General features: G+C 36.1%; 66 protein-coding genes, 5 tRNA genes, 3 riboswitches and 2 other annotated features (1 of these 76 only partly in view). Of the genes, 16 read left to right on the forward strand and 55 right to left on the reverse strand.

Features of this window, described 5'->3' with window-relative positions; genetic code table 11:
• On the forward strand, nt 1-34 hold the 3' end of the coding sequence (locus tag R4146_RS08270; protein WP_339960979.1) for an NAD(P)-dependent oxidoreductase. 923 nt of this gene lie to the left of the window's left edge; the window shows 34 of its 957 coding nt (coding positions 924-957); the start codon falls outside the window, past its left edge; its stop codon occupies nt 32-34.
• A 90-nt stretch (nt 35-124) separates the two neighbouring features.
• Complete coding sequence (locus tag R4146_RS08275; protein ID WP_339960980.1) at nt 125-889, forward strand: sulfite exporter TauE/SafE family protein; 765 nt, start codon at nt 125-127, stop codon at nt 887-889.
• Nucleotides 890-981: 92 nt separating this feature from the next.
• On the opposite strand, the gene thiM is transcribed toward R4146_RS08275, so the two are convergent.
• The 4 genes from thiM to tenA (R4146_RS08295) are packed head-to-tail and all read right to left on the reverse strand — an operon-like array spanning nt 982 to nt 3,913.
• Nucleotides 982-1,764 (reverse strand): hydroxyethylthiazole kinase, encoded by a 783-nt coding sequence (gene thiM / locus R4146_RS08280; protein WP_339960981.1) that lies wholly within the window; start codon nt 1,762-1,764, stop codon nt 982-984.
• A gap of 1 nt (nt 1,765) precedes the next feature.
• Nucleotides 1,766-2,410, reverse strand: coding sequence for a thiamine phosphate synthase (gene thiE / locus R4146_RS08285; RefSeq protein ID WP_373695357.1), 645 nt, complete (start codon nt 2,408-2,410; stop codon nt 1,766-1,768).
• On the reverse strand, nt 2,397-3,209 hold the full coding sequence (gene thiD, locus R4146_RS08290; RefSeq protein ID WP_339960982.1) for a bifunctional hydroxymethylpyrimidine kinase/phosphomethylpyrimidine kinase: 813 nt from the start codon (nt 3,207-3,209) through the stop codon (nt 2,397-2,399). The genes thiE and thiD (R4146_RS08290) overlap by 14 nt, the downstream gene beginning before the upstream one ends.
• Nucleotides 3,209-3,913, reverse strand: coding sequence for a thiaminase II (tenA, locus tag R4146_RS08295; RefSeq protein ID WP_339960983.1), 705 nt, complete (start codon nt 3,911-3,913; stop codon nt 3,209-3,211). Before tenA (R4146_RS08295) ends, thiD (R4146_RS08290) begins: the two co-directional genes overlap by 1 nt.
• 97 nt (nt 3,914-4,010) lie before the next feature.
• Nucleotides 4,011-4,102, reverse strand: a riboswitch (TPP riboswitch).
• A gap of 127 nt (nt 4,103-4,229) precedes the next feature.
• Here tenA (R4146_RS08295) and R4146_RS08300 point away from each other — a divergent pair.
• The gene (locus tag R4146_RS08300) at nt 4,230-5,036 is read left to right on the forward strand and encodes a carbon-nitrogen hydrolase family protein (protein ID WP_339960984.1); all 807 of its coding nucleotides are present in this window, start codon (nt 4,230-4,232) and stop codon (nt 5,034-5,036) included.
• A 41-nt stretch (nt 5,037-5,077) separates the two neighbouring features.
• Here R4146_RS08300 and R4146_RS08305 read toward each other — a convergent pair whose 3' ends face one another.
• From R4146_RS08305 to R4146_RS08320, 4 genes are all read right to left on the reverse strand, one after another.
• Complete coding sequence (locus R4146_RS08305; protein ID WP_339960985.1) at nt 5,078-5,263, reverse strand: hypothetical protein; 186 nt, start codon at nt 5,261-5,263, stop codon at nt 5,078-5,080.
• A gap of 475 nt (nt 5,264-5,738) precedes the next feature.
• The gene (locus R4146_RS08310; RefSeq protein ID WP_339960986.1) at nt 5,739-5,990 is read right to left on the reverse strand and encodes a hypothetical protein; all 252 of its coding nucleotides are present in this window, start codon (nt 5,988-5,990) and stop codon (nt 5,739-5,741) included.
• Between the two features lie 20 nt (nt 5,991-6,010).
• Nucleotides 6,011-6,349: a hypothetical protein gene (locus tag R4146_RS08315; protein ID WP_339960987.1), complete on the reverse strand. Its 339-nt coding sequence runs from the start codon at nt 6,347-6,349 to the stop codon at nt 6,011-6,013.
• 272 nt (nt 6,350-6,621) lie between these two features.
• On the reverse strand, nt 6,622-7,383 hold the full coding sequence (locus tag R4146_RS08320; RefSeq protein WP_339960988.1) for an alpha/beta fold hydrolase: 762 nt from the start codon (nt 7,381-7,383) through the stop codon (nt 6,622-6,624).
• Between the two features lie 215 nt (nt 7,384-7,598).
• Here R4146_RS08320 and R4146_RS08325 point away from each other — a divergent pair, with 215 nt between their 5' ends.
• A complete protein-coding gene (locus R4146_RS08325) occupies nt 7,599-8,225 on the forward strand; it encodes a DapH/DapD/GlmU-related protein (protein ID WP_339960989.1) in 627 nt (208 codons plus the stop codon).
• A 208-nt stretch (nt 8,226-8,433) separates the two neighbouring features.
• Nucleotides 8,434-9,933 (forward strand): MFS transporter, encoded by a 1,500-nt coding sequence (locus R4146_RS08330; protein WP_339960990.1) that lies wholly within the window; start codon nt 8,434-8,436, stop codon nt 9,931-9,933.
• A gap of 36 nt (nt 9,934-9,969) precedes the next feature.
• On the opposite strand, the gene R4146_RS08335 is transcribed toward R4146_RS08330, so the two are convergent.
• The 5 genes from R4146_RS08335 to R4146_RS08355 form a co-directional block, all read right to left on the reverse strand.
• Nucleotides 9,970-10,134 carry a hypothetical protein gene (locus R4146_RS08335; RefSeq protein ID WP_339960991.1) on the reverse strand — a complete coding sequence of 55 codons (165 nt, stop codon included), beginning with the start codon at nt 10,132-10,134 and terminating at the stop codon, nt 9,970-9,972.
• Between the two features lie 9 nt (nt 10,135-10,143).
• Nucleotides 10,144-10,665 carry a GNAT family N-acetyltransferase gene (locus tag R4146_RS08340; protein WP_339960992.1) on the reverse strand — a complete coding sequence of 174 codons (522 nt, stop codon included), beginning with the start codon at nt 10,663-10,665 and terminating at the stop codon, nt 10,144-10,146.
• An 81-nt stretch (nt 10,666-10,746) separates the two neighbouring features.
• Nucleotides 10,747-11,754: a DUF4097 family beta strand repeat-containing protein gene (locus R4146_RS08345; protein WP_339960993.1), complete on the reverse strand. Its 1,008-nt coding sequence runs from the start codon at nt 11,752-11,754 to the stop codon at nt 10,747-10,749.
• A 2-nt stretch (nt 11,755-11,756) separates the two neighbouring features.
• Entirely contained in the window at nt 11,757-12,368 is a 612-nt protein-coding gene (locus tag R4146_RS08350) for a DUF1700 domain-containing protein (protein WP_339960994.1), read from the reverse strand.
• Between the two features lies 1 nt (nt 12,369).
• Complete coding sequence (locus R4146_RS08355) at nt 12,370-12,678, reverse strand: PadR family transcriptional regulator (RefSeq protein WP_339960995.1); 309 nt, start codon at nt 12,676-12,678, stop codon at nt 12,370-12,372.
• Nucleotides 12,679-12,826: 148 nt separating this feature from the next.
• Here R4146_RS08355 and R4146_RS08360 point away from each other — a divergent pair, with 148 nt between their 5' ends.
• The gene (locus tag R4146_RS08360) at nt 12,827-13,399 is read left to right on the forward strand and encodes a hypothetical protein (RefSeq protein ID WP_339960996.1); all 573 of its coding nucleotides are present in this window, start codon (nt 12,827-12,829) and stop codon (nt 13,397-13,399) included.
• A 71-nt stretch (nt 13,400-13,470) separates the two neighbouring features.
• On the opposite strand, the gene R4146_RS08365 is transcribed toward R4146_RS08360, so the two are convergent.
• The 7 genes from R4146_RS08365 to R4146_RS08395 all read right to left on the reverse strand — a co-directional run bounded on the left by R4146_RS08365 (nt 13,471) and on the right by R4146_RS08395 (nt 16,232).
• Nucleotides 13,471-14,205 carry a hypothetical protein gene (locus R4146_RS08365; RefSeq protein ID WP_339960997.1) on the reverse strand — a complete coding sequence of 245 codons (735 nt, stop codon included), beginning with the start codon at nt 14,203-14,205 and terminating at the stop codon, nt 13,471-13,473.
• A gap of 80 nt (nt 14,206-14,285) precedes the next feature.
• A tRNA-Gln gene (locus R4146_RS08370) sits at nt 14,286-14,357 on the reverse strand.
• Nucleotides 14,358-14,363: 6 nt separating this feature from the next.
• A tRNA-Lys gene (locus R4146_RS08375) sits at nt 14,364-14,435 on the reverse strand.
• 3 nt (nt 14,436-14,438) lie between these two features.
• Nucleotides 14,439-14,511 (reverse strand) — tRNA-His (locus R4146_RS08380).
• A 15-nt stretch (nt 14,512-14,526) separates the two neighbouring features.
• Nucleotides 14,527-14,597: transfer RNA gene (locus R4146_RS08385), tRNA-Trp, on the reverse strand.
• A gap of 8 nt (nt 14,598-14,605) precedes the next feature.
• A tRNA-Tyr gene (locus R4146_RS08390) sits at nt 14,606-14,688 on the reverse strand.
• Nucleotides 14,689-14,837: 149 nt separating this feature from the next.
• Nucleotides 14,838-16,232 carry a pectate lyase-like adhesive domain-containing protein gene (locus R4146_RS08395; protein WP_339960998.1) on the reverse strand — a complete coding sequence of 465 codons (1,395 nt, stop codon included), beginning with the start codon at nt 16,230-16,232 and terminating at the stop codon, nt 14,838-14,840.
• A 167-nt stretch (nt 16,233-16,399) separates the two neighbouring features.
• On the opposite strand from R4146_RS08395, the gene R4146_RS08400 reads away from it, so the two are divergent.
• The gene (locus tag R4146_RS08400; RefSeq protein ID WP_339960999.1) at nt 16,400-16,912 is read left to right on the forward strand and encodes a hypothetical protein; all 513 of its coding nucleotides are present in this window, start codon (nt 16,400-16,402) and stop codon (nt 16,910-16,912) included.
• 54 nt (nt 16,913-16,966) lie between these two features.
• Here the strand turns inward: R4146_RS08400 and R4146_RS08405 are convergent, their stop codons facing one another.
• The 3 genes from R4146_RS08405 to R4146_RS08415 all read right to left on the reverse strand — a co-directional run bounded on the left by R4146_RS08405 (nt 16,967) and on the right by R4146_RS08415 (nt 19,076).
• On the reverse strand, nt 16,967-17,869 hold the full coding sequence (locus tag R4146_RS08405) for an IS3 family transposase (protein ID WP_339960653.1): 903 nt from the start codon (nt 17,867-17,869) through the stop codon (nt 16,967-16,969).
• Nucleotides 17,833-18,342, reverse strand: coding sequence for a helix-turn-helix domain-containing protein (locus tag R4146_RS08410; protein WP_339959675.1), 510 nt, complete (start codon nt 18,340-18,342; stop codon nt 17,833-17,835). Before R4146_RS08410 ends, R4146_RS08405 begins: the two co-directional genes overlap by 37 nt.
• Nucleotides 18,343-18,404: 62 nt before the next feature.
• A complete protein-coding gene (locus tag R4146_RS08415; RefSeq protein WP_339961000.1) occupies nt 18,405-19,076 on the reverse strand; it encodes a DUF6198 family protein in 672 nt (223 codons plus the stop codon).
• Between the two features lie 162 nt (nt 19,077-19,238).
• Here R4146_RS08415 and R4146_RS08420 point away from each other — a divergent pair, with 162 nt between their 5' ends.
• Entirely contained in the window at nt 19,239-19,808 is a 570-nt protein-coding gene (locus R4146_RS08420; protein WP_339961001.1) for a hypothetical protein, read from the forward strand.
• A 20-nt stretch (nt 19,809-19,828) separates the two neighbouring features.
• On the opposite strand, the gene tenA (R4146_RS08425) is transcribed toward R4146_RS08420, so the two are convergent.
• From tenA (R4146_RS08425) to R4146_RS08440, 4 genes are all read right to left on the reverse strand, one after another.
• Entirely contained in the window at nt 19,829-20,500 is a 672-nt protein-coding gene (gene tenA, locus R4146_RS08425) for a thiaminase II (protein ID WP_339961002.1), read from the reverse strand.
• Nucleotides 20,500-21,786, reverse strand: a complete 1,287-nt coding sequence (locus R4146_RS08430) for an acetylornithine deacetylase (protein WP_339961003.1) — start codon at nt 21,784-21,786, stop codon at nt 20,500-20,502. Before R4146_RS08430 ends, tenA (R4146_RS08425) begins: the two co-directional genes overlap by 1 nt.
• An 81-nt stretch (nt 21,787-21,867) precedes the next feature.
• Nucleotides 21,868-21,961, reverse strand: a riboswitch (TPP riboswitch).
• A gap of 91 nt (nt 21,962-22,052) precedes the next feature.
• Nucleotides 22,053-22,979, reverse strand: coding sequence for a lysylphosphatidylglycerol synthase domain-containing protein (locus R4146_RS08435; RefSeq protein WP_339961004.1), 927 nt, complete (start codon nt 22,977-22,979; stop codon nt 22,053-22,055).
• A gap of 3 nt (nt 22,980-22,982) precedes the next feature.
• Complete coding sequence (locus tag R4146_RS08440) at nt 22,983-23,399, reverse strand: acyl-CoA thioesterase (RefSeq protein WP_444939757.1); 417 nt, start codon at nt 23,397-23,399, stop codon at nt 22,983-22,985.
• 93 nt (nt 23,400-23,492) lie between these two features.
• Here R4146_RS08440 and R4146_RS08445 point away from each other — a divergent pair, with 93 nt between their 5' ends.
• On the forward strand, nt 23,493-23,954 hold the full coding sequence (locus R4146_RS08445; protein ID WP_339961005.1) for a hypothetical protein: 462 nt from the start codon (nt 23,493-23,495) through the stop codon (nt 23,952-23,954).
• 159 nt (nt 23,955-24,113) lie between these two features.
• Here the strand turns inward: R4146_RS08445 and R4146_RS08450 are convergent, their stop codons facing one another.
• Nucleotides 24,114-24,755 (reverse strand): HAD family hydrolase, encoded by a 642-nt coding sequence (locus tag R4146_RS08450; protein WP_339961006.1) that lies wholly within the window; start codon nt 24,753-24,755, stop codon nt 24,114-24,116.
• A 144-nt stretch (nt 24,756-24,899) separates the two neighbouring features.
• On the opposite strand from R4146_RS08450, the gene spxB reads away from it, so the two are divergent.
• Nucleotides 24,900-26,720 carry a pyruvate oxidase gene (gene spxB, locus R4146_RS08455; RefSeq protein ID WP_339961007.1) on the forward strand — a complete coding sequence of 607 codons (1,821 nt, stop codon included), beginning with the start codon at nt 24,900-24,902 and terminating at the stop codon, nt 26,718-26,720.
• A gap of 207 nt (nt 26,721-26,927) precedes the next feature.
• On the opposite strand, the gene R4146_RS08460 is transcribed toward spxB, so the two are convergent.
• Nucleotides 26,928-27,869, reverse strand: a complete 942-nt coding sequence (locus tag R4146_RS08460) for a phosphoglycerate dehydrogenase (protein ID WP_339961008.1) — start codon at nt 27,867-27,869, stop codon at nt 26,928-26,930.
• Nucleotides 27,870-28,084: 215 nt separating this feature from the next.
• On the opposite strand from R4146_RS08460, the gene R4146_RS08465 reads away from it, so the two are divergent.
• Nucleotides 28,085-28,495, forward strand: a complete 411-nt coding sequence (locus R4146_RS08465) for a hypothetical protein (protein ID WP_339961009.1) — start codon at nt 28,085-28,087, stop codon at nt 28,493-28,495.
• Between the two features lie 111 nt (nt 28,496-28,606).
• Here R4146_RS08465 and R4146_RS08470 read toward each other — a convergent pair whose 3' ends face one another.
• From R4146_RS08470 to R4146_RS08480, 3 genes are all read right to left on the reverse strand, one after another.
• Nucleotides 28,607-29,119 (reverse strand): type 1 glutamine amidotransferase domain-containing protein, encoded by a 513-nt coding sequence (locus tag R4146_RS08470; protein WP_339961010.1) that lies wholly within the window; start codon nt 29,117-29,119, stop codon nt 28,607-28,609.
• 20 nt (nt 29,120-29,139) lie between these two features.
• Nucleotides 29,140-29,808 carry a nitroreductase gene (locus tag R4146_RS08475; protein WP_339961011.1) on the reverse strand — a complete coding sequence of 223 codons (669 nt, stop codon included), beginning with the start codon at nt 29,806-29,808 and terminating at the stop codon, nt 29,140-29,142.
• Nucleotides 29,809-29,889: 81 nt separating this feature from the next.
• A complete protein-coding gene (locus R4146_RS08480) occupies nt 29,890-30,267 on the reverse strand; it encodes a GNAT family N-acetyltransferase (RefSeq protein ID WP_339961012.1) in 378 nt (125 codons plus the stop codon).
• Between the two features lie 128 nt (nt 30,268-30,395).
• Here R4146_RS08480 and R4146_RS08485 point away from each other — a divergent pair, with 128 nt between their 5' ends.
• Nucleotides 30,396-31,799 carry an MFS transporter gene (locus tag R4146_RS08485; protein WP_339961013.1) on the forward strand — a complete coding sequence of 468 codons (1,404 nt, stop codon included), beginning with the start codon at nt 30,396-30,398 and terminating at the stop codon, nt 31,797-31,799.
• Nucleotides 31,800-31,840: 41 nt separating this feature from the next.
• On the opposite strand, the gene R4146_RS08490 is transcribed toward R4146_RS08485, so the two are convergent.
• A complete protein-coding gene (locus tag R4146_RS08490) occupies nt 31,841-32,323 on the reverse strand; it encodes a thioredoxin domain-containing protein (protein WP_339961014.1) in 483 nt (160 codons plus the stop codon).
• A 46-nt stretch (nt 32,324-32,369) separates the two neighbouring features.
• Nucleotides 32,370-33,731: a branched-chain amino acid transport system II carrier protein gene (gene brnQ / locus R4146_RS08495; RefSeq protein WP_339961015.1), complete on the reverse strand. Its 1,362-nt coding sequence runs from the start codon at nt 33,729-33,731 to the stop codon at nt 32,370-32,372.
• A 438-nt stretch (nt 33,732-34,169) separates the two neighbouring features.
• On the opposite strand from brnQ, the gene R4146_RS08500 reads away from it, so the two are divergent.
• Both R4146_RS08500 and R4146_RS08505 read left to right on the forward strand, forming a co-directional pair.
• Nucleotides 34,170-34,976, forward strand: coding sequence for a DUF1003 domain-containing protein (locus R4146_RS08500; protein WP_339961016.1), 807 nt, complete (start codon nt 34,170-34,172; stop codon nt 34,974-34,976).
• A gap of 85 nt (nt 34,977-35,061) precedes the next feature.
• Nucleotides 35,062-35,541 carry a transcriptional regulator, SarA/Rot family gene (locus R4146_RS08505; protein ID WP_339961017.1) on the forward strand — a complete coding sequence of 160 codons (480 nt, stop codon included), beginning with the start codon at nt 35,062-35,064 and terminating at the stop codon, nt 35,539-35,541.
• 35 nt (nt 35,542-35,576) lie between these two features.
• Here R4146_RS08505 and R4146_RS08510 read toward each other — a convergent pair whose 3' ends face one another.
• The 5 genes from R4146_RS08510 to R4146_RS08530 form a co-directional block, all read right to left on the reverse strand.
• Entirely contained in the window at nt 35,577-36,209 is a 633-nt protein-coding gene (locus tag R4146_RS08510) for a class I SAM-dependent methyltransferase (protein WP_339961018.1), read from the reverse strand.
• Between the two features lie 19 nt (nt 36,210-36,228).
• Entirely contained in the window at nt 36,229-36,660 is a 432-nt protein-coding gene (locus R4146_RS08515; RefSeq protein WP_339961019.1) for a hypothetical protein, read from the reverse strand.
• 330 nt (nt 36,661-36,990) lie between these two features.
• Nucleotides 36,991-37,284 (reverse strand): ArsR/SmtB family transcription factor, encoded by a 294-nt coding sequence (locus R4146_RS08520; protein ID WP_339961020.1) that lies wholly within the window; start codon nt 37,282-37,284, stop codon nt 36,991-36,993.
• Between the two features lie 88 nt (nt 37,285-37,372).
• A complete protein-coding gene (locus tag R4146_RS08525) occupies nt 37,373-38,797 on the reverse strand; it encodes an APC family permease (protein WP_339961021.1) in 1,425 nt (474 codons plus the stop codon).
• 53 nt (nt 38,798-38,850) lie between these two features.
• Nucleotides 38,851-39,084 (reverse strand) — a binding site (T-box leader).
• Between the two features lie 63 nt (nt 39,085-39,147).
• The gene (locus tag R4146_RS08530) at nt 39,148-40,197 is read right to left on the reverse strand and encodes a C39 family peptidase (RefSeq protein WP_339961022.1); all 1,050 of its coding nucleotides are present in this window, start codon (nt 40,195-40,197) and stop codon (nt 39,148-39,150) included.
• A 286-nt stretch (nt 40,198-40,483) separates the two neighbouring features.
• Between R4146_RS08530 and R4146_RS08535 the strand changes: the two genes are divergently transcribed.
• Both R4146_RS08535 and R4146_RS08540 read left to right on the forward strand, forming a co-directional pair.
• Nucleotides 40,484-40,972: a hypothetical protein gene (locus tag R4146_RS08535; RefSeq protein ID WP_339961023.1), complete on the forward strand. Its 489-nt coding sequence runs from the start codon at nt 40,484-40,486 to the stop codon at nt 40,970-40,972.
• Nucleotides 40,973-41,035: 63 nt separating this feature from the next.
• Nucleotides 41,036-41,533, forward strand: coding sequence for a hypothetical protein (locus tag R4146_RS08540; RefSeq protein WP_339961024.1), 498 nt, complete (start codon nt 41,036-41,038; stop codon nt 41,531-41,533).
• A gap of 62 nt (nt 41,534-41,595) precedes the next feature.
• Here the strand turns inward: R4146_RS08540 and thiD (R4146_RS08545) are convergent, their stop codons facing one another.
• The 16 genes from thiD (R4146_RS08545) to R4146_RS08620 form a co-directional block, all read right to left on the reverse strand.
• Complete coding sequence (thiD, locus tag R4146_RS08545) at nt 41,596-42,408, reverse strand: bifunctional hydroxymethylpyrimidine kinase/phosphomethylpyrimidine kinase (protein ID WP_339961056.1); 813 nt, start codon at nt 42,406-42,408, stop codon at nt 41,596-41,598.
• A gap of 93 nt (nt 42,409-42,501) precedes the next feature.
• Complete coding sequence (locus R4146_RS08550) at nt 42,502-44,163, reverse strand: glycoside hydrolase family 13 protein (RefSeq protein ID WP_339961025.1); 1,662 nt, start codon at nt 44,161-44,163, stop codon at nt 42,502-42,504.
• A gap of 135 nt (nt 44,164-44,298) precedes the next feature.
• The gene (locus tag R4146_RS08555; RefSeq protein WP_339961026.1) at nt 44,299-44,769 is read right to left on the reverse strand and encodes a hypothetical protein; all 471 of its coding nucleotides are present in this window, start codon (nt 44,767-44,769) and stop codon (nt 44,299-44,301) included.
• Between the two features lie 184 nt (nt 44,770-44,953).
• Entirely contained in the window at nt 44,954-45,595 is a 642-nt protein-coding gene (locus R4146_RS08560; protein ID WP_339961027.1) for a C39 family peptidase, read from the reverse strand.
• A 188-nt stretch (nt 45,596-45,783) separates the two neighbouring features.
• Nucleotides 45,784-46,485, reverse strand: a complete 702-nt coding sequence (locus R4146_RS08565; RefSeq protein ID WP_339961028.1) for a glycerophosphodiester phosphodiesterase — start codon at nt 46,483-46,485, stop codon at nt 45,784-45,786.
• Nucleotides 46,486-46,502: 17 nt separating this feature from the next.
• Nucleotides 46,503-47,867, reverse strand: a complete 1,365-nt coding sequence (locus R4146_RS08570; protein WP_373695358.1) for an ABC transporter substrate-binding protein — start codon at nt 47,865-47,867, stop codon at nt 46,503-46,505.
• Nucleotides 47,868-47,922: 55 nt separating this feature from the next.
• The gene (locus R4146_RS08575) at nt 47,923-48,720 is read right to left on the reverse strand and encodes a carbohydrate ABC transporter permease (RefSeq protein ID WP_339961057.1); all 798 of its coding nucleotides are present in this window, start codon (nt 48,718-48,720) and stop codon (nt 47,923-47,925) included.
• 5 nt (nt 48,721-48,725) lie between these two features.
• Entirely contained in the window at nt 48,726-49,619 is an 894-nt protein-coding gene (locus tag R4146_RS08580) for a carbohydrate ABC transporter permease (protein ID WP_339961058.1), read from the reverse strand.
• Between the two features lie 52 nt (nt 49,620-49,671).
• A complete protein-coding gene (locus R4146_RS08585; RefSeq protein ID WP_339961030.1) occupies nt 49,672-50,757 on the reverse strand; it encodes an ABC transporter ATP-binding protein in 1,086 nt (361 codons plus the stop codon).
• A gap of 257 nt (nt 50,758-51,014) precedes the next feature.
• Entirely contained in the window at nt 51,015-51,527 is a 513-nt protein-coding gene (gene thiW / locus R4146_RS08590; RefSeq protein ID WP_339961031.1) for an energy coupling factor transporter S component ThiW, read from the reverse strand.
• 85 nt (nt 51,528-51,612) lie between these two features.
• Nucleotides 51,613-51,705, reverse strand: a riboswitch (TPP riboswitch).
• Nucleotides 51,706-51,749: 44 nt separating this feature from the next.
• Nucleotides 51,750-52,379 carry a deoxynucleoside kinase gene (locus tag R4146_RS08595; RefSeq protein WP_339961032.1) on the reverse strand — a complete coding sequence of 210 codons (630 nt, stop codon included), beginning with the start codon at nt 52,377-52,379 and terminating at the stop codon, nt 51,750-51,752.
• 50 nt (nt 52,380-52,429) lie between these two features.
• Nucleotides 52,430-52,741 carry an acetyl-CoA carboxylase gene (locus R4146_RS08600; protein ID WP_339961033.1) on the reverse strand — a complete coding sequence of 104 codons (312 nt, stop codon included), beginning with the start codon at nt 52,739-52,741 and terminating at the stop codon, nt 52,430-52,432.
• A gap of 104 nt (nt 52,742-52,845) precedes the next feature.
• Nucleotides 52,846-54,096 carry a M20/M25/M40 family metallo-hydrolase gene (locus R4146_RS08605; protein WP_339961034.1) on the reverse strand — a complete coding sequence of 417 codons (1,251 nt, stop codon included), beginning with the start codon at nt 54,094-54,096 and terminating at the stop codon, nt 52,846-52,848.
• Nucleotides 54,097-54,108: 12 nt separating this feature from the next.
• Nucleotides 54,109-54,798 carry a methionine ABC transporter permease gene (locus R4146_RS08610; protein ID WP_339961035.1) on the reverse strand — a complete coding sequence of 230 codons (690 nt, stop codon included), beginning with the start codon at nt 54,796-54,798 and terminating at the stop codon, nt 54,109-54,111.
• Entirely contained in the window at nt 54,799-55,881 is a 1,083-nt protein-coding gene (locus R4146_RS08615) for a methionine ABC transporter ATP-binding protein (RefSeq protein ID WP_339961036.1), read from the reverse strand.
• 19 nt (nt 55,882-55,900) lie between these two features.
• On the reverse strand, nt 55,901-56,719 hold the full coding sequence (locus R4146_RS08620; RefSeq protein ID WP_339961037.1) for a MetQ/NlpA family ABC transporter substrate-binding protein: 819 nt from the start codon (nt 56,717-56,719) through the stop codon (nt 55,901-55,903).
• Between the two features lie 67 nt (nt 56,720-56,786).
• Nucleotides 56,787-57,020: a binding site (T-box leader), on the reverse strand.
• Nucleotides 57,021-57,051 lie beyond the last annotated feature (31 nt).

Genomic DNA, 57,051 nt, shown 5'->3' on the forward strand with positions numbered 1-57,051 from the left:
ATTATTGGTCAACGAAGTTCAATTTAAATCTTAAAAATAAAGCGTCCGCTTTTCTAAACTGGAAAAGAGGGCGCTTTTAGGTCTATAATAAGTAGTATTACATACGAAAAGGTAGTGAAAGATTATGCATTTTAGTATTATGCAGTTACTATTACTATTTCCGTTCGGTATCTTAGCGGGAATCGTTAGTAGTACTGTCGGTATGGCATCGTTGGTTTCTTACCCAGCTTTATTGTACATTGCAGGGTTACCACCGGTGTATGCGAACGTTACGAATAGTTCGTCAGTTATTTTTAACGGAATTGGCTCAGGATTATCTTCTATTCCCGAATTAAAGGGGCATGTTAAACAATTAGTGACCACTTCCGTTTGTATCTTCTTAGGGAGTATCTTAGGAACTTACTTGTTGTTGCACTTCTCAAGCGCTTCATTTCCCAAATTAGTTCCATTTTTCATTTTATTTGCCGCCATTACAATGGTATGGCCTAAGAAAAATAAGGGCGCTGCGGAAAATGAATCAGTTGGTAAGTTCGGTCAAGCTTTATACGCAATTGCTACGGTCCTAACCGGTGCTTATGTGGGATACTTTGGAGCCGCTTCTGGGATCATTGTTAATGCAATCTTATCGAAGATTACCGATGAAAAATACGCTGTTTACAATGCCATTCGAAACGTTTCTACGTTTGGTGGGAACTTAGTAGCAATGGTTATCTTTGCTTTCCAATCACACATTTACTGGATCTTAGTCCTACCACTTGGTTCTGGATTACTGATTGGTAGCTACATCGGACCTAAGATCGTCAGAGTGGTTCCTGAAAAAATTATTAAATGGATCGTTGCAATCCTAGCATTTGGACTTGCAGTTGAGCTATTTATTCAAGCTTATTAATCGCAATTAGCAGTTATTTCATATTGCTAGAAATTAAAACGGGATTAGTCAATAATGGCTAGTCCCGTTTTTTTCGTGTCGTGAATGAAAAATTAAACTTGATGGATTTTCATTCGGGTGTCAATAACTTCGTCTGTGATGGTCGCTAGTTGGTTATATAACTCAACAAAAAATGATGCCGGTTGGTTCGGATACTTTTCACCAGCTAATTCACCAGCAATACTGAACGTAGCAGTAGCGCGTACTAACGCCTTTAAACCATGTTCAGTCGCAATGGCCGTTGCTAGAATGCCGTCTAACATGTCACCAGAACCTACGTTAGTTTGAAAGTAGGGGTGGCCATTGTCGACACAGTAGGTGGTTTCACCATCGGTCACAATATCCTTGACCCCGGATAAGACGACCCAGCAGTGATAACGATGAGCTGCCTTTTTTGCAATCGCTACGACATCCCCATCTCCATTACCAGCATCGATTCCATTGGCTTGCCAATTAACATTGGCTAAGTATGCAATTTCACCAGCATTGCCGCGGATAACATCAAAGGCCACTGCTTCAGCAGCCCGCGCAAAGTTATCCTGTCTTAATTCAGTTGCACCAATGGCGACTGGATCAATCACAACGGGGATACCACGTTTATTAGCAACTTTACCACTAGCAATTACGTTGCGAAGAGTGGCTTCATTAGTCGAACCCATGTTAAAAACCACTCCTGAAGAAATATTAGTTAATCCAGCAGCTTCTCGTTCGTCCGTGAACATAATGGGTGAACCACCATAAAAATTGATAGCATCAGCCACGTGTTGTGGAGTTACCATGTTAGCAACGTTTAAAATAACGGGATTAGTTTCGCGAATTGATTTAATAGTTAACATACTACGCTTCTCCTTTAAGGTGTTTGATAGTTAGGGGGATGTTTTTACTTTGCATAATGTCTGAAATGACGGCAACGCCACTAACGGAATGTTTAAGCACCGCATCAACATTATCTTCATGAATTCCACCAATAGCAACAATTGGTTTCAAAGTAGCTTGATTCATCGTAAAGAGACCATCGAGTCCGATGGGTTGTTTAGCATCATCCTTACTGTTAGTGGCATATATAGGACCCACACCAATATAGTCGACTCCAGTTAAATCACCGCTATTCATTAATTCATTGGGATCATGGACCGATAGACCAACGATCATCCCGTCAGCTTGTTTAACGATTTCTTGAATCGGGGTGTCACTTTGCCCTACGTGGATTCCGTCGGCATCAATCGCTCTAGCAAGCGCCAAATCATCATCAACGATCAATGGAACGCCATATTGTTTAGTAATGTCGCGGACCGTTTGACCTAATTCAAGGCGTTCTTGACCCACGAGGGCACCTTTACCTTTTTCACGGTATTGAAACATTGTGATTCCACTTTGACAAGCAGTGGTTAGTTGTTCAATAAACTTGGCCTTATCGCCGCCAATATTTTGAGTCCCACCAATAAAGTAGACCCGTAACATGTCTGGATTAAATTTCAACATCAGTATTTTCAGCTCCCCAATGATTAAGTGGACCATGACCTTGGCCCACGTGAATTTCATGTTTTAGAATTTCGTTCATATAGGCCTTTGCCCGCCGAATGGCTTGTTCGACGTGACAGCCCTTAGCAATTTCAGCAACGATAACGGATGACAGTGTATCACCAGTCCCATGTTTACGCTTAGAATCAACGTGATCACCAGTCAACCAAAATGCAGTCCCATCTGCTAGTAATACATAGTCTTTATTCTCAGGGCCATCACTATGACCGCCCTTAATGATAACGTTCTTAGCACCTAGTCGTTGAATTTCTTTAGCAGCATTTTTAACGGTTGCTAAGTCATCAATTGGGTGTTTAACGATCGTTTCGGCCTCTGGTAGATTAGGGGTAATGATATCAGCCAGTGGAATTAAGTCGTTGATGACGGTATCAATCGCATCATCAGTTAATAACTTAGCACCGCCCTTGGCTACCATAACGGGATCAACAACTAGGGTTCCAAATGAATAATGCTTAATATTTTTAGCTACGGCCTTAACATGGGCCGCATCAAAGAGCGCACCTGTCTTCGCAGCTTTGATCTTAAAGTCCTCCGCAACTGAAGCGAACTGAGCATCGACCATCTCCAGTGGTAATGGATAGACTTTTTGCACATCTAAAGTATTTTGAGCAGTAACACCAACGACCACGCTGGTACTAAACACATGACAAGCTTGCATTGTCTTGATGTCGGCCATCATTCCAGCGCCACCACCAGAATCAGTACCAGCGATCGTTAATGCTTCTGGAAACTCACGCATTAGAATTCCTCCTTACTAGCAGCATCTAATGTTGCTTTGAAGTGCCAATCCTCTTGCTTATATGCTTGTTCCCAGAATTGCCATTCTAATTCGCAACTCTTTAGGAAGTATTGGGTGGCTTCAGTTAATTCTTCTGGGGATGCATGTTCTGCAAAGCGGTCAACAAAGGCAAAGACCGTATCACTTAGTGATTTATCACCCTTAGGGGTTGCATAGAATTCGATCCAGTCCTTAAATGGGTTGTCATCATTTGCTGCCCCTTGAGCTACTAAGTGATCAGCAATCTCTGCATACGTCCAAGGACATGGTTGAAACGCTGCTAAGATATTTAACAATGAGCCCGTTTCACCCGCCCGGTGCATATGTGATTCGTATAGGTATGCTTTAGGGGAAGGCGTGGCATGCTGTTGACTTTCGTATGATACTCCAGCAATATTGCAAAAAATATGGTGGGGATGAATCTCACTATTTAAAATGAAGCTAATTTGATCATTAAAGAAACTCATTAATTCGCGATCATTGGATTTCGCAATTGCATTTCCATAAATTTTGATAAATTCGCTTAGGTATTGATAATCTTGTTGAACATAGAATTTCAATGCGGCACCAGGAACGTGTCCATTGGCAATGCCTTGAATGAAGGGATGTTCAAAAATACCTTTTAAAATGGGTTGCGCTTGTTGCTTTAGTTGATCAGAAAACATAGGTGAATCCTCCTAAATTATAACTATCCAGGGAAAATAAAAACGACCCACACCGAACTAACTTCGGGGGTGGGTCGCCTATAATCATCTGCGATTATCTTCGATTCATGCCACGTTCCTACGCTAGTGTTATCTAGATTCAGGTTCAATGGGTATTATCTCAGCCAAACGGCACCCCAGTGGATAGTCATTTATATTCAATTCCAGAACTAATATACCATATCTAATATAAGGTGTCTAATGGAACTTACAATGATTGACATTGCAGTGACATAAGATTAGAATTTGCTTAAAAGATAATTAGGAGGATTAGGCTTTGAATTATAAAATTGCACTAGCACAATCATTTTCTGACCTTGATCAAACCGTTAATCAACATAAATTGACCCAAGTTACTAAAGAGGCCGCCGAAAAGGGCGCTAAATTAGTGGTATTTCCGGAAATGTTCATGAGCACGGTTTCCGCCACTGCGGATTTAGATGTAATCAATCAACATGCTGAATCGCTAGAAGGACCATTTGTTAACAATGCCAAACAAGCCGCAATTGATAATCAAGTGTGGGTAATATTTGGGATGCGCGAAAAAAATGATGATGGCAATGATCAACGAGTTTATAATACAATCGTAGTTATCGATAATCATGGTAAAATCGTTAGTACGTATCACAAAACGCACTTATATGATGCTTTTGGCACTAAAGAGTCTGACCAAATTAAGCCAGGTGATAAATTATTCGAACCTATTGACACGCCATTTGGTAAAATCGGGTTGTTTGTATGCTATGAATTACGATTCCCAGAAGTGGCTCGCTATGAAGCAATTAATGGAGCTGATGTTATCATCATTCCAACGTCATGGTTTAGTGGTCCCTTAAAGGAATATCACTGGTCCACATTACTAAAAGCACGTGCAATTGAAAATACTACCTATGTTGTTGGATGCGATAAACCAGCTAGTAATGACCGTGTGGGTTTAAGTCAAGTCGTTGATCCAATGGGCGTCACAATTGCTCAGGCAGGGAGTGACGAAACAATCTTAATTACTGAAATTGACTTAGATAAAATTAAGACCGTTAGAAAAACGTTACCATCAGCTAATCAAAGAATTCCTAAATTATATTAAGTTACAAAAACCGGTTTAGCATCTGCTAAACCGGTTTTTTATTACGATTGATTTCCATCAGAAAAGGCCCCTAGAACGCCTAAGACAATTAAAATAATGGCACCCCAGAAAAATACCTTTAACATCCAAATGATGGCAGCGATTAACAATAGCCACCATAGCCAACTACTGAGGAATTTCCAGACTAACCATAATACAAAGATGGTTAATAATAAAACGATAATCATTCATCACCATTCCTTTGAGATCATGTTCTTATTTTAGCATAAACATTGTTAGACCAACATCTTTATGTTCAATTAATTAAGTCTTGTGAATTTTTTCACTAAAAAACATAATTTGAATCAACCATTATTCTATTTAGCTTTCTATATCATGGTTAGATAGTAACCGTGATATAGAAAGAAAATCATCGATTTACAGAGACGCGCTCAGACGTTGACTTCACTTATTTAAATGATAGATTGGTCGAAACCATCTAAATTGACTATTGAATATAAAGTGTAGTATTATATCATAATAAATGAAGGGAAAGATGCAATTATTAAATCTCATCGATTCAAACCAGGGCTAAGAAGAATGACAACCCCTAAGCCAAAAGACTTTATTATCAGTTTTTCATGCTGGGGAATTATTGCATTTACAATTTGGATGATCGTAAAATAAAAAACCTAAGGCGCTGGCCTTAGGTTTTTTATATAGTTATTTTGATAGTTGATTAATATAATTAATGACGTCATTCTTGCTTACTAACCGATGATACTTATAGTTATAAAACATTGGTTGATATTTTTCAATTTCATCTAAATCATGTTGATCATTAGTGAAGTGGGCAACATCACACGCATCACCAATTGAATCTACTTTAGGATAGTTTAAATCATCCATGAGACTACCAAAAACTGTGTCTGGAGTTTCATGTTTTAATGCTTCTATATATTTTTCATAGTCCAAGATATTATACCTGCTTTCAATTACTTTTGAAAACGCTGTAGAACTGATGGCAAGGGGGTCTTTCTAACAGAAATGTCCATTGAGATAAACTTTTCATCATCATCATAAATTGGATTAAAATCATATGCAGCGCCAAAACTACCTAATAACATAAATAAAATCCCTAATTCAGATGATTGGCCCATATTAGTAGCTAAGTTTAAATCCGCCGGATCAGAGTACGAAAATGTAATATTTCCATCCGGATCATCATCAACATATATTTCTGCATCATGATTAATATCCGGTGTCGTTAAATACATATATCTAACAAATTCTGCTAAGTTGGAAAACCGTAAGATTACTTTATTAAAATCCATACGAAAGACTCCTTGCTAAATTAATATGTGTTTTACACTTTTATTTTAACATAATTCTTTTTAGGGGGCTTTTACTATGCATTACTTTACATAAGATATATTATCTGAACTTAATTGAATGATAAACAGGGTACTAGATTATTTAAACCTAAAAGTCTGTATATCATTCCCAATTTTATCCGCATTTAAATTTGCTGCATTGCGTTCTGCTGTAATTCAGTATGGTATAACTATGTTTTTAGTTATTATAATTATTACTTTATTAGTTGTTACTAGCTTTTAGATTTAAATATATTCAATGAATCGATCCAGCTATTTATAAACATCGCTACTTCTTGCCAGCCATTTTGGGCAACTATATTATGGGTCTTTCCATTAAAAACATGATAATCAACAATTCCATTAGCATTAGAATATGCTTTAACATTTTTAAGCTGGATAATTGGTGGTTGTGACTTATCCCTATCTCCTGATATAAAAAGCAACGGCGCGTGTTCTTTGTTAAAATCAATGTGACCATCTCGATTTATAGTTTTAGGAATAAGCTTACTTGATCTAATACAGTTAGCTTTCATAAACTTCTCTGTATCACTCATTGATAACTCATTTGTCACATACTTGTTATACCAATTTTTATCCATTAATATCGGGTCTTTAGAGAATGGACCTAACATTTTTAAGTTTGATATTAGCCAATCCAGATTAAAAGCAGCAATATTATTAGCCGGTCCACTTGCAATTGTTATCCCTGCTGCGCCCTTATCCATATTAATCAATTTTTGAACGATTATGCCACCTAATGAATGACCAATTAAAATCGGTTTTGTATCTAAAGAATCTATAAAATGGACATATTGTAACAGCACGTCTTCAAAACTAGTGGCAGCTTTAATGTCTTCGCTATCCTGTTTAGAATGATTTATCCATGTAGGTGCATAGCATGTATACCCTAATGATTTAAATAAAGTAATCCATTGATTCCAAATATCACCTGTATTCATAAAGCCATGAATAAATACAATGTTTTTGTTCATATAAGTTCTCCCTTAATTTGCTTTAATTAAAACTTACCCTATTATACCTAATATTAAAATGATTCACTAATCAAAACCATTTTAATGGAAACGCTGAGTTATTCCTAGCGATTTATGGATATTCTTAAATTAACATCAGCCATTATACTATTCAAAATTTCATTTTATTAGTATAATGGTTGAACAAACTTATCTTAATAAAGAAGGTGCACAATATGCATATTGATTTTCCTAAGCTATCACAAAACGAGCCAACTATTGGTAAGGGTTCTAAAACTAAGAACACTAAATTTGGCCAATGGGTCGAACTCGGTGAAAACAACTTAATCGATAATTGTACAATTGGTGATTATGACTATACTGGACAGTACTGCTTTATGCAAAATACTGATTTAAAAAAGTTTATTAGTATTGCTGCAATGGTAAGAATTGGACCAACCAATCACCCTTACGATCGGCCAGCTCAACATATTTTTGCATATAACGGGGCTGCATACGGCTTTGAACCTAAAGATGATGAATATCTAGCTAATCGTAAGAAAATTAGGACCACCATTGGTAATGATGTCTGGATTGGCCATGGAGTAGTCATCCAAAGTGGATTAACCATTGGTGACGGTGCTGTGATTGGCGCAGGAGCAATTGTAACTCATGATGTTGAACCGTATACAATCGTTGGCGGAACGCCTGCTAAAAAAATTAAAGATCGGTTCCCAGATGAAATTAAGGCTGATTTACAAAAAATCGCATGGTGGGATTGGTCTCGTGAAAAGTTAGAAAAATACTATTTAGACTTTAGATTACCAATCGATGAATTTGTTCAAAAACATATTAATGATTAATAAATTAACGTCCTAGCTAATCGCTACGGGCGTTTTTTGATACTATCCTATTAATTATAAAATTGTAATCATTTTAAACCAGTGTTAAAATTTTACTTACTAAAGTAAAGACTATTTAAATTTCCTCGGTGGGAAAAGCTAATTCTTAATTGGCAGGTGGGCTCGTGTTGATCGACACGAAGGAAATATATTTTAAGGAGTCTTTTATATGCAAAATCGGCGAAAGTGGTTTGCATTAATTGCAGTTTGTTTAGGCTTTTTCATGGGATTATTAGATGTAACGGTCGTCAACGTTGCTCTCCCCACTATTCAAACTAGCTTTAACAGTAGTTTCAGTCAACTACAATGGATTATTAATGCTTATACATTAATTTTTGCTGCTGTATTATTCTTAATCTCTAAGTTGGGTGACTTAGTTGGACGTAAGAATGTATTTATATGGTCATTGATCATTTTTTCAGTGTTCTCACTAGCTTGTAGTCTCGCCCCTAATGTTTGGATCTTAATTATTTTTCGCGCACTCCAAGGAATTGGTGGCGCTGGAATGTTAAGTTTATCGATGAGTATCATTGCAGATACATTCGAAGGCCCAGAACGCGGATTAGCGCTTGGCATATGGGGGAGTGTTGCTGGATTATCAACAGCCCTAGGCCCATTGATTGGTGGAATTCTATTAAGTTTCTTTAGCTGGGAATCCATTTTTCTAGTTAATCTTCCAATCGGAATTATCGCTTTGTTTATGAGCTTTAAGTATATTCCTAAGTCGAGAACTTTCAATAGTGGTAAGGTCGATATCATTGGGATGATCCTATCATTTGCATTCATGTTTTGCTTAATCCTGGGATTAATTCAAAAGGAAACCCACTATAACTATAGTTGGTTTGATTGGCATGTTGCTTCTCTACTAGTTGCAGGAATCGTCCTAATCATTATTTTTGCATTGTTTGAAAATCATATTAGTTCTCCGATGCTTAACTTATCCCTATTGAAAAATAAACAAGTCCTTGGTAGTGCCCTATCAAATCTTACCTTAGGAATGGCTATCTATGCCTTGTTTAGCTATATTATTGTTTTATCTCAAGATTACATGGGATATTCTGCATTACAAAGTGGTTCACAATTAATGATTATTAGTGCTTTTTCATTAGTATTAGGGCCTATTTCTGGTAAAATTGCTAGTAAAATTAACCCTGGATTGATTATTAGTATGGTTTTATTTTTAGCTGGAATTGGGATGTTCATTTTACCACCTCTATTAGGTAATCATAATTCATGGCTAGTTATGGTTCCAACGTTTATTACCTTGGGACTTGCTAATTCACTTATCAATCCCCTATCATCAAATATTGCAGTTAGTGACGTTGAACCTAAGTCTATTGGGATGACTTCGGGATTACTCAATGTTGGGAAGCAATTTGGAACTAGCCTTGGATTAGTAGTCCTAGGTTTAGCAATGACTGGTACTTATAACCATGCGTTAGCTACTGCTAAATTACCAACCCAGTTAATATCAACACTACAAACTGCTGGACCATTTTCTGGTGGTGCAATTGCTAAGCATGTTAATAATACAGAATTTCAATCTATTATTCATAACTCGTTTTTCCGTGGGATGGATAGCGTAGCAATTACATCTGGAGTTATCTTTATAATCGATGGATTACTATGCTATTTGTTATTATGTAGAAAGCCAAAACAAATTGCATAAAATAAAAACAGATACCATGTTGATGGTATCTGTTTTTTAAATTATAATGATAACTCCAAAGATTAACACTGCAACTGACATTGCAATTGCCATTAAAACATTATCCTTACGCTGCTTTTTATTCCGATGCAATAAAATCAAGCACCAATATAAAATTGTAATGATTAGTAAAAATAACCAAGCAGCTAGCTGACTTTTCATTAATTAACCTCAATCTGCAATTCGTTTGCCTAAAATATTCAAACTTCTTTGTTTACCGTCCATTAATGCAACATCTGGTAAATGCCCCCATTGTTCATAACCATTCTTTTCGAACAAGTGTAGACTAGGTGTATTATGAGCAAAGATAAATGCTAAAATGTTTTTAACACCAATTCGAGCGGCTGCTTTTTCAGCGTGGTTAACCGCAGCATTCCCTAATCCCCTGTGTTGGAAGTTATTATCAATGTAAATACTAATTTCAACTGTTTCATCATAAGCAGGTCTTCCATAAAAGCTACTTAAGCTCAACCAGCCAGCTCGATCACCATCGTAGTTAATGATTAATAGTGGTCGATGATTAGGTTCATGTTGTTTGAACCATTCTACTCGTTCCCCCACTGAGATGGGTTCTAGATCAGCAGTTGCCATTCGGCCAGGAATTGATTCATTATAAACATCAACAATGTACGGTAAATCGGAGCGTGTAGCTTGATTAAACTCAATATTATTTGTATGTGCATCTAAGTCCATGTTAGAAAACCTCCAATTTGTTAATAATTCCATTATAGCTAAGAAGCGGAAGAAATGCATTTCTTCCGCTTCTTTATTTTGTTAATATTCAGAAATATCAATATCCCCATCGTCTGTATGGAATGAGTAATTTTTACTTGTCTTCATTTGTTGATTTAGCTTACTTGGGATTCTTACATCACCGTCTTGAGTGTTAGATGTAATCTTTGCGTAATCACTTAATTTCACGGTTCCTCTAATATCCCCATCTTCGGTTTTTGCATCCAAATTATGCTTGATAATCTGGTGTTTAAATGATACATCTCCATCAGAACTACTGAGTGATAAAGTATTCCAGTTATTAGTGCTTAATATAATATCACCGTCATCTATATTAACTCTGCTACTACCATCATTAATAATGTTGTTATTTATTCTTAAATCGCCATCATCAGAAGATAAGTCAAGTTGTTTAAACTGGCTGTCACTAACCGAGATATCACCATCATCAGTATGCAAGTCACTTGCTGATTGCTTAAAACGACTATTTTTAATATTGATATCACCATCACTAGTATAAAGACTTAATCCATCTGCTGTAACATGATTTAAATTAACATCATCAATGTTATTTAACGCTAGTTTGTTGCTAAGTACAATTCCATCCATCGTCAAGTCATATGCAGAATTATTTTGTTGGTAACTAGTTAGTTTGGTATCTTTAGGGATGACAATCGTAATTTTTGCATTATATTCCGCATCACCAAAGTCGATCAACTTAAAGTTACTAAATAATGATTCGTGCTTTTTACCATTTATAATTAACTTATTATTTTCAACATGATAATCAGTTTGATGATTTTTAGCATCTACGCCAATAACTTTAAAGCGATTCCCATACTTAACTTGAACATCCATATCACTATTAACTTGAATTTGGTTAAAATGACTCAAACGCTTTTCGTATGTCTTTCCATAGGATTCTTGCTGGATTGATTGTATAAGCTGATTTATACTACTAAACTTATCTTTCACTTGAGTAAAACTAAAAATAGAAATAATAAACCCGATTATAATCAATAGAATCCCTGTATATTTAATTCTTTTCATAATTAGCCCCGCTTCTTTTCAGCATTATTTCTCTTTACTGTTTTTTGGTAAAACCAGATACTCGTTTTTTGAATCCAATGAATTAATCGCTTTGAAAATTTAATAATAAATGGAATTAACAACAAGACGATTCCGAAGGATATCATACTGACACCAATCAACAGTAGACTAAGCATAAAGTTAGTAGATAAATGTATTAATGCCCAGCCAAAAATTATTATCGAAGATATAAAGCCGGAAAAGACAACTAATAAGATACTAACAACTAATGCAATTGCTGTAACAATCATTCCAAAAATCACCATTAAAGCGCCAAATGCTAATGGCAGCCAAAGCGGCGATCCAGCAATTGCTGCAATAATTAGCCAGATACTTAAAGTGGAATTATGATTTCGTTTATTATCCATTCGGCTACCGTCAATAGTGTTAATTGAATCATCTGCTAATATCTTATTTGCTAATGACTTGGGCGTTCCTAGCTCAGTAACACAATCATTGTATGTAGTAAATCCTCCGTCTTCTAAGTAATTTGAATAGTAATCAATACTATCTTCTAAATCAACTGGGTCTAAACGCTTCAAATAAGTGCTTAACTCTTCAATATATCTATTCATTCTAATCCCTTCCCATTAAGTTATTAATCCCAATCTGGAATTTGATCCAATCTGTTCTTAATACTGATAACTGTTTACGGCCTGCATCTGTAATTTGATAATAACGTCGATTACGACCCTTATACGGTTGATCATAAGTAATGACTAAGCCTTCTGATTTTAAACGACGCATTACTGGATACATAGTTGAATTTGATACTGATATGGAATTTTGAACTAACTTAGTTAACTCGTATCCATATAAATCGTTTCTACTCAAGATTCCTAGTACGCATCCATCCAACAAATCCGTACTAATTTTAATTGCCATATTATCGCCTCTTTAATATTATATGTCATATATTATATGGCATATAATATTATAATTCAATTATTATTTTATAAAAATTACCAAGAATAATTCAACTTACCTTAATTTAATGGTAGGATAAATACATATTAAAATAAGGAGAATTAAAATGAACAATAATGAACCAGAAACGCGAGTTGAACGATATGATCGACACTCAAAATCGAATCCTAATGATAATCAACAGTTAGATAATGCAAATAATCAATTAACCAATGGATGTAAAAAGAAACATCACTATGGACGCTGGATTATGGCGATTATTGCCATTCTTTTAGTATGGGGGATTGTTCAAGTTAATCACCAAGTCAGTGAATTAAAAAATACACAACGTAAAACTGATACGGCTCTTGATAAAGTCATCAAAACCCAAGGTGAAAAAATTGCTGCAAAACGTTTACCAAGCGAAGTTAAACCGCAAGTTATTAAAATCATTCAAACCACCCCACTAAGTGAATTACAACGTGCCGCTAATAATGAATCATTATTTAATCAAATTGCAACTCAAAATGATATTCCGCAGGAATATTTATTGCAGGCGCAAAGTGCCTGGTTTAATGCTAATAATCAGGCATTGAGAAACGAAATTGCTAATGGCCAACTGTTGGCTGCGTATAATATATTGAGGGATGCTGCTAGTGATAACAGTAGCAGTTCAAACGTAACCAGTAGCAGTAATTAAAATATAATAAAATAAAAGGAAAGGCCTCAGTTAAAACATAACTAAGGCCTTTCCTTTTATTTTGATTGAAACTACCGAATGATTGTATCACGACTATCCTTTATAATTTGTTGGATATCTTGATCCAACTGGTCTAGATGCTTAATTGTAATTCTTAAATTTTGCCCTTCTAATGATAATGAATCAATCATTGAATCTAAATCAATGTCTTCTTTAGGTTCATCGCCCTTTTGTCTAAATGTTGAACTTAAATCACGATACGTCATAAGTAGTTTCTTATTATCATTGAATAAATTAGTAATAATTTGATCAATATTATTATAATCACTTTCAGATAAGTCCATAGACATTAATCGATTTTTAGAGTAATTATAAAAACTAGCAAACTGATCAACATCAAAGTCATCTAAAAAATTTTGGGTATAGCGTTTAATCCCCTCAATCTTATTATTATTCTTAATATAGCGCTTAATAACTTTAACCTTTCTAGAGTAATCCAAAGTATCGTTCTTAATTCGATATAGATCACTGAGCAATGAATTTAACATTTGATATCTTTCAATAAATAACGAGTTATTTAAACTATCTAATCGTTCAGTTTTAATTTGCATCCTAGTTACAATAACAGTTCCAATAACCGCTACAATTGAACCTAAGTAGCTTCCTAAGAATGTAATCCAAACATCCGCTGATTTTTCCATTGGATAAATTAAATGTAGAATGAATAGCGGTGCTAAAATAAATAGCACAAAGATGCCAACGTACATAACGATATTCATTAGTAATTTCTTTAATTTCTCAATCATATGTAAATTATCCTTTTTATTGCATTTTAGTTTATTATACAGAAAAAGCGACCAACATGTTATGTTAGTCGCTTTAGTGATTGGGCTAGCTGGGTTCGAACCAGCGCATCACGGGATCAAAACCCGTTGCCTTACCACTTGGCTATAGCCCAATAATATGAGTTGTGATGGATATGAACCACCATCTCCTGGATAAAGAGTCCAGGGCTTTACAATTAAGCTAACAACTCGAGGGCGGTATGTGGGAATCGAACCCACGCGTGTCGGATCCACAAACCGATGTGTTAACCACTTCACCAATACCGCCAAATCATCATATTACAGGGATAGTAGGAATCGAACCCACATCAACGGTTTTGGAGACCGGTATTCTGCCCTTGAACTATATCCCTATAATCAATGGAGGGGAGTGGATTCGAACCACCGAACCCGAAGGAGCGGATTTACAGTCCGCCGCGTTTAGCCAGACTTCGCTACCCCTCCGAAATCTGTTTGATTAAATATCAAAACAACAATGTATATAATAGCTGATATTTTTTATTTCGTCAACCTCTTTTTTTATTTTTGTTTTATTAGTTAAAGTAAATTAATACTAAATATGTATTTCCAGATAAAATATCTGGAATTTAAGCTTATTTCATTAGCTTAATGTGTTGTTTACTGCCAACTAAATAGCCAGCCTTAATTTGATAAACTAATTTACCATTCCGATTTAATTTCTTACTAATTAATCGATACTGCTTTCCTGCTACTAGCTTACCATTCATCTTTTTGGTCAACTTAAAATCTCGGTATAAGGTAACCTTTAATTTGCCCTTCATTTTTTTAAGTTTTAGATATTTAACCTTGTTAGTTCGCTTAACCACCTTTTTAGGCTTTGATTGCTTTGTGCCTACCATATTATTAACTGGTTTAGCCGTATCATTACTAACACTATTAGTAACGCTAGTGGAATCGACACTATGATGACTAGAACTGTTATTTATACTACTAGAAGTGGCAGCGCTGTTAGCAGTAGTTGAATTACTTGCAGAATTGGTAGCCGCACTAAAATTATTAGGTACAACTGATGATTCACGATTTAATTGCGAGTGAGTCGTAGCAACTGGGTAGCTTGGAATAAATAACGGGGTTACCCTATTATTGTTAGCATTAGTTGCAATAGCAGTTCCAACCCTAGCACTGCTGTGGGTTGCCTGACTACTGGTTAAAGTCGGGTTTGAATTGGCAACATTTGAATTAGCACTATTCACACTGGTAGCTGAACTACCATCACTATCATTTGCGCTACTAGCCTCTGACTTGGGTTCACTAGTATTACTATTCGTTACACTTTGATCCGTGGCGCTACTAGTGTCACTAACTACAGGTACTTCAGTTGATGTTTTTGATTCCTCAGCTGAAGTGGCCGAACTAGAACTGGGTTGATCACTTGCGACACTACTAGCTGTTTCTGAACTACTAGCTGGTGTTGATTCATTACTGTTAGGCGCTGATTCATGGTGAGTTACTATAATTGCATCCCCACCACTAATCTCACTTCCCACCACTGATACAGCACTTAATTCAAGTGTAACTTGATTCGTGCTGCCACTATCTTGTGTAATCATTCCCGCTTGACTGGTTCCCTTTAAGGTTCCATTTTGAATTAAAATGTTATAATTATTCGCCGTTTGACTGAGCCTTAATTGAACTTGATTTAAATTAACTGTATGTTGATTTAAATCAATGGTCATTGCTCGACCTGCGATCCGCACTCGAAGTGAATCCAGACTTACATCAATATCTTGAGTTACCTTAATTCGATTGACCGATTCATCCTGCAATGCTGCCAATAATTCGGCTTGATTAGCAACCCGCACCGTTTGAGTTGTATTGATTGTATCTGCGGAAACAGTTGGTAACGATTGATTAGTTAAATATCCCCCACCGACTAAGGCCATCACTACTGAACTCACTACGATCCATCGTTTCTTGACTTTCTTTAATTTCTTTTTGTGCTGAATTGATTGATTTTGATTAAACATATGCTTAGCACCTCCGTTAATATATATATTCGCTAAACATTGATTAAATTTTTATTTTTTTGAAATTAAGTAGAAATTTTTATCGATTACCACAAAACATGATATTATTAATGTGGTAGTGATAACACCTATCCATCGATTAATTCAACCAAGAAAGGATGATTCCATTGGAACCTGAACAATCAGCACTAGCCAAGGTCAAATCATTATTAAACAAGGCTGAACAAGATCCGGCCACTCGCAATTACTATACTGAAGAAATTAATTTATATATTCGTTTTTTAGAGTTATGGGATAATAAAGACAATCGTGACCAATTCAGTCCTAGCGATCAAGAATTGATTACAGCATATATCAATGCATTAAATACTAAATTACTACCTGAGTATCAAGCAGCGCTTAACGACTTTGATGAAGACTTAAACTTACAAAATGTTGAGCTCCTTCATTTAACGCCTAAGGATAATAAAGCGAACCTATCTGAATATGTAACGTTAAGACAGTACTTCAATAACCAAATCACCCCTAACGCAATCATCGATGATATTAATAACATTGATGAACCCGTTAATACATTAATTGAACGTGATGAATTACCTAAGTATGCTGCAAAACTTGACTGGTTGGCATTAGATTTACTCATTAATGCCATTGCATTTAAACACTGGTTCAACCACTAAAAAAGACTTTCGTGATGTGCACCCCAAAAGTTGTACATTATTATATTGTTTTTCCTAGGCGGAAAGTTTCCGGTATTGAACCGGTGACTTTCCGCCTAGTTTTGTTTTAATACGATGATTATTGTAATAATCAATCCATATTTTCATTGACGACATTAAATCTTCTTTAAAGTCATAATTACAGTCCATGATTTCAGCTTTCATAATATGGAAAAATGATTCCATAGGTGAGTTATCTATACAATTCCCCTTACGGGACATACTTTGAAATATCTTATTCTTCTTAAGCTCTTTTTGCCAGATATGACTTTGATACTGAGCTCCCTGATCACTATGAATTGTCGTTCTGTATGGTAAATCCTTAACTAATTGAATAACTTCTTTCAACGGTTTCATAACACAGTTCATATTTGGATGGCTGCTAATGTTATAGGATATTATTTCACCAGAAAATAAATCCATAATAGGTGAAAGATAAATACGATGATTAATATCACAATTTCCATATCTGAATTCACTGATATCAGTACAGAGCTTTTGATATGGTCTGTCAGTATTAAATCTTCGATTTAATTGATTTGATTTAAGTTTTCCAACCTGACCACGATAGGAATTATACTTACGTGTTTTTCTTGAATATGATGAAGATAGTAAATTATTCTTTTTCATTATCTTTAATACTAGTTTGTGGTTAACACGGTATCCACGATTAGTTAATTCTAAACACACTCTTCTATATCCGTAGGATTTATTTTTATCTTTAATATCCTTGATAATTTTAGCGATTTCAGCGTGCTTATCAGGCTTATTTTGGATTGATCTAATATAATAATAAGTACTTCTAGATATCCTTAATGCCTTTAGTATTAATGTTTTAGTGGTATGGTATTTCAGCCTTAGTTCGTCGATTATTTTAATAATTACTTCTGGTCTTCTTCGTCGTCTAAGGCCCTCAATTTTTTTAAGAAGTCATTCTCTATTCTCAACATTAAATTTTCTTCTTCAATCTTCTTCAATTTTTCTTTATCGGTATTAGTATTGTTTGATTCGGCTTTGTTAGTTTTCCTTTTTGTCATGGCTTTTCTTTCCCTTCGGGACAATAAACCATCAATACCTTTTTGCTCTAGTCGTTTTTCCCAAGTCCAGATAGTTGATGGAGAAGGAATATTAAAATGATAAGCTGCCTCTGGATAAGATGATTTAGTCGTTTTCATCCAGTTTAATATATATTGTTTCTCTTTGGTAGAGTATTCGATTATATTCTTTCTTTTTTTAAGACCATTTAGTCCATGTTTTTTGTAACTCTTAACCCAACATAAAACAGTATTTCTACTTTTAACTCCAAAGTTTCTAGCCACCATTTGCGATCCCATACCGTTTAGGTATGCGTTAATTACATTTAATTTATCTTCTACTTTATATTTAGACACAAAAAAACACCCCAAAGTTTTGTACAAACTTTGGGGTGCAGTGCATCGGCTAGAAAGTCTTTTTATATGTCATCATTTTGACTGAAGTTATGTTTTAACTTGGGCAGAACTAATTTATCTGAGATTTGAATAATTGGACCTAATAATAAAAATCCAACAACTGTGATGATTCCAATGGCATCAATTCGATGTAAGTATAATGAACAGATTATGATCAGAATTGCAATGACCCCCATGTCCGTAAATTGAGCTTTAATTGCACTACCATGGAAGTATTTGAACCTCAATATGTTAGTCGTATCATCATTGGGATGCATTAAAATATTAGCTCGTTGATACATAGAAATGGCAATCCCGATTAATAAGACCCCTAGCAATGATAATAATAGACTAACAACGGTATTCACTCTAGTAATCCCTAGTGCAACGTTCATGCGGTTAAAGACATCAATAAAATAACTGAAAAAGACCATATAAACAATCCCACTACCAATTCGCCATAGGTCAAAACGCCGAATTAACACTTGGTTAATAATAATATTCAAGATTCCAAACCCAAATAAGGTCCATGGAATCGCAATTCCAAATAGTAAATTAAAGTCGACCGCTACTGCTGTCCAGATACCATTTCCATTATTCGTCATAATCGTTAAACTATTGCCATAGGCATCAATAAACAACCCTAGTAACAGTGCCAAAACTCGAAAACGCATTGAATTTCGTTCATTTGCCATTAACGTCCCCCCATGTCTGATCTTTTTTATTATTATAGCAGATGCTGTCAATTATATAACAAATTACTTATAACTTATTATTTATAATATGGTTTCTAAGTGCGTGAACGATTAAAATGTGCTATTCTTATCTAGTAGTATTTCTTGAAGGGAGGCTTAAAGATGGATAAAAAGGATAAGTATACCCCGAAAAGTGCACGCTTGATCATTACATTAATCGTATTAATCATTGAGTTACTCTTAGTAATGCCAGCTATCATCACTAAGATGGCAGATGCCCTTAACGCTAGTAAGGCATCTACTACTGGTATCTGGGTATTAGTTGACCTAGCCATTATTAACTTAATTTGGTTCATTACATGGTTATGTACATACTACTTTGCTAATGACTATTTCATTGATGTATTAAAAACCCGTAACGTAAGAATGGTATTATTAATTCTAGGGGTCATTTTTACTTTAGAAACGGTCGTAAACAACAACCATGCACTAGTCGCGGTCTTTTCATTAATTGCCTATCTTTCATTATGGGCCTGGTTCGATTATGTGTTTGCCCATCCGGATGAAAGTGATCACGTAATCAAACGCACCAATCAATTCGTTCAAAATCATCGGCCAGTTAGTCGTAAGGACGTTGAAGGGATGATTGATGCAAAAATCAAATCGTTTTCTAGCGATAATAAATCAAGTTCAAAATCAGATAGTCAAACTAAAAACGATGCTAAGCAATAATTTGCTTAGCACCGTTTTTTTTATTTAATGGTCGGCCAAGTTTGGTGATCATAGGCCATTGTCCAAAACAAGTATTCATAACGGGTGGTGTTCAAAAAGATATTGGTCAATTCTTTGATCTCAAATTCATTTTTCCCAGCTGCCACTTGATTCAATAATCCAATCGTCCAATCCGTTAATGCTGTATAGTCATCATCGCTATACATTTCAACCCAATTTGCATATAACGGGTGATTAGCTCCGGGCGTACCCACTAATTGCTTACCAATCTGATTATAGCTCCACATGCATGGCAATAGCGCAACTAGAACCTTATCCAAGCCCCCACTTTGTGCGACTGATAGCATGTAATTGGTATAGCTGAGGGTCGTGGGTGTCGGCTCAGCATTCGTTAATTCTGCTTCACTAATGTCAAATTGCTGCGCGTATTGACGGTGCAATGCCATCTCAGTATTTAGCGTTTCACTTAGCAATTCAGCAAATTTGGCTTCAACGGCTAGATCATTGGCCTTTGCTGCTCCTAATGCAAATAACTTTGCATAATCGATTAAATATAAATAATCCTGGACCATATAAAACTTAAACTTACTAACCGGTAATGTGCCAGCTGCTAGCTCTTTGACAAACGGGTGGTTATGATTAGCTTGCCAGACTGGTTTTAATTCTGTTATCAATTGGTCACTAAATTGCATTAATCTGATTCTCCTCGCTTGGTATTAAGCCATTCGAACATGAATTGCATTAATACCTTCGTATATTCAATTAAATCATCAACTTGAATCGATTCATCAACGGAATGGGCTTCATCAATCGTCCCTGGACCGTAAATAGCAGCTGGGATGTTAGCATTGCCAAACCAACCACCATCAGTAACACTTGGTGAAACATCCACGATTGGCTTTTGACCTGTCACTTGATAGTGGGCAGTATCTAAAAGCTTAACTGGTCGTGAAGATGAATCTAAATCCAGTGCTGGAAAGACTTCACCGCGCTCCTCTACCATTGATTTACCGCCCCACTTATAAATTGGTAAATGATCCTTAAGCCATGGATCAGCCATCGCAACGTTATTAATATGCGTTTCAACCTCTTTAATTACCGCATGGTAATCTTCATTCGGATAAAAGTGTACTGTTACCCATAGTCGACATTCATCTGCGATAAAAGCAGCATTTCGTCCACCTTCAATCACCGCTGGATTAATCGTATCAGAACCAGGGGCTACGCCAGGGTAACTCTTATTAACTGCCCAATCCCGCTCTAAATCGTTCAATCCACTGATGACCTTCATCATCTTTTCAATGGCACTAGCTACTCTTAAATGACCGCCTGCATTCATCATTTGGCGCCTAGTGGCATCATGAAATGTCTGGTCACTTTTGATTGTAATCCATCCCGTGATCACGCCACCTTGCCCTTGAATGTGAAAGTCACTAATGTCACCAACAATGGCAAAGTCAGCATGATGACCACGTTCAATTGCAGCGCGTGTCCCAGCTTCACCACTTTCTTCACCAATCACTGATTCAAATTTTAGTTCACCGGGTAGTGCAACTTGAGCATCATGCAATAATTGAAAGGCCATTAACATCGCTGCTAATGCGCCCTTCATATCTGCAACGCCACGGCCATAAGCACGCCCAGCCTTAACTAACATTTTAAATGGATCAGAATGCCACTTTTCATCTGGTTGTATTGACGCAACATCCATATGCCCATTTAGAATTAGACTTTGATATCGCTCACTATTGGCATTGGTTTTTGTCCCAACAACGATTGAATCATGGGGATATAAATCCCATTGGTCAATATCAAACCCTAGTTGTTTTAAATAATTGACCACGAACGACTGGGCATTATCAGTATTACGGCCAGGAGGGGCTGGTGTGGGAAATGCCACTAGCTGACTTAATAGTGTTAATAATTGATCTTTGTGGTTATCAACATCATCAATAACTGCTTGAATTTCTTTTTTCATTACTATATAAATTGCTCCTTTTAATCACAAAAAGGGTCCTTCGCAAAGAAGGGCCCTTCATTATCATAATCATAGTAATGATCGATCAACTGTCCACTTCCTTGCGCTGGTCCTAACCAGATTCAAGTTCCAAGGGTCTAATTCTCAGCTAATTAAAGCTCCCCTAGTGATTATTTAATTATATTTACAATCGTCATTATAATTTATTCAATCAATTAACGCAAATTAAAAAGCAGAACTGGTCAGTTCTGCTTTAATGATTATTCTCAGGCATGGTTGCGCCGTCTTAAGTATTTAACTAATAACATGATCATTCCAATTATAAATGGAACAAAGTAATAGCAAATCCGATAGATCAATGCCCAAATCACAATGATATCAGCAGAAATGCCTGCCTTTTCTAGCCCAAAGGTCAATGCGACTTCAAATGATCCAATTCCACCTGGAATTAGTGACATTGCTCCTACAATTCCAGCGAAGATCAAGCCAAGGTATGCAGCTCTTACATCAAAGTGAATGTGCATAAAAAAGCCAATACTAATGAAAAATGCTAAACAACAAACCCATTCCAATGTTGAACCAATCAACAAATGAAATAAATCACGTCGATTTAATGTATCATTCTTAGCTACGAACGGTACCAGTAAATACAATGGAAATAATAAACAAACCGTTTTAATCCAAATTGGCTCAGCGCCAAACCGATCAATGTTTAACAAAATCGCAGCAATATCATTAACGACTAATCCGGTCATCGTGAACAACGCAATTTGCGTCACGATCTTAGCCGTTTCTTTATTATTTTCATTAACGTTCCCGAATAGAAAAATACGTAAACTAGCTCCGACTAACCCACCAGAGCCACCAATATTAGTGAATGTATTGATCACATAACTACTAGTGATCAACTCTGGCATTGAGATGTCCATTTTAGCTTTACGAGTATAGGTAAAGTCATAGATCATCATTGGTACAATGGCTAATGCGCCTAATATAAGTAAGGCAACAAAACTACCCGCCGATAGTAAATGACTGGCACGAACTAATTTATGCCAAGAAATTTGCTCAATGATCGAATGAATTGAATATACAACGAACGCTAAAATCAATACAACGTAAATTCGCTTAATAATATTAGAGTATTTAGAAAACGAATCAGCAATCTTATCAATTATTTTGATAGTTATCACCACTTCCTATAATTCCTGACGATTTAGTTCAACTAGGCGATCATAAAACGCTGGCACCCGTTTAGGTAGATTAATGATTTGATGTTCATTATCTAAAAAGCAGTGTTCACTACTAGCCTTGCAAACTAGTTGATCATCAACAGTCATTATATATTTCAAAACTAAGCGATATTTACTAACTTTAGCAACACTCGTCTCGATTTTAATTAAATCGGGAAATGTAGTTGTCTTCTTGTACTCAGCCGTTACTTTAGTGACTGGCGAAATCATCGAATTGGCTTCAAATTGATCATACGCCCAACCAATTTGTTCTAAGTAGTCGCTACGCGCTTCTTCCATGAACCGAATGTAATTCGTGTGACTAGTAATCTGCATCTTATCAGTTTCATAATACTGAACTTTGTGATAATAGGGTTTCATCATTCAATATCCTCTTCTCTTAAATTGTTCCATTGGTAATTTTACCATAAACGTTGCTATAATATTTATAAATCCGATTAAAAGGAGCAGTCCGTTATGAATCAAAAAGATGAAGCTAAATTAAAATCGTATTTGCAACAGGATTTTGAATCGATGGATTCCAAAACTGCATCCCAATCAATTCAAAAGACACTCGATCTAATCAATGCCTTGCAATGGGAATCTGATCGAGTGGATCCCAATGTATACGATGACCTTACTAATCGATACTGTGATCACGATTCGAGTATCGAACGTCTTAAGTTATTAGCTAACGTCAACGACCAAGATGCATTTACCCTTAGTATCATTGACCAACTTAAGGATTATATCGACGACCACCCCGCTGTAAACCAACTATACGCCATTACATTGGATCATAATGAACGACCATTAAATGATACTGAATTACAGGATTTAGTTAAACAACATGCCTTAAGTATTCGGCCCGTAAATGGTCTCGATGCCAAACGGGTTGCACATCAACTTAAATTAATGGTTCGGGATGCTCATATCTAAATAAAAAAGACTAACGATAAAATCGTTAGTCTTTTTGGTATGAGTCGGGCCAGGATTGAACTAACATCTTCTCGGAAAAGGACCGAGTGCTCTGCTTGAGCTACCGACTCGAAAGATTACTTTTATATAGTACCAAACCAATCGGTAAATTGCAACCACCTATTTTAAATATTTCAAAATTTCTTGCGGTGTTTTAAAGTCATACTTAGCAGAACCGTTTTTAAGGGCATCATCAATATTGCCCCAACCAGCTAATCCAAAGTCAACTTTAGCATTTTCAGCACATCCCTCATCGGTAAACGCATCCCCAATATACAATGTTTTCTTACGATCTACACCCATATGATCGATTGCATATAATAACGGTTCCGGGGCTGGCTTATGGTATGGTAATAAATCAGACGTTACCGTTACCCACATTTGATTCATAAAGCTAAAGTGATTTTTTAAATCAGCAATATCATTACTACTGCCGGAAGTTACGATTCCTAACCCAACGTTTTGATGGTCAACTTTAACTTGTTTAAAGAACTCATTCAAACCATGATATAAACTAGGCGCTTGATTTAATTGAGCTGCAGCAATCGTGTAGTCAATGGCGACCTGATTACTAAATTGAATTGGAATCTTCAAGCGCTTTAGTGTCTGATCAGGCGTTAGTGGAAAAGTATCTTTTAATTCAGTCTCTGATATTTGTTCGATCCCATACTTAGGCATAATTTGCTTCATAATTGATGAATAACGTGGAAAACTATCGATTAAAGTCCCGTCAACATCAAAAATAACTGCATCATATTTCATTGTGATTCTCCTATTCTATATTTCTTAAACATAATTATAACAAATCAGATTTGATTAGTAGTGCATTTTATTTATACAAAACATAAAAAGATGTTAAAATATGCGATATGAATAATATCATTTACTAATAGGAGGTATTTGACAATGGAAAGTAAGAATAAAATTCAAGCAAGCGTCGCATTACTAAAAGTTTTAGAATCATGGGGCGTTAAAGATGTGTATGGTTATCCTGGTGGATCAATCAACTCATTACTAAGTGGGCTACAAATTGAACAAAAGAACATTAACTTTATTCAAGTTCGTCATGAACAAGTTGCTGCATTAACTGCAGCTGCTCACGCTAAACTAACTGGTAAGATTGGTGTGGCCTTTGGTTCAGCCGGTCCTGGGGCGGTTAACCTTTTAAACGGTTTATACGATGCTAAGGCTGACCACGCACCAGTGTTAGCATTAGTAGGTCAGGTTCCAAGTACTAATATGAACTATGACTACTTCCAAGAAATGCCAGAAACCCCTATTTTTAGAGATGTTGCATGTTATGATCGAATTGTAATGACCCCTGAAAGCCTTCCTCACGTTGTAGATGAAGCGATTAAGGCCGCATACAAAAATAATGGAGTCGCAGTAGTCGTTATTCCAAATGAATTTGGCTATGAATCCATTCCAGAAAAGAAATATACCACCGCAACCTTAAGTGATAACAAAACTGCTCCTCAACCACAAGCAACTGATTCAGAAGTAGATAAATTCTTAGCAATGGTCAAATCAGCTAAGCGACCAGTTTTTCACGTTGGGCGTGGAATTCATGATGGTGGCGAAAAAATTGTTGAACTATCTAAGAAGTTGCAAATTCCAATTATTATTGATGGACTAGCCAATGGATTAGTTCCTAATGATTACGAAGGATTCCTAGGAACTGCTAATCGAGCTGCTTCTAAGGCTGCCGACGAAATCATGTCAGTTTCAGACTTAGTGATCGCTATTGGTGGTGATTTCCCATTTGCCAATACCTACTATGCTAGTCACCCATTCTCATACGTCCAAGTTGATAATGACCGAAGTAAATTAGGTCGTCACCATACTTTAGATTTAGGAATTTGGGCCGATGCTACTCAATTTGTCGAAAAAGCAATCGAACGCAGCACTAAGGTAGCTGAAACGAACTACTTTAAGGCTGCCGTTGCTGATATGCAAAATTGGGAAGCATATCTAGATCACATGAAGAAATCAGAAAATAATCCATTATTACCAGGACAAGTATACAATGCAATTAATGAAGTTGCTGATCCTGACGCTTCTTACTCCATTGACGTTGGTGATAATATCATTAACTCATTTAGATACCTCAACTTTACGAAGGAAAATAAGTGGGTCATTTCAGCCCTCTTTGCTACGATGGGAAGTGGTCTTCCTGGTGCAATGGCTGCTAAACGAGCTTATCCAGATAAACAAACATGGAACATTACTGGTGATGGTGCTCAAGCAATGGTCTTACAAGATTTAGCTACCATTGTTAAATACAACATCCCCGTAATTACCGTGGTGACTTCTAATCTTAACCTAAGCTTCATTCAAGGTGAACAAGAAGATGCCCCAATGCAAATCTTCGGATTAGATTTACAATCCATTGACTACGCAACCGTTGCTAAAGGATTTGGCATCGAAGCTGCAACCGTTAACAAATTCTCTGAATTAAAACCAGCAATTGAAAAGGCCGCTGCTGCAGCCGCTGCTGGCAAACCATTCCTGGTTGATGTCCGCATTAGTGATAAACGTGGCTTACCAGTTGAAGACCTTCAATTAAGCATTATTAATGGTAAGTTAGATGAATCAGTTAGTCCTAAATTCTTAGACGATAAACCAGCTGATGTTCACTACACACCAAAAGAATTATTTAAGATGTTCGACGGTGAAGGGTTAAAGACGCTTCCAGAATTATTTGACGAATATAATGTAGAATTATAATCATTGATAAAATCGCCTCTATATATTATAGAAGCGTTTTTATTTTTGTACTTTAGTTAATGTAAAAATAAACTAATAAATACAAATCATATTAATACTAAATAAACATTAATCGTGATAAACTAAAGGTGCGAAAAAGAAATGATGTCCATCATCTCAATCAAAAAAACGACTGTTCGAATGAACGGTCGTTTTCGCGTTATATCACTATTTAACTTCGTTAACTGGTGTATTTGGTTTCTTGCCATCAAACACTGCTAAGATGTTATCCAATGCCGTATGCGACATTGCATTCCATGCCTCTACTGAATTACCTGCACAGTGAGGAGTCATAAAGACATTATCTAATTTACGAATGGGGCTGTCCATTGGTAATGGTTCCTTATCGTAAACATCTAGCCCAGCTCCTGCAATATGATGATTCTTAAGCGCATCGACCATATCATCTTGATTAACCAATGGACCACGTCCTAAGTTGATCAAATAAGCTGATTCTTTCATCATATCAAATTCTTTTTTAGCAACACTACCAATCGTGCCTTGCACGGCTGGTAAGTGAAGAGTTACATAGTCTGATTCTTTAAATAGTTGATTCCAATCAACCATCTTACCGTATTTAGTATCACGTGGGGTCCGATTATAGATTAAGACGTTCATTCCGAAGCCAGATGCCATTTTAGCCACTTCATGCCCAATGTTACCATAACCAACAATTCCTAACGTTTTCCCACTAATTTGGGAAGCCATTTGTTGTTCACCGTAGGAACTGTCGCCCTCACGCATCTTTTTAGAAATAGTATAAAGATGCTTAGATAAAATTAGCATTTGGGCGAGAACATTTTCAGCGACTTCAACGGCATTGCCACCAGGTGTGTTAGTAACCCAAACGCCATTTTCAGCTGCTGTTTTGGGATCAACATTATCATAGCCCACCCCTTGGCGTGCTAACACTTTTAAATTAGGCATCTTAGCATACATGGAATTAGGAAATGGGTCCGCCATTAAAATGATTCCATCAACATCGCTAGCTTTTTGTAAAATTAAGTCAGCGTCTTGACCATCAACTACTACTGGTTCAATCCCCTTATCTTTAATTTCTTGCCCCACAAAACGTTCAATTGCTGGGGTAATTAGAATTTTCTTAGTCATAATCATCATCCTTTCAATATTTAAAGTATAGTAATTAGCATCTGTAAAGTACAGTATAACGGCTTAAATCAAACTTTAATCGACCACATTTGAAATTGGTCCGGTCTAATTTTAAATATAAACCGGGTTAATGTTTGAAATTTAACTTTGAATAGGCTATACTAGATAAATAATTTAAAGCTTGTACATATTAATTTATGTAAGGAGGAAAACATATGACTGAATATAACGAATTAAAAAATAACATTAATACTAATATCCACCCAGACGAATATATTGACCACGCAATTGAATATACAAATCAATTTCAAGTCGATCACCATGGCATTTTAAACATTAACTACTTAACTGAAATTAATAATCATTATGCCACCCCTGAACAATTGACCCGTTTATTTGATCAAATAAACGTACCAATTCGGTTCAAACAACCTAATTTACACCATTACTACAAATTAGTATTAAACGGAAGTACGGACCCAATTAATATTGAATCAATTACTAAGGATGATGTTAATAACATTCATGTTGTCCCAGTTAGTGATAGTGACAAGTCAATTGTATTTGGCATTATTGATGATATGGTCGAAGAATACTTAGACGAAACTGATTCAGTTCATCTATAATATAAAAATATAAAAACTGGCTAGCAAATTTACTAACCAGTTTTTATATGGATTAAAAAATAGAGCCGGCAGATGCATCAGCATCTACCGGCTCTATTTAGTTGATTGAAATTACTTTAATGCGTCAACGATAGCCTTGTTAAAGTAATCAAGGTCATCAGGAGTCCGACTAGTAATTAAGTTATGCTTTTCATCAATAACTAATGGTTCGTCCTTAACGTTACCACCAGCGTAGTATAGATCTGGCATTACAGTTACGTAAGAAGTTAATGTCAATTCACTAACTAAACCAGTTTGAATAAATAATTGAGGACCGTGGCAAATTGCAAAGACAGGCTTGCCGCTTAACAAGAACTTCTTAGCAAAGTTAACATAACGATCATCTGCTCTTAATTGGTCAGGTGAGAATCCACCAGGAACTAATAATGCATCATAATCTTCAATTTTAGCATCATCGATGGACTTGTTAACAGTTTGCTTGTCACCATGCTTACCTTCAATAGTACCATTAGCTTCGTTTTCAATGATATCTACTTGGTTTCCAGCATCTTCTAATGCCTTCTTTGGTGATGTAAGTTCAACGTCTTCGTACATACTAGTAACAATTGCAGCAACTTTACTCATAAAAAAATCCTCCTAAAAGTTTATTTTATAATTTTTAATACTTGGTCTAAATCCATTCGAGAAGCATTGATCCGATTAATCGGATGATCTGCATCTGCATAGCCTAAACCAATGCCGACTACAAATTTACGATCATCATTTACTGATAAATTTTTACGTAAACGGTCGGGATACTTAACAAATTCAAATGCAGGAATTGAATCAATTCCCATCCCCTGAGCAGCAACCATAATCGCTTCACCCATTGCACCCAAGTCATATAATGACCATGGAGTGTAATTACTGGATAATGTCAAATATGCAACTGCCGGTGCACCGAATAACTCATCCGATTGAGCACCCTTCATCTGATTCCATTTATCTGTACCAAAAATCTTGGGACCAGAAGCCCCGCGGGTCGTCATGTTAACCTGCGATTCTTCATCCCAATCACGAATTGGGATGAACGGAACGTCAGAATGAGTATGCACATCAGGATCATCGTTTAATTGATGGTGCTCTGAACGCATCTGGTCTAACTTATCGCCAGTAGCAATAATAATCCGACCAGGTTGAGAATCAATCCAGGATGGAGCCTTCTGAGCAGTTTGAACAATTTCTTTTAATTGGTCATCACTCAATGGGGTTGATTTAAATGCTCGAATCGCACGACGATTTAAAATCGCTTCTTTTGCATTAATCTTTACCATCCTCCCTTCATATTGAACATCTTAAAATTAACACAGCTAACTTCTATTTACAAAATATTTGCTCATATATGTGAATATCTTCTAATGATAAACGGGCATTTTTAATTTACCATCCGCTTCTTTGAAGCCTACTCGTTCGTACATATTAAGTAATGATTCATCGAACGGCTTATCAACTTGAACCATTTCACACTCAAAAAAGCGGCTACCAGCTTCTAAGACCCGATAAACCATTGATTCTGAATTGACTTGATCATTAAATCGAAACCGATCGAATGCTAAATCACCATCTAATTCATACACTCGCACATAGGCAATGATTCCGTGGTCATCAGTTGCCCAAATATGATAAGCTTTTCGATCAGCTGGATTATTACCATTAACATTCATAAACTTTTGAATGCTTTGGTTTTCAGTTAACGTTAACTCGTTGAAAGGTTTTATAGCCCATTGAATCATGGTTATCACTCCTATCGTATATATCTACTATCATATAATATTTAGCCCTAAAATAAAAATTTGTTTTAATTTGATTAAATTTTAGATAAGATAGTAAGTGCTGATAAAACTTTAGAAGGGATTTTTATATGGACCGTAAAACACTTTTCACTATCTTAGCAGTCGCAATTGTATCCTTCTTAGGAACCGTTGATATGAGTATTGTCAACACTGCACTGCCACAGATTTCAAATGATTTATCCATTCCAATGAATCAGGCCGAATGGATATCATCCGCATATTTAATTTTGATTTGCATGTCCTTAATCTTATTCGGTAAATTAGGTGATCAAATCAATAAGGTCACCATTTTTCAACTAGGGACCCTGATTTTTACCGTTAGCTCACTCTTGTGTGGGATTAGTACTAACTTAGTGATCTTATTAATCGCGCGATGCTTACAGGGGTTGGGCGCATCAATGACCATGGCGACTAACCTGGGAATCATTACTGAATCAGTGGCTTTTAATCTGCGGGGCCGTGCATTAGGAATCAATACTACGATCGGCCAATTAGGTTACATTGCCGGTCCTGCCGTTGCGGGACTCATTTTATCAATTGCTAATTGGAATTGGATCTTTCTATTTAACGTTCCAATTGGAATCGCAGCCTGGCTGTTTGGCCACTTTGTCTATCCCAAACCCAACCATGATCAACATCGTAAGATTAAAATTGACTGGCCTGGATTCATTATTTTGGCGATGGCCATCTTAATATTTTTCTTAGCCATTTTCGTGGGGCAAGAAATTGGGTTTACAAAACCGATTATAGTTAGTGGCTTCATTATCACTGCTGGTTTAATTGCTATCTTTATCGGAATTGAAACCCACGTAAGTGAACCCATTCTTGATCTAAAACTGTTTAAGAACGTTGGTTTTTCCATTAGCATCATTGCCCTAATGTTTATGTACATCATCATTTATTTTAACAACGTCTTACTTCCGTTCTATATTCAAAATACACTTAAATATTCACCCTCGGCAATGGGACTTATTATGAGCATCTTACCAATTGTGAATGTATTTACAGCCTATTTAGGCGGAGTCTTATGTGATAAATATGGTGCTGTGCATATGTCGATTCGGGCTTCCATCATTTTCGTCATTGCTGAAGTGATTTTTGCTACGATCAACCCAAATTGGTCAATTATAGTGTTGCTGATTGGATTTGTCTTCTTTGCAACCGCCAATGGCCTGTTCCAAAACAATCCAATGGTAATGGAACATGCACCTAAAGAACAACAAGGAATTGCTGGTTCAATTCTAGCGTTAAGCCGTAACATTGGGTTTGCAGTTGGATTATCATTAGCCACTTCGATCTTATACTCTGGAATGAGTATTAAAGCTGGACACACAGTTACTACTTATCCATTTGGACACGACGATTGGTTCGTGTTTGGAATGCATTTTAATTACTGGATTGCGGCAATCTTAATGGGATCCGTTACGATTATGTTACTATGGCTGCTAAAGCATAAACCTACTACCAAATAAAAAATCGTTTAGAACTGAAGTAGTTCTAAACGATTTTTTATTTAATCTGGTAAATTAAAGTTACTGTCTGATACCTGATTGCCATCATAAATGATGGTAGGAACACTTGGTGCACCTAATTCTTCAATATTATGTTTTACATTAGCCAAAAATTCATCAGAATTAACCCGTTTAACATCAAAATGACTAGTAATATAATCTTCAGCATCCGCCTTTGGTAGTCGATGCCATTCCGGTTGATTATCAAAAGCCGCTTTTACAAACTTAATTGCTGCTTCAGGATTAGCATAATCGATAAATTCATGAGCTAAGTTACCATCTTGTAAATCTAACTTATCTTTGTCCAAGAATTTAAAGTGAGCTAATAAGTGGCCCGCCTTTACTTCTTGGGTTAATTTATCAAAATTATTTTCAAACCACTTATGACAAAATGGACAAGCTAAATTAGTAATAACAGTTACTTCATGCGGAGCATTAGCATCCCCAAAATTTAACGTTGTTTGATCAGATAAATCTAAACTCATAATCTCAACTCCTAATTAATATGATGGTTTAATACTAACACAATTATTAATCTTCGGCAGTCTTTAGCCCTCTGATTCGAACATAGATAATGCTAATGATTAATCCAGCTAATAAGAATGGAATAAAGTCAAGTCCTTCGTTATAAAGTGGAATTGTTTTCAATGCCCAACTATCAATTGCATTAATGGTTGGTAGTTTAGCAAAAACAGGTGGTAAGTTATGAATAAAGTCTAAAATAGCTGGAATTAAAGTAAAGATAACCGTAGTCCGATAAATCGTTTGGTTCTTTCCAATCCAACGATTTAATAGCCCTAATATAATAACGGCAATTGCAATTGGATAAATGAAATTAAGTAGTGGTGATGAATATAAGATAATTTGGGTCAACCCGAAATTAGCAATAATAAATGATCCAATCGTTGCAATCGTTAAGAAGAAACGGTATCCCAATTTAGGGAAGCGGTTTCCCCAATCTTGAGCTAGTGAAGTAATCAATCCGATTTCAGTCGTGATACAAGCTAGGAACGTTAAAGCTGCTAATAAACCAGCTCCCGCCAATCCAGTATAATGATTCATAATTTGAGTAAATGCAGTTCCACCATCGGCAGAAGGTTTTAAGTAGGATAAACTAGTAGCACCTAATGCAATTAAGAAAATGTAAATCAAACCTTCAAATGACATGGTCAATGCACCAACTTTAGCAACTGCCTTGGAACGACTAAGCTTGTCATCCAACCCAAATTGCTTTAATGCAGCAATAATGGTAACTCCAAATCCGAGTCCAGCAACTGCATCCATGGTGTTATAACCTTCTAAGAATCCATTGATCATGTTAGAACCGCTGGTTCCTGCTGGTGCTAGTAATGAAATATGTTGTAAATCACCCTTGATAAAGAATGCGATTACGAAAACTGAGGCTAAAATAATAACAAAGATTGGATTCAAAATTTTACCAACGTATTCCGTAATCTTAGTTTGATTAAATGCTAGGATATATGATAATCCAAAGAAGAAAATGGAAAAGATGAATAAACTAATTTGAGCATTCGCCTTAGGAATGAACGGTTGAATTCCCATTGAAAATGTAACCGTTGCTGTTCTTGGGGATGCAATCAATACCCCTAATGACAAGTGAACAATTGCTAAAAAGATTAATGCAAAATAGTAACCAACTGGCTTACCCAAATCGTATAAACTATTACTTTCGGTATAGCTAATTGCTAAAATTGATAATAACGGCAAAATAATTGCAGAAATTAAAAATCCAATTGCGGCTGGTAACCAACTGTGGTTACTAATTTGCCCTAAGTGAATTGGGAAAATTAAATTCCCTGCTCCAAAAAATAAACCAAATAGTAACGAAGCAAGAATTAAATACTGTTTGGCACTTAACTTATCTGTTTTCATTCTGAAAACCCCCTAAAAATATTTTAAACCAAAAAAAACGTCCTTAGCATTATCTGCTAAGGACGCCGAGACGTGGTACCACCTTTATTCCCCACCACTTCACAATGATGGGCTCCAAAAGTACTGCCCAATCATTAATTAGGCAAGACTTCATTGCTGTAATGGGCGCACTCCCAATAACCACTAGTTAATTCATGGTTATGACTTGTAGATTACTTTCACATTAGTTCCAAATTCCCTCTCGCACTAAACAGGGTTCGCTTAATTCATCCGAAATGATACTCTTCTACGCATCGTCTTTTAATCGGTTTTTAATTATTATTTATTATTATATTTATTTTTATGTCGTTGTCAATAAAAAATTTATCATTATCTAATCGTTACATGTATATATGTGCTACAATTAGGTAATAATATATTAAATTTAGGTGATGAAGTATGAAAAGTAAAGTTGAAAAATGTCTAGTAGATAATAAGGAGTATCTCTCTAATGAGGGGCGATTATTAAAAGATTTAGACTCCACAATTTGTGGTCATATCAAACATGATTACACTAAATCTAGTGATGACGATTTTATTTGTAATCAACATCTTTTAAAGTACCAAGTAGACATGGTCAATCAATTAATTCGCGATGATGAACACCGTAATCAAAAAATTGATCGGAAGTTAACTCGTACGTTGCGCGATGATGATTACAAGATCAAAGATATTAATGAGGCCCTCAATAGTAGTGAAACCTTTGGTCAAAAGGTTGCTGACCAAGTTGCTCGATTTGGGGGAAGCTGGAGCTTCATTTTAACATTCGTTATCTTCCTACTCCTTTGGATGATCATTAATACATTACACTTGTTTGGCGCTCATTTTGACCCATATCCATTTATTTTACTTAACTTGGCATTGAGCTGTATCTCAGCAATCCAGGCACCAATTATCATGATGAGTCAAAATCGTTCGACCCATCGTGATCGGCTAGATGCTGACAACGATTACCATGTTAACTTAAAGTCTGAAAGTGAACTTAGAATTTTGCATGCTAAGTTGGATCAATTGAACCAAAATCAAATGCCCCACAGTTTTGAAATTGAAAAATTACAACTTGAAATTCTTGGTGAAATTAGAAGTGAACTAGATATCATTCATAATGAACGAATTGAACTATTAAACGAAGAAAAGAAACAAAATGAATTAATTAGTCAAAAAATCAGTCAAAATAAGACTGACGCAGACGATAAGCAAAAATAATTTTCCAATCAAACTAGATATTAGGCATTGTCGTCAAAATGCTTAATATCTAGTTTTAATATTGGTATATATAACAAGGAGACCTATGCAAAATAATAATTCAGCAGCTGAGATCATCAAACAAATTGGTAAAATGCTCAATCAAGATGGTACTAATGATAATGAAAAGCAGTGGATGATTAAACAATTAACTGATCACATAACCGTTCAAGATCAATTAAAGCAATTAACCACTAAGGACATTCATACAATTTCAATCGTCAACCGGCAAACAACAGTCCATGTTAAATCATTACCTAAGTTAACTAATTTTTCACAACCAACTATTTCCAGAATAATCACTAAGCTAGCCCAACAGCAATTATTAGAAAAATTTCGAACAACGAAAAATGACAAGGAAATTTTAGTGCGACTTACTAGCGCAGGCCGTGAAATTGCCAATGTTCATCAACAATTAGAACAGCACTTACACGAGCAAGTTAGTGCCATTTTAAGTCAGTACCCAGCTGCTGAAATTGATGATTTTATTAATATTATTACTCAAATTGCTCAAATTAAACCATAAAAAAACCGCTCACCATTAAAATGATGAGCGGTTTTTTACCACTTTTTGCCAGTAATGGTAAACGATGGCCACCATGGTCCTGACCACCAACCACGCCAACCGTTATTTTGAACCATTAGGTTAGTAAAACCAGATTGTCGTAAAAAGACTCGATATCGCTCCACACCGAATCCCTTAACGATAATTCTAATGTTTCCGTTGGGCTTAGTTACCCTTGCAGCTTCTTGCATTGCTTTTACCTGTTTTAAACGAGGCTTAATCTCTTGAAACGCATAGTTAACTATTACCACATCAAACTCACCGTTACTGTATGGCAATGCAGACAAATCATCATTCGCAATTTCAACTTCAGCACGGTTGCCTAACGCAGTTATCTCACGGCTTAATGGTGAAATATCATAAGCATTTATAATTAACACCCGCTGCTTACTGATCTTGGTTAATGCTTGCTTAAAGATGGTGTAATTGCCCCACCAAAATGCATTCCAATATCCAATCGCGCTCAATAGGAGCAAGATGCCAACCAGTCTAAGAAATAAATTGTTATTCGCAATATAATAAGTCACTAGGCTCAGTGTAAATAAAACAACTGTAGGCGTTGGAACTTGAATGCTAAGGTGGAAATTAAAATGTGACTTATGTCTATGTGTTCTAGTCGTTCTTGGCATTTAAAGCTAACCCCTAATTCTAAAGTAACTTTTCATTTGCTAATAGATAATGATGTACCCAATCAAAGCCATCGATCATCTTTAAAATTCCTTCAACGACCCCTGCTTCGCTAAATTGATCCTCATATTTAGTTGCCACGTTTAGCTCACTCACTTCAATCCCAAATTCGGTACTAAGGGTTTCCTTAGCGAACGTTAGCTTTTGTAAATCATTACTTAATTTATCAAAATTAATAGTATTTAAAAATTCAACATCCTTAAACGTAAATACGCTCTCATCATCGTCATCGCTACCAACATTAATTGAGCATTCTTCATATTCCACTTTAAAGTGTGGCATTTCAGGATTAAAGATATTCATTGAATCATCCGTCACGCGCACAGCGCTATGTATTTCCTTACTATCGTTTAACATGGCTTTAATTCGGTTCAAATCGAAATCAATTTTCATCATAGGTTCCCCCTCATCTAGTTATCTTTATCATAGCACGAATTATATTCTAAATGAAAATAAATAAAAAAGTCCGCAAACTGCGAACTTTTTACTCATAAGCTATTATAATATGGTATAATACAACCATCTTGGTTTGTCTAGATTTAACTAATCACTAATGTATAGTTAAGAACTTAATTAAATACCCCCAAAAGCAATTTAATTGATTTAAACAGGCATAATCAAGAACTCAATTACTAATCACCATTGCCCTGGTGATTAGTTTTTTTATAACTTAAATCATCATAGTTATATATAACCATACTTTGATATATTTTGCAAGCAAAACTAGTCAATTTGTTCTTCAATATGATTATGCAACACTTTTAATAGTTCTTTCACGTGTTCATCAGTTAATTGATAAACCTTTTCTTTACCATTTTGTTGACTCTTAATCAATTGGGCATCAAATAAAATTCTTAAGTGTCTAGAGACCGCTGGTTGAGAAATATTAACTTGATTAACTAAATTAGTAACATTACTCTTTCCTTGCTCAGATAGATAATATAAAATTTGAATCCGAATCGGATGATTTAAGGCCCGAATGATTCGATATAATTTTTGATTATAATCATTATCCATTTTAGAACCTTCTTTCAATAACCAAACTTATTCATTCTATTTTATCACACAAACAAAAAAACAGCTGAATAATCAGCTGTTTTTTTGTTTATTTTTGATTCATTTTGGAATTACGCAACCCGTATAGGAAGTAAATTAAGATTCCAATTGCGAACCAACCTAACATTAATAATTTAGCATCAATACTTAAATTGTAAAAGATAAATCCTGAGAAAGCAGCAGATGCGAATGGTAATACTGGATATAGCGGCATCTTGAACTTAGGCATTGGTAAGTCCTTGCCTTCCCGAGGCCGCAATGCATAAATGGATAATGATACCATGATAAATGCAATTAAAGTCCCTGCTGATACTAAGTTAGATAGGAACGTAAATGGAAATACTGAAGCTACCAACACAGCAGCAACTGTAACTACAGTTAATGCATTATTTGGTAAGTGGTGTTTATTAACCTTACCCAAGAATGATGGTAATAATCCATCCCGACCAAATGAGTAGATCAATCTAGAGCTAGCCAAGTGAATTCCAATCAGTGCCGCGAACATCCCTACAATGGCAACGATTGAAAGTAAGTTAGCAGTTAAGTAGTGCCCCGCTTTTCGTAACGCCCAAGCAGCTGGTTCAGCATTATTAGCATAAACGTTGTACTTAAACATTCCAACTAATACTAATGAAACTAAAACGAAGAACGCAGTTCCAATTAGTAGGGTTCCAATGATCCCAATTGGCATATTTTTACCAGGATTCTTAGTTTCTGCGGTGTTCGCAGCAATTGCATCAAATCCAACGTATGCTAAGAAGATCTGAGCCGCTCCTGCCATCACTCCTTGGAACCCACCAAAAGAAGTACCAGGTTGATGAGCCGGAATAAATGGCACATAGTTAGAAGGATGAATAGCGGTAAAGCCAACTACAATGAATAATACTACCACCAATACCTTGATGACCACGATGGCATTTTCAACCTGACTAACCTTATCAACTCCTCTGGAAAGTAACAGACCAACTACGATAACCGCAAAAGCAGCAAATAAGTCAACAACCCCGCCAGTCTTAGGATTGAATCCACTGGTAATGGCCGTTGGAATTTTCATGCCCATACTATTTAAGAATCCTTGAACGTAAGCCGACCACCCAGATGCCACAAAGGCAACTGAAATAAAGTATTCGGCTAATAATGCCCATCCAGTTAACCAACCAAAGAATTCACCGAATAGCACGTTAATCCATGAAAATGCAGAACCAGCAAATGGTAATACTGATGATGCTTCAGCATAAGCAAATGCTGAAAGTCCGGCCCCAATCACACCGATAATAAACGATAGCGCCACCGCTGGACCAGAATGATCAGCCGCAACAATTCCAGGTAGGGTAAAAATAGCTGCTCCGACCACCATTCCAACCCCAAGACCAAGTAAATCCTTGGCGCCTAGAGATGGTTCCAGCTTAGAATCATGTGATTCATAAAAACTTGGATCCTGCTTCTTAAACAAACGCTTAAATAGATTTCCCAAATGTAACACTCCTTAATTAAGCGAGCTAATAAAAAAGCACCCCTATTCAAAAGAATAAGGGTGCTTTAACACGGTACCACCTTAATTGTTAACTAAAGAAGCTAGCTAACCACTTCACGTACAAATAATACGCTAACACTGTAATGGGTGTACCCAACACACGTTACTAAATTTCGGTGTGTAACTCCAAAGTGATTTTCAGATTTATTTTAACTGCTTCCTTTCACCAAACGAAGCTCGCTTATTAGTTAAATCAAAACCTTACTGGCCTTTGTCAATGTTTTATTAGAATTCGCAATTTATTTTGTAACTAAATTATAATGATAACTTTATTTAAAGTCAAGCTTTTTTTAAATAACTACCATTGCCCGGCTACCACGCTTAGTCGTGTGCCAAATTTGTAAGAAGTCACTAGTAGATGTCCAGAAGACCTTGTTTTTTGAGTTCTGTCTCATGTATGGGTCAGCAATTAAGAATTTACCGTTCTTGTACCCTAGAATTACTAAAACATGATCAGACTTGGAGTTAACAATCATTCTCCATGAACCTTCAAACACAACTGGATTACCCCGCTTAACATTGTAAATAATATTACTTAAGCTAGTATTAGTAATGTCCTTGGAACCACTAGCGTAGTTTCTAGCGAACTTAGCTAGGGCATTAGGATAAATGGTAGCTCCAGCACCCTTAGTAAACGGATCGTTCTTGTATCCCTTGTTAGGATCTGAACTACGTGGAATTAAGTTAATAAACTTATCTAGTGGGATATCTAAAGCCTTTCCCTTAGTACTTAACGCCATCTTTAAAGCGGCAGCTTCACAACCACTAGGTGCATAGATTGGGTAAAGTTGGCTCGTGTAGACATATGGCATTTCGTAATCATCAGTGTAACTAAGGTAACTCTTGTAAATCCAACCTAAATCAGTTCCTTGGTAAGTAATGTGGTAGTAAAGACTGCCATCAGTACCACGCGCCGTTTGCGTAATTTTAATTAACTTGCCATTTAAATTAGTGGTTGTATTTTTTACTTTACTACTATTAGTATAAGGTGAATCCCAAATTCTAGCTGAACTAGTGTTAATTTCACGCATCACGTAGTTATTAGCATTCTTAATGGTGTAGGTAACATTGGCCTTTGAATTAGCAGTGTCACTACTTGCCACTGAACTACTACTAGCAGATGATGCGCTACTAATGCTGCTGCTAGTGGAACTAACAGCGCTGTCAATACTAGATGATACTGCACTATTAATTGAACTAGTAGCATTACTAGAAGTGGCGCTACTACTAATTGATGTGTCATCTGCATGCACATGATTTAATGGATTGGTGATTGCAGTTAATCCAATCATTCCAGAAAACAATAGTGTTGCAATGATTTTCTTATTGGTTGTTTTCATAACTATGAACTCCTCTTATGAATTTTTGTAATTCGATTTAATCAATAAATTAATTATACTAACTTCTTGTAAGCAAATCATTTAATTAATGATTTCTTAAACCAAATGACACAATTCCTTAACATTATCAACATGAATATAACTATAACCATTCATTATTCAAAGAATATTGTACACTAATCAATTCAATTATGAAAATATTTAATAATTTGAGCAGTTAATTTAAAACTAATACATTGTAAGTGTATAATTAGTTATACAATTTAAGAAATAAGAGGTTTTAAGTATGGATAAGTTTAGTTTTAAATCATTCTTCAAATTATCTATGATCATCAAGATCATTTTAATAATTGTAGTATTAGGGGTCGCTAGATCTGGTTATACTGCTGTATCACAAGCATTAGACCAAAACTATCGTGATAATAATTCGACCATTAATAAGCAATTACCTAGCCTTGAAAAGGAACAAAAGTCACTTTCAACCAAGCTAACGAATGCCAAACATGATCAAATTGTTACTAAATACCACTATCAAAATGCATTTAATAAGGTCGATTCAACCGATAAAACCCTTAAGAAATGGATCAATAAGAAACAAAAGGTCGAAGATAAGGTTAGTGATTTAAAGACTCAACTAACAGCTAAGACTAAGCAAGTTAACCATCTTCAAAATGCATACATTTCAAAAGAAAATATCCATAATGCACACTTTAATTTGAAGTCAATTGCAATCGTGGCAGCAGTGGTTCTAATCTTCTTTATTATTGGATTTTAGCATTGAAATCAAATGGATGAACGAATATAATTTTAATGTAATTTATCCTAAAGGAGACCAATAATGAAAAAATTAATTACTAGCATTGCACTAGCTACCGTTTTATTAACCAGTGCAACTACTGCTATTACTACCGAATCTGTCCACGCTGATACTATTACTACTAGTCAAAATGCAAACGGACGGTTTAATAAACAAGTTAACGCATATACTAAGTTATTAAATGCCACCGATAAGACTGACTTAATCAAAGCGCTTATTAAATCTGGCACTCCTACGTCACTAAGTGATTTAGGATCTAAAATTAGTTTACATTCAGAAAATGAAAAAGCTACAAATTCTGCTGATGCTTATACTAATGCTCAATTCTATTTAAAGCTTCGGCGAATTTTTCACAGAAACATTAACCTAAACTTTGAATCTGATAATGGTGTTAAACTATCTGATAATTTAAAAACCATTAAAAAGGATGGGAGCAAGCAGAATCCTGAGACCGTTTATATGACTGGAATGGGATTAGGTGATTCATTAGACTTTGGTAATCGGACTAGCAATCAATAAGACTGAACAATAAAAAATGGACGTTGAATTCAATAAATGGATTCAACGTCCGTTTTTATTTATTAGTCAATATCCTCAGTAGCCCAATGATTAATTGGACCAAACTTATGACCAACTAGGATTTCATTTTGAATTGCTCGGTCAACATATGCTTTAGCAACTTTAATTGCTTCAGTAACTGAATTCCCCTTAGCTAACTCAGCAGCAATTCCAGCTGACAATGTATCACCGGTCCCATTTTTACGATCAGTGCCAAAATACTTACCAGTTAACCAGAAAGTATCACCATTTTCTAGGAGTACTAAGTCCTTTACTTCTTCTTGATCGTCACTATCATGACGACCCTTGACCATAACATTTCTAGCTCCCATATTACGAAGTTTTTCAGCAGCCGTAAGCATATCATGATCATTGTTAATTTCCATATCAGCTAACTTTTGTGCTTCATAAAAATTAGGTGTAATAACGGTAGCTAATGGAATTAACTTAGTTTTTAAAGTATCGAAAGCACTTTGTTCTAATAACATTGCACCATGTTTAGTAATGATAACTGGATCAACTACTAATGGTCCAAAATCATATTGTTGATAATTATCGACCACGGTATTAATTAAATCACTATCCCCAAGCATCCCCGTCTTTGCAGCACGAATCTGATAATCATCTGCCAAATCCTTAAATTCTTGATTAATGAAAGAAAGCGGCATGGTAACACTGTCGTGAATTCCATAGGAATTTCCAGCAACACAGGCAGTAATCACTGATGCCCCGTGTACCTTTAATGCTTGAAAAGTGTGTAAATCAGCTTGCATTCCGGCACTTCCATCACTGTCAGAGCCTGCAATTGTTAAAGCTTGTGGATATTGATTCATAATCATAGTCACCTCTTGAATTAAATTACTAACATTATAATCTAATTTAACGCAATAAACAACCAAAGTACGAATGTTAATTCAGCTAGTTAATAGTTAATTATTTAATTCATAAACTTTACTTTCATAGGGCCGTATTTCAGTTCCTCGGTCATCATCGTAATTACTAATTATTAACTGACCACTACTTTGTCCATAGTCTCGATTAACAGTCTCGCTAGTAAAGTTACTAATCACTAGGACCCGTTGATGCTCAAGCTCACGAATATAGGCAAATACTTTGTCATCGGCAGCATCCAATTCTGTATAAGTACCATATTGAATCGTTGTATTAGTTTTCCTAAATTCAATCAATTTTTGATAGTGGTAAAAGACAGAGTCATGATCAACTAACTCCATTCGAGCATTAATTTGCGGATAATTAGGATTTAGTTGATACCATGGCGTTCCACTGGTAAACCCAGCATTAGATTCATTACTCCATTGCATCGGCGTTCTAGCATTATCACGAGAACGATCAGCTAAATAGCTTAACATTTGTTTACCATCAACAATATGATCAATATCGACAACTTGATGATAGGCATTAATTGAATCTAAATCTTCATACTGATCTAAACGATTAAAATGAGCATTGGTCATTCCTAGTTCTTCACCTTCATAAACATATGGCGTACCTTGCAGTAGATGTAAAGTCGTAGCTAACATTTTGGCAGCCCGAACACGATATGGTTTAGCATCAGTTGCAAATCGGGAAACGGCACGTGGTTGATCATGATTATTCCAATATAAGCTATTCCAACCACGGCCATCCAAGCCCACCTGCCACTTAGATAGGACTGATTTAAGTTCAGTCACCTTAACCGGTGCGTCGTTCCATTTACCTAATCGTGAATCTGGATTTGGCGATAGGTTAACATGTTCGAACTGAAAGACCATGTTCAACTCACTACCATCTAAGTTCGAAAATTGAGCAGCCGCATCAGGAGTTGCAGTCGACATTTCACCAACGGTCAAAATGTGATGATATTTGGATAGAACCTGTTGGTTCATCTCACGTAAATATTGGTTTAAACGGGTTAAGTTTGGTTCAGCCACTCCCACGTCTGTAAATGACTGGCCTTCGTTGTCCCACTTAGGCTTTGCAATAAAATCAATTGCATCCATTCTGAAACCATCAACTCCTAAATCCAACCAAAAGCGCATAATATCGTAAATAGCTGCTCTAACTTTAGGATTACGCCAATTTAAGTCTGGTTGAGCTGAAGCAAAACTGTGTAAGTAATACTGATTACGAGCCGCCACGTATGTCCAAGCTGGACCTTCGAACACTGATTGCCATTCATTCGGTGCATGTCCATCTACCGGGTCGCTCCAAATATAATAGTCAGAATAAGGATTGTCCTTTGACTTTTGGCTTTGTTTGAACCATTCGTGTTGATCAGACGTATGATTAGCTACTAAGTCCATCATTATTCGAATACCCTTTTGATGCGCATTCTTTAATAGCGCTTTAAAATCATTCATGGTTCCATAGGCAGGCTGGATCATCGTGTAATCAGAAATGTCATAACCATTATCTGCATTGGGTGATTTATAAATGGGGTTTAACCAAACAAAATTAGCCCCTAGCTTTTTAATATAATCTAGTTTCGCATTAATACCATTTAAATCACCAATGCCATCCCCATTACTGTCATTAAAACTCATCGGATAAATTTGATAAACAACTACATCTGCAAACCAAGGTCTAATCATCAGCAGCACTTCCTCTTTTTAAATTACCCATATTATACTACTAAAAATAGGGATAAACCCGATTTTCCAATCAGGATCATCCCTATTTTAGCCAGCAATATCGATCTATCAGTTAGTAACTAATAAGTCATCAATTTATTGACAACTTGCATCATTATGCAAAATCGAGTTATTAATTGCTAGTTCGACATCGTCTTCTGATTCAATGACATCAGTTAATAAATAGCCATTCACATAATTTCTAAATCTAGCTGGATTATACTTACCACCTAGATGTTCGATATAGTAGCGATTAACTACTTGGAAAAATGGTGAATTGACATCAAAATCAATAATCCGGCGGTGCGCTAAATATTGATCAAATAAAGTCAACAACCCATTTCTAATTTCATTTTCGTTGTTAATATCACTGTGGGCGTATCTTGCAGCCACATCACTTAAAAAGTGTTGGGTGGCAAAATCACGGTATGAGTGATTAGATTCATGTACCAAAGTCATAAATAATGGTAAGTAGCGAGAATGATAAACATTGTTCGCTAAATCCGCACGCACGTCCGCACTAACATCAACACACTTACTAAATAAATCAGTTACTTTTTCAACCATATAAATCTTCCTTCCTATCTCCAGCCATTGATAATGGCTAAAACAAACCCAACAATTCAACTATCGATAGCGGGGGAAGTAATTCCCTCACATAATATAACACAAATCCATCCACTATGTAAGGCTATTAATTAATTTTATTTAGGTATGCCTAAATAAAATTCACAAAAAAAGCAGTTAACAATTATTGAATTGCAACTGCATTCTTTTGATAATTATATGCTTTCTCAAATAAGGCGGCCTTCACCCAATATTTTCCGTGGTTAGGATCTGCAACATGATAATATCCACGTTCATAGCCATCTAAAAGCACAACGTGACTATTATTAATGCCGGTGCCCCATGAATATTTTTGGTATTGCGGAGTGCCATAGTGACTAACAATGTAAGTCACGACTGGATTTCCAGCTTTAACTTGTTGTTTTAATTGATCTGGCGTAGCACCACTAATATCTTTTACCTGATGATAGCGATTGCCCCATTTGGCTAGCGCTGCAGGAAAAATTGATTGAAAAGCATTGGTCTGATTTTTAATGTATGGTGAACCTGCATACCCATCATTTGGATTATTATCCGCACTAATTGGCATTTCAGTTAAAAATGTTTTTAAATCAGTATTTAATAGGATTCCTTTTTCATGAAGTCCTTCTAATAAGCTAGCTGCTTCACAGCCATTCCATGCTTGGATTGCCTTTTGACTAATAAACGGCGCATCTAATTCAATTGCTCCAGCATTCTGTTCACTTGGACGGGTTGCATAGGTGCCCGGAATACTATCACTACTTTCACTAATTATCGTCTGACTAGCCGCAAAAATAGCAAACACAATTAAGCCCATACTAATTAATAATTTTCGATAGTTAAACAAAATAATTTCATCACCTAATTTATCATAAATAACATAGTTGATATGCTACTCCAATTAATTAGTTGATGCTATTTATTTGCTTAACTTAACAATTAATTAAAAAATAGAGCCTCCATTAATTTAATGAAGAACTCTATTTTAATAAATTAATCAGAGACTAACTCCTGATTTAATGCCGCTCTGCGTTTTTGTGCATTTTCAAAGTCATTAGTGAAGATGCCTAAAACGCCTGCTTGAAATAACTTTTGTTGCTCTTTTGCATCATCGATCGTCCAAATCCGTTCATGATCTGCTAATCCGTCAATATAGTACCCCGGATGCAATCCATTTAAATGTTCAGTCTTCATTAATTTAACTGGGTCAGCAACCTTCTTTTCAAATAGAAAGTTATAATCTTGATCAGGATCATACATTCTAGCAATTCGAATGCTATCAATGTTAAATGATGAATAGATAACCGGGTGGACTAAGTCAGCTGCTTGCATCTTCTGCAAGACTAACTTTTCAATTCCTGCGTAATGGATCTTGTTAGTTTTAAATTCTAGATTTAACCAAATATCCTTACCGGACACCAATTCAATGAATTGATCTAGGGTTGGAATTGATTCACCGTTCGATAGCTGGAACTGTTTTAATTCATCATAGGTATATGAATTAATCAATCCTGAACCATTCGTGGTGCGGTCAATCTTTTCATCATGCATCACCACTGGAACGCTATCCTTAGTTAAATGAACATCAAATTCTAAGGCCTCAGCACCATGTTCTAAACAATACTTAAACCCACTAAGCGAATTTTCTGGTTCCTTCACCGGAATCCCGCGATGTGCAAACACCATTGTCTTCATTTATATCCCCGCCTTGACTATTTATTAGAATAACCATTAGCTAAATTATGTTGAGTTAAAAAGCTATTAAATTGGTTTTCTGCATCTTGTAAAGCTGACTTAACATCTCGACCTGAATAAATTTGTTGCATTGCAGTTTGCGTAATCGTTCTCATTTGAACTAACCCTTCCATTAGAATCCCTGAATTCGTTGAGTTAGGCTTAGTTCTAGCTAATTGATTACTTGGAACTTGGGCTTCTGGATGTTCTTTGTACAATTCCTTTAGAACGGGTTCATTTTGTGAATCCTTATTTAAAGCAATGTAACCAGTTGCCTTTTGCCATTGAGCTTGATTAGCTGGTTGCATTACGTACTTGATAAATTCCCATGCTCCTTGTTGGGTCGCAGCGTCCTTATCATTGGAAATCCAAAGTGAAGCGCCCCCAATTGCAACTCCATTTGCTTTTTTACCATCAGGTCTTGGGTAATATGCTACACCTAAATCACCATTTTTGGAACCAGCTTCTAATTGACCCATTGAAGCTGATGATTGCATTGTAATTCCTAGCTTTCCTGATAGGAAGGATGCTAATTCATTGGATAGCGCATTACTTCCGCCACCAAAGCTAATAAATGAGCCGTCTTTGTTCATGGATTGAAGCCAGTTCATAGCATCAGTTGAAGCTTGATTAGTAAAATTAACCTTGGTTGGGAATCCAGTATGACCGTCTTCTTGATTAGCTAATAATTGGCCACTGTTAGCCATGAATTCTTCGAAGAACCAACCATAAGCGTCAACACTAATTCCCTTTACGCTGCCCTTAGATTTTTCAGAAATTGCTTTTGCTGCATTTCGAATATCAGAATAAGTTGGGTCAACGGGTAAGTCCTTAATGCCATACTTACGAAATACTGCTTTGTTGTAGTAAACCGTTGGTTGAGAAGTGTTAAATGGCATTGATAATTGCTTACCATCCTTACTATAAAAGGCTCTTGCTGCTGGCATGATTTTACTCATGTCATACTTATCTTGATCAATAAACTTTTGCACCGGTGTCGTGATATTAGCATTTCTAATTTGACCAGTTGAAACATCCATTGATTGGAACAATGCTGGTGAAGCATTAGTGCCATGCGTTTGTAAAATCTTTTGAATTGCTTCATTGTAGTCACCTTCATATTGAGGAACTACTTCATATTTACTTTGTGACTTATTAAAGTTATCTGCAAACTGTTGAATTTGTTGTGCGCCTGCACCAGTCATTTCATGCCAAAATGAAATTTTAATTCGTTGATTGTTAGTTGGTTGATAGTCTGCGTTAGAACGCGAATTAAGTACGATTCCAAACACACACACTAAGACAATCCCAATCAAACCTGTAATCCATAGCCGCTTTTTCATCATGTGCCCCCTATTTCACTGATCCGTCATTCAAGCCGGACTTAAAGAAGTGTTGTCAAATAAATAGAATCACTAAGGTTGGGATAACTACGATAATGGCACTGGCCATAATCATCCCCCAATCATTAAATGTTTCAGTAGACTGTAACTGTCTTAATCCATTTTGAACCAGGCGATATTTATCACTAAAAGTGGTTACCATTGGCCATAAGTATTGATTCCAGCTACTTAAGAAGCTATAAGCCGCTAGTGTTAACAACGTGATCTTAGCGTATGGTAGGGTTACATGCCAGTAGAATTGAAGATGGGATAACCCTTCCACATCGGATTCTTCCTTTAAATCTTTTGGAATTTGTAGGAATGCTTGTCTTAACATAAACGTTCCGAACGCAGTCGTTAGGAATGGAATCACCATTACTGCATAACCATCTAACAAGTTTAAGCTCTTGGCTGTCATAAAGTTGGGAATTACTTCAGCTTCGAATGGAAGCATCATCGTTGCTAAGAATACGTAGAATAAGAAATTACGGCCCTTAAACTTAAGAAATACAAAGGCATAGGCTGCCATTGAGCAAAATATTAATTGACCAGCCATCGTTAAAAATGAAACTACAAAACTATTGAATAGGTATCTTAAAATGGGCGTTGTTTGCACCGCTACAATATAGTTCCTAAACGTTAGTGCTCCTGATAATGAGCCCTTTGAAATACTTTCAGTGGGTAAAAAGCTAGTCCATAAACCAAGTAGGAACGGACCAATAACAATTAACCCTAACACAACTAATAAAAAATATTGAAGTACCTTTTTTAAGCCAGAACCGCTACTCTTCTTAATTTGATCTTGTCCTGCCATATCCATTAGTAGTTCACCCGCTTCTCTAAGACTTTAAATTGAATCAATGTCATCACTGCAATAATAACCGTTAAAATAATGGCTTCTGTACTTGCTTGATCATAGTTACCATTTAAAAATGCATCCCGGTAAATCCGATAAACTAGTAGGTTCGTAGCATTATTCGGGCCCCCTGCAGTCATCAAGTCAATTAATCCAAAACTCTTGAATGCATCAATCAATGTCACAATTCCCACAAAGAATAGGGTTGGTGAAATCATTGGAATTGTAATCTTGAATAATTGGTAAGTCTTAGATGCCCCTTCGATGTTAGCAGCATCATATAATGCTTGGGGTACTGCTTGTAATGCACCAAATAAAATTAAGAAAGTAAACCCTAAATGCATCCAAACGGTTGAAATAATGATTGAAATCATTGCTAAGTTCGGATCGGTCATCCAGTTTAATTGTGGTAGGTGCAATAATGTTGCCATTTGCGTTAATAAACCAGTTGATGGGTTGAAAACGAATAACCAAAAGATTGCGGTAACGGAAACTGAAACCCCCATCGTAGATGAGAATAAGGTTCTAAAAATACCAATTCCACGAAGTTTTTGGTTGGCAACGACCGCTAATAATAGGCCCAATACAATCGTTAATACCATCACTCCAATCACATACACGACCGTGGCACTCAAACTAGCTAAATAGGATGGGGACTTTAATAATGTAATGTAATTTTTTAAACCAACAAAGACAGACGTTTCACCAAAGTTATTCGTTAAAAATAAACTCATGTAGGCTGTCTTAAGCATGGGATAAAAGACAAACATTCCTAAGATTAAAATGGATGGGCCTAAGAATAAGCCAGCATACCATGCATCCCGATGCTTCTTGATCGATACCTTGACCTTATCCATGCCTGAAGCATTCGAGCCGTTTAAATCTTTAATTTGGTTTTCATCGAACGATTTAAGCATTTTCTAAAACTCCCTTCTGAATTCCTACTAAGCTCCGATCATCTGAATCAAAAATGAAGAAACTTTCTGCCCCTTCAACTTGAATCAATTCTTGCGGTCTAATATCAACTTGGCCGTTCAACACGATTCGTAACTCTTGGCCATTATCTAGACTTGCTTCAATCATTGTCCGATCACCTAATTGAGAAACACTAGTTACCCGTGCGTTCCCATCGTTAACCCCCGTCTTAACCTTGAATTGATTAGGCCGAATGCCAACCTTATACTTATGACCGTCAATTAGCGGTTCACTAACTTCAACTTTAAATCTATTATCCATAGTCAACGTTCCATTTGAATAAACCGCATTAAGTAAGTTGATTTGCGGGGTGCCAAAGAAGGAAGCAACGAATTCATTAGCGGGATGTTGATAAACACCTAATGGAGTATCAATTTGTTGAATGTGGTGATGGTTTAAGACCATTACATGATCAGCCATCGTCATTGCTTCTACTTGATCATGAGTAACGTAAATAACGGTTAAGCCTAACTTACGTTGTAGTTCTTTCAATTCAATTCTCATTTTGGCTCTTAATTGAGCATCTAAGTTTGATAATGGTTCATCCATTAAGCATAACTTAGATTCATTGGCAACGGCTCTGGCTAAAGCTACCCGTTGGCGTTGTCCACCGGATAAATCCTTTGGCTTCCGGTTTTTAAATTCGGTTAAATTAACTAATTCTAATGCATTTTCAACCCGACGTTTAATAACATCTTTAGGTTGTTTTCTGGCCTTAAGGCCAAATGCAACATTATCAAATACTGATAAAAATGGATATAACGCATAGCTTTGGAACACCATTGATAACTTACGGTCCTTTGGTTCTAAGTCATTTGCCCGTTGGCCATTTAGGTATAAATTCCCAGATGTAATTGGAATAATGCCCGCAATCATCCGAAGCAACGTACTCTTCCCACAACCCGATGGTCCAACGATTGCAAAAAATTCGTTATCTTCGATATGTGCTGATACATTTTCTAAAACTGGTGTATCTGATCCATCATACTTCTTTACCAGATGCTTTAATTGAATTGACAATATTCTCACCTATCCTTACGAAATAGTTAATTTATTTAATGTTTCTTAACAATTTAAAGAATAGCATGCCAATTTATAGAAGCTGTAAAACCAATGTATTTTTTGTGTAAAAGAATTTGCCTAAATTAGCTGATTTAGGCTACGTATGTAAAGTTTATGTAAATAGGTTTTACAAGATTGAGGAGGCGCAATCCTTGTTATTAAAGCAAACTAAAAGGGCTCATTCTTTACGATCGAATGAGTCCTCATTAATGAATTTAATTTTTAAAAAATAAAGCTTGGATTCTCTGGAATTGAGATGTTTTCACTAATTTTACTAAAATTAGATAAGCAATGATCGATCCTGAAATTGCCCCACCAAAGAACCGCGGCGTAAACACGAACCAAAATAAATTCGTTGTCGTTCCGGTATACCAGACCATTACGGGATAAGAAGCCAGTGACCCGATCAACCCAGTTCCAATCACTTCCCCTAAAATAGCCAGCCAAGGACTTCGTTTATAGCGATATAATAACCCCGCCAATAACGCCCCAAATACCGCACCGGTAAATGCTAATGGTGGAATCCCTAAAAATAGCATCCGCATCAATGCACAAACAACCGCCATTACAGTTGCATACACTGGTCCCATTAAGACCGCTGCTGTAACGTTTAGCACACTAGACATCGGTGCCATCCCTTCAATTCTAAAAATTGGTGATAAGAAAAAATCTAGTGCAATCATAATTGCTAAAATCGTTATCTTTTGAATCCGATTTTGTTGTCCCATTAATCAATCCTCCTAAAGAAATAACATTAATGGGACCTCATCGCTAAATAAAATAAAAATCCCTATCAAAAAGGATAGGGATTTACACACTTTAATAATTAATTCCCTAGCGCCAGCATTACCTGGATCAGGTTCGTGGGTATTATCTCAGCCATTATCGGCACCCCATTAATGTTTTATTTACATATTAACTATACTATAAGTTAAATTATTCGTCAAAGCCTATTTCATGACATGGTATTCAATTTGACGTAAGACTTCGACTAAATCAGCCGGATTATTAACATAGTCATAACGATTTCCATTAATTTTCATCTTTGGGCTTTCACGATAGTTGTCATACCATTTTTCGTATGCTTTTTGTAGCTGTTTATAATAATTCAACAATTTATCATCATTTTGAATTTGCTCAAACTTTCGACCCCGACTCTTAATATGTTCTAGTTGATGTTCTAAATCAATGTCAATAAATACCATTAAATCCGGTTTCTTCTTGCGAGTGGATTTAGGTAATTCTTGCATCATATTTTTCAACAGACTATTATAGACCGCTTTTTCCTGATCATTGATATTACCTAATCGATAGTTTAAGTTAGTAAATACTGAATCTTCATAAATCGATCGATCCAACACATTGTTAGGATGCGATTGGGCTGCTTTAATCATATCAAAACGCTTATTTAAAAAATAAATTTGTAACAAAAATCCATACTTCTTAGAATCAGCATAGAATTTAGGTAGGATGGGATTATCCGCCACTGGTTCTAAGAATGATTCAGTTCCTAAGTGTTCTGCAAGCTTTTGTGCCAGGGATGTTTTGCCTGCTCCAATTGTACCGGCCATTGTAATCATATCGTTGCCCCCCTCATAAAATCACTAGTTATAATCATTTATTTTCATTACTAAAAGCAACGATTTAGCATCCGTTTGTCATGATCGTTGAAATTACGTAATTCTGCGGGTAAGTGAAAATCATGGTAAAGATTACGTACCACTTTAATTAATGAGGCTAGTTCATAATCATCTAATTCATGTAATGGCACTAATCGCGTTAACGTTCGATAGCGACTAATTTCAATGTAGAAATTGTAACAGTGGTCATACACATCATTGACAATAATTAATCGATACCTAGTATTGGGTAATCTTTTAAACCATGGTTGAATCCGTTGATAAATCAATTCGGCATGGCGACTAGCCTCTTTATCGCCCATTGTTTCCAAAGTCATTCACTATCCTTTTAATCTAATTATATTAACCAAAACTTATGTGTCAACAAAAAATAGCCCGTGATATTAAACCACAAGCTATTTTTAAATTATTGTAAGTATTCCTTTGCAATATCTTGATATAAACGAATAAATCGGTAATATGAATCCAAGTCAACAAATTCATTAGCCTGATGAGCAGTATTATTGCCCGGCCCCAGCACAATTAAGTCTAAATTAGGATTTCGATGTTGATACTGAGAGCCATCAGTGCCCATTGATATTTGAATCAACGGGAGTGCCAATGGCTCATCTAAATCAGCTGAAGCCTTTGATCGGGCAATTTTAATCACTTTAGATGTCGCATCACTTTTAACGGGATTCCCACTAAAGGTGACTGTTAGCTTTAGGTTAAATCCCTTCCGTTGATTAAACTGATCCACTAAATCTTGCAAAGCTTCTTTAATGGTATCATTCGATAATTGTGGAATGGTTCTTACCATTACCTTTTGATATGCATAATCTGGAATACTATTTACCTGTTGGCCACCTCTAAAAATATCAGGGGTGTAAATCGTGCCACCCAATTCGGGATCTTTTTCAATGAAGTTAGCAAATAGATTTTTCTCAGCCATGCGATACTCAAATAAGTTATCAATCGCACTAATGCCTAAATTGGGTGTGGAACTATGAGCAGCTTTACCAAAACTTTCAACCGTATAGATAAAGGCTCCTTTATGCGCGTTCACAATGAAATGTTGGTTATGATAGCGACTATCAACTGATGCTAATTGCTCTGAAACTTCAGCACTCGTGTAATTACCACCACTATTAAAATAGCGCTTTGTGTCTGCAATTGGCACTCCAGTTGGTTCACCCAAAATAACTGCATCTAAATCATCAACATAGCCCTTTTGACTCAGATAGTTAGCACCACCCTGCGTTAATTCCTCAGAAATAGTAGCTAAGAAGCGTAGCGTGCCATGAATAGGCGTTTTAGAATCTGCTAACTCAATTAATGCAATTACCTGAGCAGCTAATCCACTCTTCATATCAGTCGCACCACGACCATACACATTATTATCTTTAACAGTAGCTTCAAATGGTGGCGTTTGCCAATCTGCATCGTTACCTTGGTGAACGGTATCTTCATGGCCACTAAAGGCTAACTTGGGCCCGTTGCCATCCCCAATTTCTGCTACTAAGTTGCTGCGTCCAGGGAATTGTTCAATCACCTGGCTTTTAATGCCGTGGTCCTTTAGCAATTGTTGAAGATAAAGCGCTACTTCAGCTTCATTATCAGCAACTGTCTTGATATTAATTAAATGCTTCAAGATATCTAATTGAGTCGCTTGGTCCATATAAATCGCCTCTTAATGTATATTTTCGTGATCCGTCTTTTTAGCCCAGATATCACCAATAATTTGAATGATAAAGACTAAAATTAAGATAATAATCATTGACATGATGGTCACATCATTTTCAAATCGTTGATATCCAGTCATGATAGCTAGGTTCCCTAGACCACCACCACCAACGGTTCCAGCCATAGCTGTTAATCCAATTAAACTAATTAAAGTTACAACTGAAGAACGAATAATCGCTGGTAGCCCTTCCTTTAGATATACTCTAAAGATAATGGCTAAATTACTAGAACCCATTGCTTGAGCGGCTTCAACGATTCCTTCATCAACATCTAGCAACGCGTTTTGAACTTGACGAGCATAAAATGGAGTCGTAGAAACAATCAAGGGGACGATTGCTGCAATCGTTCCAATACTAGTTCCAACAATCAATCTAGTGAATGGTGCAATCACTGCTAACAAAATGATAAATGGAATCGACCGAAATAAATTAACGATTTTGTCCAAAACAGTGTAAAAACTAGCTTGATGAGCAATTCCATTTGGGCCAGTAATCACTAGTAAGACCCCAATTAAAATTCCAAACACTCCCGCAACAATTGCAGTAATAGCAGTCATATAGATTGTTTCCCAAGTTGCTTGAACGAAACTAGGGATTGAAGTCACCACATTTGGAAAATACTGACTAAATAATCCCATTTAGTCCGCCTCCTTTTCTTCTAGTTCTTCTTGTGCACGAACCTTTGCTAGGTCAATATCACGAACGTTGATATCTTCCTTTGCTAGATATTGCTTAGCGCGCTCAATGTTATCATCATCACCACTTAACGTGACAATTAAGTGCCCTAATGGAACGCCTTGAATGAATTCAACATTTCCAAAAATAATGTTAGCGGTAATGCTAAACTTTTCAAATAACTCTACAATCACGGGGTTATTAGTAGTACTACCAGTGTATTGTAATTCAACTAATTTCCGTTGATCTTGATTCACAAAATCAGGTTGATGACTCAATGTTTGTAGCGCTGGCTTAATTTGATTAGTCGTTTCAATAAAGTCACGGGTCAACTCATTTTTGGGATGGCTAAAGATTGATAGTAAACTACCAGATTCTACCACTTTTCCAGTGTCCATCACGGCCACCTTATTACAGATGGACTTAACAGCATCCATTTCATGGGTAATTAAAATCACGGTTAATCCTAAGTCGTGGTTTAATTGCTTTAACAACCGTAAAATGGATTGGGTCGTTTTAGGATCTAATGCACTAGTTGCTTCATCACTAATCAAAATTTCTGGATCGGATGCTAAGGCCCGTGCAATAGCAACCCGTTGTTTTTGCCCTCCTGATAACTGGGCTGGATAGTAGTCCTTCTTATCAATTAGTCCAACTAGCTTTAATAACTTATCAACTTTTTCAGCTCGTTGGGCCTTACTAACACCAGTCCCTAGTAATGGGTATTCAACGTTATTGGCAATTGTTCTTGAATTCATTAAATTGAAATGTTGAAAGATAATCCCAATTTTGCGTCTGATCTTTCTTAAGTCCACATTATTTAACTTTTCGATATTTTCGCCATTAACAATCACTTCACCGTGAGTAGGCTCTTGGAGCCGGTTAATTACTCGTACCAACGTACTCTTTCCAGCACCAGAATAACCAACAATTCCAAATACATCGCCTTTTTCAATTGATAACGAAACATTTGAAACAGCCTTAGCGGGTTTTTGATGCTTTTGGTTAAAAATAACATCAATGTTCTTTAATTCCACTTGAGCCATCATCATTCCTCCTCAATAATTATTTCAACTTAATGTTCCAAGCTGGAATAAATGCACCATCATAAGTCTTTTCGATGTTCTTCTTTGTTGCTTCAGTTTGGTATGCTTCAACAACCTTCTTTAAATCCTTATCATTCTTTTGTGATTTGTTTGTAGCAATAATGTTAATGTATGGTTTTGATTCATTGTTAACTTCTTCTTTGATCAAAGCCTTCTTTGGATTTAATTTGGCATCCAAAGCATAGTTAGTATTAACAACAGCAGCAGTCACATCATCCAATGAACGAGCAGTTTGTGCAGCATCTAATGGTGTGAATTTAAGATTTAGTTTGTTGTCATAAACATCCTTAGGAGTTGGGAATCCTGATAGGTTCTTAACTTTAAGTAACCCGTATTCTTGAAGGAGTTGTAATGCCCGACCTTCATTAGTAGGATCATTTGGAATGGCAATTGTAGAACCCTTCTTAAGATCTTTGATGTTACTAATCTTCTTAGAATAAAGACCAATTGGCGTTAGAATCGTGTTACCAATTGAAACGATGTCTGACTTATGTGCTTTGTTCCAGTTATCCAAGAATGCTTGGTGTTGGAATGCGTTTGCATCAATTTCATGGTTTTGTAATGCCCCATTTGGTTGAGAATAATCACTGAATGAAACTAATTGAAGGTTAATCCCTTCTTTTTTCAATGTTTTCTTAACTGGGTTCCAAATTCGATCATCGTTACCCATAATTCCTAACTTAACTGTTTTTTGTGACTTTCCACAACCAGCTAACAATGTAAGTGGTAAGACCACTAATACACTTAACAACACAAATAATTTACTAAATTTCTTCATAAATAATCGCCCCTCAGCATTTATATTTTAAGATAAAGAAAACAAAAAACTCCGCTCCTAGATTAAATCTAGAAACGGAGTCTACCGTGGTACCATTCTAATTTGATGGCAAATTACTTCACCATCCTCATCAACGTCTAAATAACGCGTGCAATTAATAATGGTTGCCACCCCATCGCTATTTGAATATCAATAGCGCCAAATCACAGGCCATCTTCGTTATCTCGAATCGATCTACTCACAACCACCGTAGATTTTCTGAACCATCGAAAATAATTACTCTCCTGATCACTTTGTTTATGTAATTCTTTATCTCATTGATTACTTATTAT

It is taken from the genome of Nicoliella lavandulae (genome assembly GCF_037546185.1).
Taxonomy (GTDB): domain Bacteria; phylum Bacillota; class Bacilli; order Lactobacillales; family Lactobacillaceae; genus Nicoliella; species Nicoliella lavandulae.

Coding starts and splice junctions, on each gene's coding strand:
- R4146_RS08605 (WP_339961034.1), bottom strand. CDS start 54,096: ATGGACCAAGCGACTCAATTAGATATCTTGAAGCATTTAATTAATATC.
- R4146_RS08610 (WP_339961035.1), bottom strand. CDS start 54,798: ATGGGATTATTTAGTCAGTATTTTCCAAATGTGGTGACTTCAATCCCT.
- tenA (WP_339961002.1), bottom strand. CDS start 20,500: ATGCAATTTAGTGACCAATTGATAACAGAATTAAAACCAGTCTGGCAA.
- R4146_RS08440 (WP_444939757.1), bottom strand. CDS start 23,399: ATGATGAAACCCTATTATCACAAAGTTCAGTATTATGAAACTGATAAG.
- R4146_RS08395 (WP_339960998.1), bottom strand. CDS start 16,232: ATGTTTAATCAAAATCAATCAATTCAGCACAAAAAGAAATTAAAGAAA.
- R4146_RS08470 (WP_339961010.1), bottom strand. CDS start 29,119: ATGAGTAAAGTTGCTGCAATTGTTACTAGTATGTACGAAGACGTTGAA.
- R4146_RS08325 (WP_339960989.1), top strand. CDS start 7,599: ATGCATATTGATTTTCCTAAGCTATCACAAAACGAGCCAACTATTGGT.
- R4146_RS08520 (WP_339961020.1), bottom strand. CDS start 37,284: ATGGATAATGATTATAATCAAAAATTATATCGAATCATTCGGGCCTTA.
- R4146_RS08485 (WP_339961013.1), top strand. CDS start 30,396: ATGGACCGTAAAACACTTTTCACTATCTTAGCAGTCGCAATTGTATCC.
- R4146_RS08535 (WP_339961023.1), top strand. CDS start 40,484: ATGGATAAGTTTAGTTTTAAATCATTCTTCAAATTATCTATGATCATC.
- R4146_RS08475 (WP_339961011.1), bottom strand. CDS start 29,808: ATGGTAAAGATTAATGCAAAAGAAGCGATTTTAAATCGTCGTGCGATT.
- R4146_RS08620 (WP_339961037.1), bottom strand. CDS start 56,719: ATGAAGAAATTTAGTAAATTATTTGTGTTGTTAAGTGTATTAGTGGTC.
- R4146_RS08510 (WP_339961018.1), bottom strand. CDS start 36,209: ATGCCAAGAACGACTAGAACACATAGACATAAGTCACATTTTAATTTC.
- R4146_RS08315 (WP_339960987.1), bottom strand. CDS start 6,349: ATGGATTTTAATAAAGTAATCTTACGGTTTTCCAACTTAGCAGAATTT.
- R4146_RS08320 (WP_339960988.1), bottom strand. CDS start 7,383: ATGAACAAAAACATTGTATTTATTCATGGCTTTATGAATACAGGTGAT.
- R4146_RS08340 (WP_339960992.1), bottom strand. CDS start 10,665: ATGGACTTAGATGCACATACAAATAATATTGAGTTTAATCAAGCTACA.
- R4146_RS08330 (WP_339960990.1), top strand. CDS start 8,434: ATGCAAAATCGGCGAAAGTGGTTTGCATTAATTGCAGTTTGTTTAGGC.
- spxB (WP_339961007.1), top strand. CDS start 24,900: ATGGAAAGTAAGAATAAAATTCAAGCAAGCGTCGCATTACTAAAAGTT.
- R4146_RS08305 (WP_339960985.1), bottom strand. CDS start 5,263: ATGATTATCGTTTTATTATTAACCATCTTTGTATTATGGTTAGTCTGG.
- R4146_RS08550 (WP_339961025.1), bottom strand. CDS start 44,163: ATGATTAGACCTTGGTTTGCAGATGTAGTTGTTTATCAAATTTATCCG.
- thiM (WP_339960981.1), bottom strand. CDS start 1,764: ATGTTAACTATTAAATCAATTCGCGAAACTAATCCCGTTATTTTAAAC.
- R4146_RS08515 (WP_339961019.1), bottom strand. CDS start 36,660: ATGAAAATTGATTTCGATTTGAACCGAATTAAAGCCATGTTAAACGAT.
- R4146_RS08450 (WP_339961006.1), bottom strand. CDS start 24,755: ATGAAATATGATGCAGTTATTTTTGATGTTGACGGGACTTTAATCGAT.
- brnQ (WP_339961015.1), bottom strand. CDS start 33,731: ATGAAAACAGATAAGTTAAGTGCCAAACAGTATTTAATTCTTGCTTCG.
- R4146_RS08490 (WP_339961014.1), bottom strand. CDS start 32,323: ATGAGTTTAGATTTATCTGATCAAACAACGTTAAATTTTGGGGATGCT.
- R4146_RS08335 (WP_339960991.1), bottom strand. CDS start 10,134: ATGAAAAGTCAGCTAGCTGCTTGGTTATTTTTACTAATCATTACAATT.
- R4146_RS08355 (WP_339960995.1), bottom strand. CDS start 12,678: ATGGCAATTAAAATTAGTACGGATTTGTTGGATGGATGCGTACTAGGA.
- tenA (WP_339960983.1), bottom strand. CDS start 3,913: ATGTTTTCTGATCAACTAAAGCAACAAGCGCAACCCATTTTAAAAGGT.
- R4146_RS08365 (WP_339960997.1), bottom strand. CDS start 14,205: ATGATTGAGAAATTAAAGAAATTACTAATGAATATCGTTATGTACGTT.
- R4146_RS08570 (WP_373695358.1), bottom strand. CDS start 47,867: ATGAAAAAGCGGCTATGGATTACAGGTTTGATTGGGATTGTCTTAGTG.
- R4146_RS08530 (WP_339961022.1), bottom strand. CDS start 40,197: ATGAAAACAACCAATAAGAAAATCATTGCAACACTATTGTTTTCTGGA.
- R4146_RS08420 (WP_339961001.1), top strand. CDS start 19,239: ATGGATAAAAAGGATAAGTATACCCCGAAAAGTGCACGCTTGATCATT.
- R4146_RS08360 (WP_339960996.1), top strand. CDS start 12,827: ATGAACAATAATGAACCAGAAACGCGAGTTGAACGATATGATCGACAC.
- R4146_RS08565 (WP_339961028.1), bottom strand. CDS start 46,485: ATGAAGACAATGGTGTTTGCACATCGCGGGATTCCGGTGAAGGAACCA.
- R4146_RS08345 (WP_339960993.1), bottom strand. CDS start 11,754: ATGAAAAGAATTAAATATACAGGGATTCTATTGATTATAATCGGGTTT.
- thiE (WP_373695357.1), bottom strand. CDS start 2,410: ATGTTGAAATTTAATCCAGACATGTTACGGGTCTACTTTATTGGTGGG.
- R4146_RS08350 (WP_339960994.1), bottom strand. CDS start 12,368: ATGAATAGATATATTGAAGAGTTAAGCACTTATTTGAAGCGTTTAGAC.
- R4146_RS08595 (WP_339961032.1), bottom strand. CDS start 52,379: ATGATTACAATGGCCGGTACAATTGGAGCAGGCAAAACATCCCTGGCA.
- R4146_RS08480 (WP_339961012.1), bottom strand. CDS start 30,267: ATGATTCAATGGGCTATAAAACCTTTCAACGAGTTAACGTTAACTGAA.
- R4146_RS08505 (WP_339961017.1), top strand. CDS start 35,062: ATGCAAAATAATAATTCAGCAGCTGAGATCATCAAACAAATTGGTAAA.
- R4146_RS08575 (WP_339961057.1), bottom strand. CDS start 48,720: ATGGCAGGACAAGATCAAATTAAGAAGAGTAGCGGTTCTGGCTTAAAA.
- R4146_RS08275 (WP_339960980.1), top strand. CDS start 125: ATGCATTTTAGTATTATGCAGTTACTATTACTATTTCCGTTCGGTATC.
- R4146_RS08415 (WP_339961000.1), bottom strand. CDS start 19,076: ATGGCAAATGAACGAAATTCAATGCGTTTTCGAGTTTTGGCACTGTTA.
- thiD (WP_339960982.1), bottom strand. CDS start 3,209: ATGCGTGAGTTTCCAGAAGCATTAACGATCGCTGGTACTGATTCTGGT.
- R4146_RS08430 (WP_339961003.1), bottom strand. CDS start 21,786: ATGAAAAAAGAAATTCAAGCAGTTATTGATGATGTTGATAACCACAAA.
- R4146_RS08500 (WP_339961016.1), top strand. CDS start 34,170: ATGAAAAGTAAAGTTGAAAAATGTCTAGTAGATAATAAGGAGTATCTC.
- R4146_RS08580 (WP_339961058.1), bottom strand. CDS start 49,619: ATGGATAAGGTCAAGGTATCGATCAAGAAGCATCGGGATGCATGGTAT.
- R4146_RS08600 (WP_339961033.1), bottom strand. CDS start 52,741: ATGGGCGATAAAGAGGCTAGTCGCCATGCCGAATTGATTTATCAACGG.
- R4146_RS08555 (WP_339961026.1), bottom strand. CDS start 44,769: ATGGTTGAAAAAGTAACTGATTTATTTAGTAAGTGTGTTGATGTTAGT.
- R4146_RS08540 (WP_339961024.1), top strand. CDS start 41,036: ATGAAAAAATTAATTACTAGCATTGCACTAGCTACCGTTTTATTAACC.
- R4146_RS08445 (WP_339961005.1), top strand. CDS start 23,493: ATGAATCAAAAAGATGAAGCTAAATTAAAATCGTATTTGCAACAGGAT.
- thiW (WP_339961031.1), bottom strand. CDS start 51,527: ATGGGACAACAAAATCGGATTCAAAAGATAACGATTTTAGCAATTATG.
- R4146_RS08465 (WP_339961009.1), top strand. CDS start 28,085: ATGACTGAATATAACGAATTAAAAAATAACATTAATACTAATATCCAC.
- R4146_RS08460 (WP_339961008.1), bottom strand. CDS start 27,869: ATGACTAAGAAAATTCTAATTACCCCAGCAATTGAACGTTTTGTGGGG.
- R4146_RS08615 (WP_339961036.1), bottom strand. CDS start 55,881: ATGGCTCAAGTGGAATTAAAGAACATTGATGTTATTTTTAACCAAAAG.